We start from the raw sequence: 56137 nt of genomic DNA on the forward strand, positions 1-56137 counted from the left end.
AGGCTAAGCTCGTGGATATCCGGAACAGACTGACATAGAATAGGAAATCAGGCTTTGCGCTTCGGCGTGAGTTCACACGTTGGTTTGCCAACCCACCGCCATGCTCTCGGCGCGCTCTCCGATCTTCCAAATCGGGTGCGCTGAGGCGTTGTCCTCGCCGAAACTGCCGTTTCGCATGACGTCGGCCAACTCGACGCCGGCGGAGGCATTGGCGCGGGAGCGATCTGGCCGCGCGTCCAAGTATCGAGCGAAAGCCACTGTGTCTTCGCGAAAATCTGCCCTTGGGACAGGTCCGCGAGCGCGGTTTCCCCGATCCGCCATACGTCTGGCGTGGCCGCGCTTTGCAGGACATGGTCCAGCCTGCATCTTCGCTTGGTCCTTTCCTCTCTTCCTTGCCGCACCGTTGCCTTGCGCATTTTCGCCGATGGCGTAACCACCGGGCGGCGCTGCATCAATCCTCTTGCCCCGGCCCGGAGGCTCGGTCACAAGGACAGCATGAGCAGCACTCCGGATATCCTCTGCATCGGCTCCGTCCTCTGGGATGTGATCGGCCGCTCTGCCAGTCATATGCGCCAGGGCTCCGACGTGCCCGGGCGCATCATTCGCCTGCCGGGAGGTGTGGCGATGAACATCGCGATGACTCTCACCCGCTTCGGGCTGACCCCGGGCCTGTTGAGCGCCGTTGGGCAGGATCCCAATGGTCACGAGCTGGTGGACGCCTGCGAGCGGCTCGGCTGCGTCACGGAATATCTTTATCGTTCCGAGGACTTGCCGACCGACATGTATATGGCGGTTGAAGGCGCGAACGGGTTGATCGCGGCGATCGCCGACGCCCATTCGCTCGAGCAATCCGGCGCCCGTATCCTGTCGCCGCTGATCGACGGCCCGCTCGGCAGCGCCGAGGCGCCCTGGGCCGGGCCGGTGGCGCTCGACGGCAACCTGACGCTGGGCCTGCTGGAAGAGATCCTCCGCCTGCCCGCCTTTGCCGCCGCGGACCTGCGCATCGCGCCGGCGAGCCCCGGCAAGGCCGAACGGCTGACCCCCTTCCTGCGCGCGGGTCGCGGGGTTCTCTATGTGAACCTCGAGGAAGCCGGGCTGCTTTGCATGCAGAGTTTCGGCGACTCCGCCGAGGCCGCGTCGGCGCTCGTTGCCCGCGGTGCCGCACGAGCGCTGGTGACCAATGGCGGCCAGCCCGCGTCCGATGCCTCCGCCGAGGGGGTGATTTCGGAATGCCCGCCCGAGGTGCTGGTCACCCGGGTGACCGGTGCGGGCGACACTTTCATGGCGGCGCATATCGCCGCCGAACTGCGCGGCGCCGACCGTGCCACCGCGCTGGACGAAGCGCTGGCGGCCGCCGCAACCTACGTATCCGGAGACGTGACTTCATGACCCTCGTGCATCTTTCCGCCCCTGTCGCCGACGCGCTTGCCAAGGGCGCGCCCGTGGTGGCGCTGGAATCGACCATTATCACCCATGGCATGCCTTGGCCGCAGAACCTCGAGATGGCGCGCAAGGTCGAGCGGACGATCCGCGACGGCGGCGCCACCCCGGCGACCATCGCGGTGCTAGGCGGCAAGCTCTGCGTCGGTCTCGACGACGCGCAGCTCGAGGCGCTGGCGCAGACCAAGCACGCGGCAAAGCTCTCGCGCGCCGACATGGCTGTGTGCATGGCGCGGGGCGGCACGGGCGCGACCACCGTGGCGGCGACGATGATCGCGGCGCGGCTGGCGGGCATCGAAGTCTTTGCCACCGGCGGCATCGGCGGCGTGCACCGCGGCGCCGAGCAGAGCTTCGACATCTCTGCCGACCTGCAGGAGCTGGCGCAGACCCAGGTGACCGTGATCGCCGCCGGCGCGAAGGCCATCCTTGACCTGTCGAAGACCATGGAGGTGCTCGAAACCCTTGGCGTTCCGGTGATCGCCTTCGGGCAGGACCAACTGCCGGCCTTCTGGTCGCGCGAGGCCGGGATCGCCGCGCCGCTGCGGCTCGACACCGCAAAGCAGATCGCCGAGGCGCACCGGATGCGCGGCGCCCTCGGCCTGCCCGGCGGCCAGCTCGTGGCCAACCCGATCCCCGAAAGCGCCGAGATCCCGCGCGAGACGATGATGCCGATCATCGCCCGGGCCATGGAAGACGCGACCGCGCATGGCATCCACGGCAAGGCGGTCACGCCGTATCTTCTCCAGCGCATCTTCGAGCTGACCGAGGGCCGCTCGCTCGAAAGCAACATCGAGCTGGTGCTGAACAACGCCCGTCTCGGCGCGGCCATCGCGGCGGAAATGAGCGCCCTGCCCGCCGCGTAAACCACAGCGCGGATCACAGTCTCGCGCGCCCATTGTGAAGCGGCGCGCGAGCCCCTAGTTTGTTTCGGAACACCTCTGTCTCCGGAACAAGAATGAACACGCCCTTCGACGACAAGCCCCGCCGCCCCGGCATCTTCGCGAGCCTCAGGGCGAGCTTCCTGACCGGGCTGGTGGTGATCGCCCCGGTTGGCCTGACCATCTGGCTGATCTGGACCCTGTTCGGCTGGGTCGACGGCTTCGTGCTGCCGCTGGTGCCGCAGCGCTTCAATCCCGAGGAGTACATCGGGATCAACCTGCGCGGCGTGGGCGTGATCTTCTTTCTTGTCTTCACCATCCTCGTCGGCTGGGTCGCCAAGGGGCTGATCGGCCGTTCGATGATCCGCTTTGCCGAAACGCTGGTGGACCGCACCCCTGTGGTGCGCTCGATCTATTCTGGAATCAAACAGATCGCCGAAACGGTTTTCGCCCAGACCGAGAGCAACTTCGAAAAGGCCTGCCTCGTGCAGTACCCGCGCAAGGGTATCTGGGCGATCGGCTTCATCTCGACCCGGGCCAAGGGTGAGATCCTCGCCCGCGCCGACGCTATGGGAGACCTGGTTTCGGTCTTCGTGCCGACCACGCCCAACCCGACCTCGGGCTTCTTGCTCTACTTCCCCGCCGAGGATGTGGTGGAACTGGAGATGAGCATCGAGGATGCCGCCAAGCTGGTGATCTCGGCCGGGCTCGTCTATCCGCCGGAAAAGCCGGGCGAAAAGCCGAAGGTCGAACCGGTGCGCCGCGCCAGCTGACTCAGCGGTCCGGCTGCTCCGCCAAGGCAGCCAGTTCCCGCACCGCAAGTCTCAGGTCAGCCTCGAAGAGCGCCTCCGCCGCCGCGCGCTCTGCGGCGGGCACGCGCAAAAGATAGGACGGATGCAGCGTGACCAGCACCGGGGTGCCATCCTCGGTGCGTTCGAGACCGCCGCGCCGGGCCATCAGGGCTCGGCGGTCTCCGGTCAGGCTCTCCACTGCCGTCGCGCCCAGAGCGAGGATCAGCTTCGGCTTCACCCGGCTCCGCTCGAGATCAAGCCACCAGCGGCATTGCTGGATCTCGCCGCTGTTCGGCGCCTGGTGAAGCCGCCGCTTGCCGCGCGGGGTGAACTTGAAGTGCTTGACCGCATTGGTGACATAGGCCCTGCGCCGGTCAAGTCCGGCACGCTGTGCGATGCTGTCGAAGAGCTGACCGGCCGGGCCGACAAAGGGGCGCCCTTCCAGATCCTCGCGATCTCCGGGCTGTTCGCCGACGATCATCAGTGGCGCATCCGGGGGCCCTTCGCCCGGCACCGGCTGTGTCGCGTCCTGCCACAGCGGACAGCGCCGGCAGGCCGAGAGGGCCGCGTGCAGATCGCCGACTTCCTCTGTTACCTCGGTGGTGGGCAGGCGCAGGCGCGCGCTGATCTTTCCGGCACGGGCGGGAGCAAGCGTCGGTGCCGCCTCGGCCATCTGCCGCGCGCGGGCCTCGGCGGTGGCGATCAACTCAGGGATGAGCTGCGTCTCGGGCATGTTGTGCCAGTATTTCTTCGGCATCTCGGCCTGCATCGCCTTGGGTTTCAGCCTTGCCGGGTTGAAGATATTGCGGAAATAGGTGCGCCAGAGATCCTCGGTCGCGTCCTGCGGCAGCTCGGGTCTGGGCGCTCCCGGCGCGAACCGAAGCGCGCCCCCCTCGAAATGCGCCGACAGGTCCGGGGTAAAGATCGCCCAGTCCATATCTCCGAAACGCTTGACGAAGAATGGCGCGGTCAGCTCGACGATGTGGTGGGTCGGCTCGAACCAGGCGGCGAACCTGCGACGGTTCGCCCCTGGCACCTCCAGCTCGCGGAAGCGGACGAAGGCGGTCATCTTGTGCCGGTCGCGGCTGACGTCCTTGGCCATGCGGGTGAGCTTGGCGACGCGCGGATCGCCCCGGTCTTCGAGCAAACGCCTGTCGTCCCGGAGCGACCAGAGCAGTGCATAGAGCCGGGCAAAGCGTTCGGGGTCGCTGTGGCAGACGGCAAGCCGTGCCAGCTCGACAAAGCCGCGCGGCACGGTGACCGGCCCGCCGGCAATCTTTGGCAGGTCGGTGGCAAAGAGGTCCTCCGCGCCCTGCCCGCGCTGCCAGAGCAGATCCTCGGGCCGCACCCCTGCCCCCAGAAGCGCCCGCGCCTCATCCCGCCAGGCCTCGAAGGTGCCGATCTCGGGCAACGCGACGCGGCGCATCAGAAGAGCGAGAGCTGTTCAGGCGGCGGCGCGAAGCGGGCGCGCAGATCGGCGGCATCGCTCAGCGCGCGCGGGCGCCAGTCAAGCAGGGTGATGAAGGGCTTGGCCTGCTTGAGGCTGGCGCCCATCCGCCGCAGATCGTCATAGCGCAGCGTGCGATGACGCCGGGTGGTCAGGATCCGCGCCACGGTCTTGGTCCCGAGCCCCGGCACCCGCAGAAGCATCTCGCGCTCGGCCAAGTTCACGTCGAGCGGAAAGAGATGCCGGTTTGCCAGCGCCCAGGCGAGCTTGGGGTCGACCTCGAGGTCAAGGTGACCACCCCTCGTGGCAGAGGCGATTTCCTCGACGTCGAAACCATAGAAACGCAGCAGCCAGTCGGCCTGATAAAGCCGGTGCTCGCGCATCAGCGGGGGCTTGATCAGCGGCAGCGCGGCCGAGGCATCGGGGATCGGTGAAAAGGCCGAATAGTAGACGCGGCGCAGCTTGTAGCCCGAATAAAGCCGGGTCGAGGTTCGCAGGATCGTCGTGTCGTCCGCCCCATCGGCGCCGACGATCATCTGCGTCGACTGCCCGGCGGGGGCAAAGCGCGGCGGGCGCTTGCCACTGAAGCTGCGCTCCTTGCCCGCCTCGCGTTTCAGCCGCACATCGGCCATGGCGCGGCGGATCTGTGCCGGATCCTTCTCGGGGGCATAATCCTTGACCGCGCGGTCGGTGGGCAGCTCGACGTTGATCGACAGCCGGTCGGCGTAGAGCCCCGCCTCTTCGATCAGTTCGGGCGCGGCGTCGGGGATGGTCTTGAGGTGGATATAGCCGCGAAAATGGTGCTCGGTCCGCAGCATCCGTGCGATGCGCACCATGTCCGACATGGTCTCGTCCGGGCTGCGGATGATGCCCGACGACAGGAACAGCCCCTCGATGTAGTTGCGGCGGTAGAATTCCAGCGTCAGCGTCACGACCTCTTCGGGGGTGAACCGCGCGCGGGTCACATTGCTGCTGACCCGGTTCACGCAATAGGCGCAGTCGTAGATGCAGAAGTTGGTCATCAGTATCTTGAGAAGGCTGATGCAGCGGCCGTCCGGCGCATAGGCGTGGCAGATGCCCGAACCGGTGGTCGAACCGATCCCCTTGCCATCTCGGGAGTCGCGCTTCTGCCCCCCGCTCGAGGCGCAGGACGCATCGTATTTCGCCGCGTCGGAAAGAATCGCGAGCTTCTGATCGAGGGTCATTCTTGCCATGTGTTCATGATATGTTCACATGGGTGCCTGATCAATGGCGCGCTTGGGCGGGAACGCCCGGCTCACGCCGAAGTGTCCCCGCCCGCAATCTCAGCGCCCGATCAGAGCGCGGTCCAGCCACCGTCGACCGAGATCGTCGTGCCGGTGATCTGCGCCGCAAAATCAGAGCAGAGGAACACCGCCGTGCCGCCGATCTGCTCGGTGGTGGCGAATTCCTTCGACGGCTGGCGCTCGAGGATGACCTTCTCGATCACCTCTTCTTCGCTCATGTCGTACTTGGCGGCTGTGTCGGGGATCTGCGCCTCGACCAGCGGGGTCTTCACGTAGCCCGGGCAGATCGCGTTGCAGGTGATGTCTTCGCGCGCCGTTTCCAGCGCGACGGTCTTGGTCATGCCGACGATGCCATGCTTGGCCGCCACATAGGCCGCCTTGAACGGCGAAGCGGTCAGCCCGTGCGCCGAGGCAACATTGATCACCCGGCCCCAGCCCGCCTTGCGCATCATCGGCAGCGCTGCGGCGGTGGTGTGGAAGGCCGAGTTCAGATTGATCGCGATGATCGCATCCCACTTCTCGATCGGGAATTCGTCGATCGGCGAGACGTGCTGGATCCCGGCGTTGTTCACCAGGATGTCGCAGGCCCCGGCTTGGTCGATCAGCGCCCGGCATTCGTCGCCCTTGGACATGTCGGCCTTGATGTAGCGCACCTCGACGCCGAACTCCTTGGCCATGTCCGCGGCCAATTGGTGATCCTCGTCCCGGTCGGTGAACGAGTTCAGCACCACCGATGCCCCGGCCCGCGCCAGTTCGCGCGCGACGCCGAGCCCGATGCCCGAGTTCGATCCGGTGACGACTGCCGTCTTGCCCTTGAGTGACATGCGAAAACTCCTCGTGTCTTGCGGCACCGACATGGCTCGCCGCCTGCATGGGGAACGGGATGGACATGCCTCCCGGTTCCGCTCCTCCGCATTGCTCGGTCATCCGGCGCGAAGCTGCAAGCCCGTGTTCGCAACGTCATCACGGATTCGTAGGCGGGAACCCGGCCTGCCCCCCTAGGCAAGCCGGGCCCTGCCCTGTAAGGCTCGGCGCACCGTCGCACACCGGCGCATACGTCCAAATCTTCAACAGCGATGCCGACGCACAGCGGCCACGCGTACGCCAAACTCGGCAGGTCGGATTCGTGGAATTTGGCGTCGCCGGATGGCAGGGTCTTTCCGGAAGAGCGCGAAAAAACCAAAAAAAACGCCGGCACGAGGCCGGCGTTCAGTCATTGAGGCAGGTTTCATACAGGCAAGAAACCTATCGAGCAGTGACCTCTTTATACGCGCTTTGCTGCCGGAGTCCAACCTAAAAGTTTGAAAAGACGTAAAAGCCCCGATAGGGTCGAAAACCAAGAAAACAAGGGCAGAGCAGGACGATTTCGACAATGGCCGCCATTCATTTCAGATTTTCTCCCATCCGGCCCGCGCTCACCGCGCTGGCCCTATTTTCGGGATTCGCCGCAAGCGCGGAGCCGATGCATGGCATCGCCATGTACGGCGAGCCCGCCCTGCCCGCGGATTTCGATCATCTGCCCTACGTGAACCCGGAAGCGCCCAAGGGCGGCCGCATCGTCACCGGCGAAGTCGGCAGTTTTGACAGCCTCAACCCGCATATCCTCAAGGGCTCGGTGCCCTGGCAGCTGCGCTTTCTGGCCTATGAATCTCTCATGGGTCGCAGCTGGGACGAGCCCTTCACGCTTTACTGCCTGATCTGCGAAACGGTCGAGACCTCGCCCGAGCGCGACTGGGTCGAATTTACCCTGCGCCCCGAGGCGAAATTCTCCGATGGCTCGCCGGTCACCGTCGAGGACGTGATCTGGAGCTTCAACACCCTCGGCACCGAAGGCCACCCGCGCTACCAGGGCACCTATAGCCGCATCGAGAGCATCGAGAAGACCGGCGAGCACAGCCTGCGCTTCACCTTCAACGTGCAGGACCGCGAACTTGCGCTGATCGTCGGCATGCGTCCGATCCTCAAGAAGGCGCAGTGGGAAGGCAAGGATTTTGCCGCCTCCGGCCTCGACGTGGTGCCCATAACCACCGCGCCCTATGTCATCGACAGCTTCGAGGCAGGCCGCTACGTCTCGCTCAAGCGCAACCCCGATTACTGGGGCAAAGACGTGCCCTTCATGAAGGGCCAGGCCAACCTCGACGAGGTGCGCATGGAGTTCTTCGGCGATGGCACCGCCATGTTCGAGGCCTTCAAGGCGGGGCTGCTGAACTCCAACCGCGAGCTCAATTCGGAAAAGTGGGAGACACAGTACGATTTCCCCGCCGTGCAGTCCGGCGAGGTGGTCAAATCCGTTGTCCCGCATGGCCGCCCCTCGGGGATGACTGGCTTCGTGATGAACACCCGCCGGCCCGGTTTTGACGACTGGCGCGTGCGCGAGGCGATGATCCAGCTGTTCAACTTCGAGTACATCAACGAAACGCTGACCGGCGGGCGACAGCCGCGCATCACCTCTTATTTCTCCAACTCCGAGCTGGCGATGGACCACGGCCCGGCGTCCGGCCGGGTCAAGGACCTGCTGGAGCCATTCGCCGAAAGCCTGGTTCCCGGCACGCTCGAAGGCTACCAGCTGCCGCAGGGCGACGGCTCGGCCCGCAACCGCGCCGGGCTGCGCAAGGCGATGGATCTGATGCAGGAGGCCGGCTACACGGTGCAGGACGGGGTGATGATGGACCCGCAGGGCCAGCCCTTCCAGTTCGACATCGTGCTGCCGCAGGGCGAGACCGAGGCCGGCTCTATGATCGACATCTACGTGCAGGCGCTGCAGCGCCTCGGCATCAAGGTGCGCGTCGACACGGTCGACTCCGCCCAGTTCAACGCGCGCAGCGCCTCTTTCGATTTCGACATGACCTGGTTCCGCCGTGGCATCTCGCTCTCGCCGGGCAACGAACAGCGGCTCTACTGGGGCAGCGCGGCCGCCGACCAGGAAGGCTCGCGCAACCTGATGGGCATCAAGAGCCCGGCGGTGGACGCGCTGATCGAGGACTTGTTGACCGCCACCAGCCGCGAAGAGTTTCTCGCCGCCACCCATGCGCTTGACCGGGTGCTCACCGCTGGCCGATATGTCATCCCCACCTACGAGTGGAATCAGAGCTGGATCGCCCACGCCAAGGAGCTGACCTACGCCGAGCCGACTCCGGTCTACGGAGACTGGATCGACTGGCAGCCCAACGCCTGGTGGTGGGAAGAGCAGAACTGAGGTCTGCCCCGCCAGACCAAGACGACCGACAAGACCAACAAACGACGAGCAGACAGTATGAAACGCCTCTTCCTTCTCGCCCTCCTGGCCGCCCCGCTTGCCGCCTGCGGCACCGTCGATGGCTTCGGCCAGGACGTTTCGCGCGCTTCGCGCACCGTCGACAGCTGGTTCTGACCAGCCGCCCGGCCCCGCTGCCGCGCGCGGCGGGCGCATTTTACTCGGAGCAAATATCCCGGGGGCCCGGGGGCATCGCCCTGGAACGGCCCCCGGATCGGCGCCCTGTGCCGGCAGTTTAGCTCAGCGCTCGTCGCCCAGCATCGGGCGGATCCGCGTCAGCACCGCCAGCAGGAAGGCGGTGCTCACCCCAAAGGTCAGAAGTCCCGTGATCGCGGCAAAGCTGCCGTAGATCCGCAATCCTTCGCCCAGCGTGATGTCTCCGTATCCCAAGGTCGTGTAGCTCACCACGGCGAAGTAGAAGGCCTCGGGCAGCGTCTCGAAGGCCCCGAAGTAGCGAAAGCTCGCAGCCCAGAGCCAGATCTGCAGCGTATGGGCGAGCACCATGGCACCGAAGGCGATGCAGATCAGCCCGAAGAGCCGCAAGGGCCCGGTCTTGTCCTCGATCCGCGCGATCGCCGAGAGCAGTGCCGGCGCGACGCGCGCGATGATCCAGAGTTGGACCCCGGCGCAGAGGAAGAGCAGCCCGCTCCCCATCAGGATTTGCGTGCCGATGCCCATGCGCGGCGGCCTCAGCGCGCCTTGAAGAGGCTGCCGAGAATGCCTCTCACCAGACGCTTGCCGGTGGTCCCCGAGAGTTCCTTCAGCACCGCTTGCCCCAGCGCCTCGCCGAGGCTGTCCGGCGCGCTGTAGCGCGTGCTGCGCGAGGTGGGAGCGCTGCTCTTGCGGGGCTGCGCGCGGGGCGTGGGGTCGTACCGGCGGGCGCGGTTGTAGTCTCGGATCTCGGTCTCGACCGTGTCCACGGCCCTGTCGGCCTCTTCTGCAGCAGTTGCTGCTGCGGCGGCGCGGGCCTGCAGGATCTCGTGGGCGGATTCGCGGTCCACCGGGGTGTCGTATTTGCCCTTCAGCGGCGAGGCATCCATGACCTCGGTCCGCTCTGCGTCGGTGATCGGACCGAGCCGCGAGCCCGGCGGGCGCACCAATGTGCGCTGCACCATGCCCGGCACGCCCTTCTTTTGAAGGAAGGAGGTCACCGCCTCGCCTGTCCCGACCTCGCGGATCGCGGTCTCCGTGTCGAAGGCCGGGTTCTCGCGGTAGGTCTCGGCAGCCTGTCTCAGCGCCTTGCGGTCGCGCGCGGTGAAGGCGCGCAGCGCATGCTGCACGCGGTTTCCGAGCTGGCCGAGGATGTCCTCGGGAATGTCGTCGGGGTTCTGCGTCACGAAGTACACGCCGACGCCTTTGGACCTCACCAGCCGCGCCACCTGTTCGACCTTGTCGACCAGCGCCTTGGGCGCGTCGTCGAACAAAAGATGCGCCTCGTCGAAGAAGAACACCAGCTTGGGCTTCTCGGGATCGCCGACCTCGGGCAATTCCTCGAAAAGCTCCGACAGCAACCACAGCAGGAAGGTCGCATAGAGCCGCGGCGCCCCCATCAGCGCGTCGGCGGCGAGGATGTTCACATGGCCGCGCCCGTCCGGCGCGCAGCTCATCAGGTCCGACAGCTCCAGCGCCGGCTCACCGAAGAAGCGCGCCCCGCCCTGGTTCTCGAGCACCAGAAGCCGCCGTTGGATCGCCCCCACGGAGGCGGTGGAAATATTGCCGTAGCGCAGGCTGAGCTCCTTGGCGTTCTGCCCGACCCAGACCAGCAGCGCCTGCAGGTCCTTGAGATCGAGCAGCGGCAGCCCCTGCTCGTCCGACAGCCGGAAGGCGATGTTGAGAATGCCCTCCTGCGCCTCGGTCAACTCCAAGAGCCGGGCCAGCAACAGCGGGCCCATCTCGGCCACGGTGGTGCGCACCGGGTGGCCCTTGGCGCCGAAGAGATCCCAGAAGACCACCGGGAATCCGGTATAGGTGAACGTATCGAAGCCGATCTTGGCGTTGCGCTCCATGAAGGGTGCATGCAGGCTGGCGGTCTCCGAGCCAGCCCGCGCGAGCCCCGACAGATCACCCTTCACGTCCGACAGGAAAACCGGCACCCCCGCCGCCGAAAACCCCTCGGCGAGGATCTGCAATGTGACCGTCTTGCCGGTGCCCGTGGCGCCGGCGATCAGCCCGTGGCGGTTGCCATACTTCAGCCCAAGATACTGTTTTTCCGAATAGGCTTCGCCGCCACCGCCTACAAAAACATCATCCGTCATGGCCTGCCTCCGCTGCCGTCCGGACCCGAGCATACAATCTTAACTCTTTGGCGCCAGTATGAAATTCGTCCGGGGCAACATGTCCTCTCCTGCCTCGGGCGAACTTCCTCCCTGTCTGACTTGCCGCGCCCTTGCAACGGGCGCGGCCTTTTGTGCAAAAGTGAAGCCCTGCCGTTGCAAAGCCTGTTGACCGTTGGGAAAGAGTTTCGTAGCGTCTCGGCAATGACAAAGTCGGCCGGTCCGACAGGGAGCAAGGGAAAGGGGACCGCAGGGTCCCTTTTCTCTTTTTGATGAATGGTTTCCGCGCTTTATTGCCGTTCCCGTGATGCTTCCCATTTCCGGACTGACACCGCTTGGTGTGCATGCTAAGCGGGCAATGAGGCAAGAATGACCGTTTCAGGGGGACCCATGATCAGACCTCTCCACATCCTGCGCCTGCTGCCGCTCGCTGCGGCCCTGGCAACCATGCCGGCCTATGCGCAGGACGCCGCCCAAACAAACGACGCTCCCGCAGCAGACCAGGCCGAAGGCACCGTCGCCGCCGGCGGTCTCTCGCTGGGCGAGGACGCAAACGCCGAGACGCCCGGCGCGCCCGGGCAGCAGCCCGAGACCTACGTCAAGGCCACGCATGGCTCCTGGGAACTGCAGTGCCTGCGCGCGCCCGAGGGCAGCGATGCCGAGGATCCCTGCCAGATGTACCAGTTGCTGCAGGACAGCGACGGCAACAATGTCGCCGAGGTGAGCCTGTTCCGGGTTGCCAACGGCGGCCAGGTCGCGGCCGGGGGCACCTTCGTCGTGCCGCTGGAGACGCTGCTGACCCAGAAGCTGACCATCTCGGTCGACGGCGGCCAGGCCAAGCGCTACGACTTCTCCTTCTGCACCCCCGTGGGCTGCTACGCCCGCGTCGGCTTCACCGAGGAAGACGTGAACCGCTTCAAGGCGGGCAAGGGCGCGCAGATCACCATCGTCCCGGCGCTGGCGCCGGATCAGAAGGTGACGCTCGACATGTCGCTCTCGGGGTTCACCGCGGGCTACGAAGAGACCAGCGCGCTGCGCCAGTAAGCGCTGCGGTGCGGAAAACGAAAAGCCCCGGGCCGCAAGGCGCCGGGGCTTTTTCATGTCTGCAGCGCGGGTCGCGCGGCGCCGGGATCAGCCCTCGCGCAGCCCGGCGAGCACCGCCTCGGCGGCGCGCAGTCCAGGCGCGTCGCCGCCCTTTCCGAGAAGCTCCATGGTCTGGTGCATCGCCCGCGTCTGCTCCTGCGGCGCGTCGAGCACGCGGAGGATCGCGTCGGCAATGGGCCCGGGCCGGCAGTCGTCGCCGATAAATTCGGGCACGGTGCGGCTGTCGGTCACAAGGTTCACCAGGTTCACCGAATCCACCAGCATCAGCCGGCCGATGATCTGCCGCGAAAGCCAGCCCATGTCATAGGCGATGACCATGGGCGTGCCGGCGGCGGCCAACTCGAGCGCCACCGTGCCCGACGCGGCCAGCGCCACGTCGGCGGCGGCAAAGGCGGCGCGTTTCTCGGCCTTGCCTGCCTCGCCCTCGTCGCGCGGATCGAGCAGGATCGGATCGACCGGCCAGCCCTTCACCGTCTCCTTCACGAGCTCTGCCACCGGTGCGGCCATGGGCAGCACGTATCGCAGTTCGGGCCGCTGCCGCTTGAGGTGCGCCAGAGCCTCGCCGAACACCGCGCCGAGGCGCGAGACCTCGGAGCGGCGCGAGCCGGGCAGGATCAGGCAGAGCGGCGCATCGCCGATGCCGTGGCGGAGGCGGAACTCGGCCGCCTCGGGCTGGCTCGCCTGCGGGTCGGTGACCACGGGGTGACCCACGAAATCGCAGCGCATGCCCGCGGCCTGCATGTAGGGTGGCTCGAAAGGCAGCAGCGCCAGAACCTGGTCGATGTGCCGCGCCATCTTCGCCGCGCGGCCGGGGCGCCAGGCCCAGACCGTGGGGGCCACGTAGTGCACGGTGCGGATGTCGGATTTCTCTTTGACCAGCTTGGCCACGCGAAGCGAGAATTCCGGCAGGTCGACGGTGATCAGCACGTCGGGCTTGGCGGCCACCACCGCCTCGGCGGTCTGGCGGATGCGGGCCTTGAGCGCGCCGTAGTTGCGCAGGATCTCGGTGATGCCCATGATCGAGATCTCGTCCATGGGAAAGAGGCTCTGCAGCCCTTCCTCGAGCATGCGCTCGCCGCCGATCCCCTCGAAGGAGACCTCGGGAACCTGCGCCTTCAGCCCCTGCATGAGCGCGCCGCCCAGCTTGTCGCCCGAGGGCTCGCCCGCGATGATGAAGACCTTCATGCGTCCCGCTCCCGTACCCACAGGAAGAGCCCTGCGGCATCCAGCATTTCGATGACCGCCGCGCGGTCGAGCACCATGACGCCCTGCGCCTCGATGACGATGCCCGAGAGCCCGGCGCGGATCGCGCCGACGGCGGTGTTGGGGCCGATCACCGGCAGGTCGGCGCGGCGCTCCTGCCCCGGCTTCGGCGCCTTGTAGAAAACGCCGCCCGGTACCGGCGGCAGCGCGCCCAGCATGGCATCGGTGCCACGCGCGTCTTCCTGCGCAACCACCTGATCGCCCGAGATGACGCAGCATTGGCCCAGATCCTCGAGCCCCTGACGGTGGCTCACCGCATCGGCGAGCGTCGCCATCGCTGCTGCCTCGGTGCCGGGCTGCGCCTGCGTCAGCACACCGGTCGCCGGAAGCAGCGCCGGGGCGGCCTCATGCGCGCCCACGACCTCAAGCCCGGCGTCCTCGAGCAGCCCGATGACGATGCGTAGCGCGCCATCGTCGCCGCGCTTCAGAGCGCGCAGGATCTTCGGCAGCAAGAGCAGCGTCGGCACGTCGAGGCGCGATGCCTTGATCTCGGGCCGGCCGACCGCGCCGCACAGGCATACACGGGTCACCCCCTGTACCTTGAGCCAGCGCAGGAAGGAGCCAAGCTTCTCGATCCGGAACAGGTGATCCGCCGCCACCCGGTCGGGCGGCGAGCTTTCCATGCCGCAGACCAGCGCCGGTTCGGGCAGGGCTTCGATCACTGCCCGAGGCAGATCACCCTGCCCTGCGATCAGAGCCAGCACGTGGATCAGCCCGGCGTCAGGAAGTGACGGTCGCTGTCGCCGAGGATGAAGTCGACGATCTCGCGGACATATTCGCTCTGGGTCTCGTCACCGAGGCGCTTGGCGCGTTCGGCAAAGGCGCCCTCGCCCTGCGCCAGCATCTGGAAGGCGGCGCGCAGCGCGGTGATGTCCGAGCGGCTCACGCCCCGGCGCTTGAGGCCGACAAGGTTGAGTCCGTCGAGCTTGCCGCGCGGCGCCTGTACCAGCCCGTAGGGGATCACGTCGTTGGTCACCATGGTCACGGCGCCGATGATCGCACCGCGCCCGATGCGCACCCATTGGTGCACCCCCGACAGCCCGCCGACGATCACGTCGTCCTCGATCACGCAATGGCCGGCCAGCGCCGAGTTGTTCACCAAGATCACCCGGTCCCCCACCTGCGCGTCATGCGCCACGTGGCAGCCGGCCATGAACAGCCCGTCGTCGCCAACGCGGGTGACGCCGCCCCCCCCCTCGGTGCCCGAGTTCATCGTCACATGCTCGCGGATGCGGTTGCGCTTGCCGATGACCAGCTTGGTCTTCTCGCCGCGGAACTTCAGGTCCTGCGGGATCTCGCCGATCACCGCAAAGGGAAAGATCACGGTGTCTTCGCCGATCTCGGTACGGCCGGTGACCACCACGTGGCTTTTCAGCTCGACGTTCGCCGCCAGCACTACCTCGGGCCCGACATGGCAGAACGGGCCGATCGTGCAGCCCTCGCCGATCTGCGCGCCCGGCTCTACATAGGCGCTGGGATGGATCACGGCATCGGTCACGCCGGCAGGTCCATCATCGCGGTGAACTCGGCCTCGCAGGCCAGTTCGCCATCGACCTCGGCCACGCCCTCGAACTTCCAGACCTTGCCGCCCGGCTTGCCGCGCAGGGTGCGGACCTTCATCTTGAGCACGTCGCCCGGCACCACCTTGCGGCGGAACTTGCACTTGTCGATGCCCATGAAATAGACCTTGAGGTCCTTGTCGGCGAGATCAAGTGCCGCCCCAACCATGACCGCGGTCGTCTGGGCCATGGCTTCGACGATGGTCACGCCGGGCATGATCGGCAGGCCCGGGAAGTGGCCCTGGAAGTGCGGTTCGTTCATCGTGACGTTCTTGATGCCCACGGCCGAGTTGGTGCCGTCGATCTCCACGACCTTGTCAACGAGCAGGAACGGGTAGCGATGCGGCAGGATGCGCTGGATCAGCTGGATGTCAGCGCTGAGAAGCGTCTCGGTCATCGTCGGCCTTTCAAAAGGAAAAAGTCGCCTCTCCCCTAGCAATCCCGGCGGCTCGGGGCAAGCGGCGCGCGCGCGGCGACGTCACGCGATGCAACAGGCTGAAACAGCGAGCCGCATGATCAGGGCTTGGGCGGGGTGTCCGGTGAAACGGGAACCTGCGCGTTCGGGGTGCTGGTCAGATCGGGCAGCGGATCGGGTTTTGGCAGCACCTCGTTCATCCGCGAGATGGCTGTTTCGGTGATGTCGATGGCATTGGTCGACAGGAACACCGTGCGCTGGTCGAGGATCACGCTCGCGCCGGCATCGCGCATGAGGTCGGCAAGAACCGGCTCGGCTTGCGAGATGAACGCGCGCCGACGTTCCTCCGAGAGATTGCCGAGGGTGCGCGCCTTGCTGTCCTGCGCGTCGCGCAGCTCCTGCACCTTGGTGTCGAAGGCGTCGGCCAGCTTGCGGAAGGCAGTGGCGTCCATCGTCCGGCGCTTCTCGGTGAGGGACTTTTCCTCGGCGGTGAGCTCCGCCTCGATGCGACGGTTCTCGGCGGCGATGGCCGTGCCGGTCTCCTCGAGCAGCTTCGAGACCTCTTTGCCGAAATCGCTTTCCGCGTAGAGCCGGTCGATTTCGACTGTAAGGATCTCGCTCTGCACGATCCCCGGACGCATGGCGTCCTGCGCCAGGGCAGGCGTTGCGGCAAGGCCGAGCCCGAGGGCGGCGGCGCGCAGCAAGCTGCGCGCCCCAAGCTCAGAAGGTGCTCGACACCGAGAGGCTGAAGTTCTGCTCGTTGTCATATTTTTCCTTCGCCACCGGGGTCGAGAAGTTCAGGCGGAGCGGCCCGAGTACCGAGTCCCAAAACACCGAGAAGCCGATCGACTGGCGGGCGGTGAAATCGCTGTAGAGGATCTCGTTGTCCCCGGCTTTCGCGATCGTGTCGTCGGACAGGCCCCAGATCGAGCCGATGTCGTAGAAGACGCCGCCGCTGATGCCGTATTCCTCGGGCAGGCCGAGCGGGAACTCGGCGTCGAAGCGCAGCGCGGCGTAGTAGTTGCCGCCCAGGGGGGAATCGATGTCCTCGTCGTCGTTGACTTCGCGCGGGCCGATACCGGCGTATTCATAACCGCGCATGATGTTCTCGGTCATCATGTAGCGGTCGGTCACGCGGCTGTCGCCATCGATGTAGTTGATCGCCCCGGCCTGGAAGGTGGCGCGCAGGGTAATTTCCTCGTTCCAGACCAGCGTTTGCGCCACGGCGCGCAGGTCGGTCTGCACGAAGTTGGTGTCACTGCCGAGCCCGCCGAAGTCCTGGCCGAATTCCAACAGGTAGCCGCGATCGGGGTCGAGACCCTCGCGCCGGGTGTCATAGCTGAAGGTGTAGCCCAGCATGTGATCGTTGCGGGCGTCTTCCTCGGCTTCCGAGATCACGACGTTGCCGACCTGATCCTCATCGTAGTCGATGATGTCGGTGTAGCGGTAGGTGTAGCGCAGGCCCAGACGGCCGTTGTCCGAGATCGGGAAGGTCAGGCTGGGGCGGAAGAGGCCTGTTGCCGTGTCGTAATCGGCGCTGTCATACGACGTCTCGCGATAGCTGAGCGCGAGGCCGAAGGACACATCGCGGCCCAGGAAGTAGGGCTCGACGAAGTTGAACGTGTAGCTCTGGTTCGTCGACGCGGTGTTGATCCCGAAGGACAGGCGCTGGCCCCGGCCGAGGAAGTTCTGCTCGGCAAAGGAGATCGAGGCGCCGAGGCCGTCGGTCGTCGAATAGGAGCCGCCGAAGCCGATCGACCCGGTGGGCTTCTCGGTGACGTTCACGTCGACAATGACCTGCTGCGGCGTCGAGCCTTCGCGGGCGTCGACCTGCGCATCCGAGAAATAGCCGAGCGCACGAATGCGTTCAGCCGCCTCGCGGATGGCGCGGGGGTTGAAGGGATCGCCCTCGGCGGTGTCGAACTCGCGGCGGACCACCTGGTCGAGCGTGGTGGTGTTGCCCTCGATGTCGATGCGCTCGACGAAAATGCGCGGGCCGCGGGTCAGGTTGAAGGTGACGTCCAGCGTCTGCGCGCGGTCGTTGCGGGTGACCTGGGGATCGATGCGGACGAAGTTCAGCCCCTGCTTGGTGGCGAGACGCTCGAGCCGGATGATTTCCTTGTCCACCTCGGCGGGCGAATAGGCCTTGCCCGACCGCAGGCTGATCGCATTGCGGAAGCTCGCCACGTCGACCTCGGGCAGCTCGCTCGCCACGCCGATGCGGCCGAAGTTGAACTTCTGCCCTTCCTCGACGTTGAAGGTCAGGAAGTAGCTGTCACGTTCCTCGGAGAGTTCCGAGTTGATCCCGGTGACGCGGAAATCCACGTAACCGCGCGAGGCGTAGAAGTCCTGCAGCAGCTGGCGATCGAAGGCCACGCGGTCCTCGATGTAGGTGTCGCTGCGGATCACCGCGCGCAGCAGGCCGGCCTGCTTGGTCTGGATCACCCGGCGCAGGCGCCCGTCCGAGAAAGCCTGGTTGCCGACGAAGCCGATGCGCTCGATTTCGGTCACGCCGCCTTCGAAGATCTCGAAGACGAGGTCGACGCGGTTGTTCGAACGGCGGATCAGCTTCGGCGTCACCTGCGCCGCGATGCGGCCCTGCTGCAAGTAGGCGTTGGCGATCTGCTGGGCGTCCTGCTCGGCCTGGCGCGGGCTGTAGACGCGGCGCGACTGGGTCTTGACGATGGAAGCCAGATCCTCGTCCTTGAGCCGGCGGTTGCCCTCGAAGGCGATCTGGTTGACCGTCGGGAATTCGGTGACCTCGATCACCAGCGTGTTCCCCTGCGGCGTGATCTCGACGGTCTCGAAAAGACCGGAGTCCACGATGCGCTGATAGGCCGAGTTCAACTCGCCCGCGCTCACCGTCTCGCCCCGGGCGATGCCCGCGTAGCTGAGGATGGTGCCGGATTCGATGCGTTCGTTGCCTTCGATCCGGACATTGCTGAATGCGTAGGATTGCGCCTGCACTGCCTCGGGCAGCGCGGTGAAGGCCATCGCCGCCGCAAGCGATAGGGCAAGCGCCGAAACGCCTGCGCGATGCGCGTAACTTTTGCCGCGGGGCCTGCCCGACTTCTGCTCGATGCTCATGCTCGCTGTCCACTCCGCCAAAGTATTTTTTTATTGTGAGTAGCGGGTGGAGGTCTTCTTGTCAAAAGACGAAACTGCGACGGGTCAAAGAGTTCCCAGGAAGGCGCCAAAATACAACGCGACGAGGATCACCGCGACGAAGAACAACCGATCCCAGTTGATCGCCAGCAGCACGCCGAGCCCGCGATAGCCGTTTTGGAAGGTCTGCATTCCGTCCCCCGGTTAACTATACCCAGATCATTCGATAGAGGGTCATCATGGCGGATTTAGGGCAAAAAGGCCGGGTCGAGGATTACCCCCGCCCGGCCTTCAACTGTCTTTGGGTCCGTCTTCTCCGCCCCGGGACCAGGGCCGGAAAGATCAGGGGCAGAAGATGTCGTTGGTCAGAGCAAAGACCATCATGCCGAGGATCAACACCAGCCCGGCGGACATCAGCGCGCGCAGCGCCCGTTCCGAGGGCGGCTTGCCGGTGACCGCCTCGTAGGCGAAGAACACCAGGTGCCCGCCGTCGAGCACCGGCACCGGGAAGAGGTTCAGCAGCCCCACGGCGGTCGAGAGCACCGCGATGAAGGTCAGGAAGCTCTGCCCCCCCTGCGAGGCCATGGCGCCCGAGGTCTCGGCGATGCCGATCGGTCCCGACAGATTGCACGAGGAGATATTGCCGGCGATCATGTGCCACAGGCCCGAGAGCGAGCCGGCGGCGATGCTGTAGGTGCGGCTCACGGCGCCCTTCACCGCGTCGACCGGACCAACGGTCTCTGTCGCTGGCTCGAAGAAGATGCCGCCGACGATGCCGATGCGGTAGACGGTGTGATAGCCGCCGTCGGGCAGCGGCTCGTCCGTGCGCTTCGGGGTAAGCGCAAGATCGAGGATCTCGCCATCGCGCCAGACCTCAAGCCCCAGCGTCGCCCCATCCGAGCTTTCCACGCGCTGCTTAAGCTGGTCGAAGGCAAAGATCGGCACGCCGTCGATCGCCATGATCACGTCGCCCTGCTCCATGCCCGCCTCGATGGCGGCAGAGCGTGGCACGACCTGCGAGACCAGCGCCGGGTAGACATAGGGGCCACTGACCTCTTGCCGGCCGCCATCGCGCTCGACCGTGTAGGTGAGCGAGTTCTGCAGCGGCAGGTTCTTGAGGAAACTGTCGAAGCCCTCGGCGTCGTCGAAGGAGGGCGTCGGCATGCCCTCGATCTCCAGCAGCACGTCACCCTCTTGCAGTTCCTGCACGCTCGGCATCGGGCGCAGCTCGCCCACGGTGAGCGGCTCGGAGACCTGTCCCTGCATCATGAAGATGCCGGTGAACAGGACGATCGTCAGCACGAAGTTGAACACCGGTCCGGCGGCCACGGTGGCGGCGCGGGCCCAGAGCGGCGCGCCGGTCATGGTCTGGCGGCGCTCCTCTTCGGTCATCGCCTCAAGGGCTGCGGTGTCGGCGGTGCCGCTCGCGGCGGTGTCGTCGCCCTTGAACTTCACGTAGCCGCCGAAGGGCAGCGCGGCGATCTGCCAGCGGGTGCCATGCTTGTCGACACGGCTCATCAGCACCGGGCCGAAGCCAAGCGAGAAGACATCGGCATGGATCCCCGACCAGCGGCCGACGATGTAATGCCCGTACTCGTGGATCGCGACGATCACCGACAGCGCGATGACGAATGCCAGAAGCGTCCAGATAACGCCCCCGAATTGCGGAATCAGCTGGGTGATCTCCAAAGGCCCTGCCCTTTCAACTCGTTTTTTCTTGTCCCGTGGCGGGCCGTCTTACCGGCGCGCGGTGGTCAGCTTCAGTGGTGCTGCAGCATCAGCTCGCGCGCGGTCCTGCGTGCGAGATGGTCAGCGGCGAGGACGTTATCAAGGGTGATCTCGGCGCTTGTGACTGCGCTCTCCGCCGAAAGATGCTCCAGCGTCCGCTCGACGATCCCCGCCATGTCTTGAAAGCCGATCCGCTTGCCGATGAAATCGTCGAGCGCCTGCTCCTTGGCGGCGTTGAACACCGCGCCCGAGAGCCCGCCCGCCGCCATGACCTCGCGCGCCAGCCGAAGCGCGGGCCAGCGCGTCTCGCAGGCCGGGCGGAAGGTCAGCTGTGAGAGCTTCACCAGGTCGAGCCGCTCCACCGGAAGCGCGGCGCGCTGCGGGTGGTGCAGCGCAAAGCCGATGGCATGGCGCATGTCCGGCGGCCCGAGATGCGCCATCAACGCCCCGTCGCAGAAGCCGACCAGCGCGTGGATCATGCTCTCGGGATGGACGACGACCTCGATTTTCTCGGGTTCCAGCCCGAAAAACTCCTTGGTTTCTATGACTTCCAGGGCCTTGTTAAACATAGAGGCGGAATCGATCGTGATCCGCTGGCCCATGTCCCAGTTGGGATGGGTCGCCGCTTGCTCGGGGCTCGCCTCGGCCAGCTTCTCCACCGGCCAGTCGCGGAAGGCGCCGCCCGAGGCGGTGATGATTACCCGCTCGACGCGGCTCATCTCTTCGCCGATCAGCGCCTGGAAGACCGCGGAATGCTCGCTGTCCACCGGCAGCACGCGCCCGCCATGGGCCTGCGCGGTGTGCAGCACCAGAGGGCCGGCGCAGACCATGCTTTCCTTGTTGGCCAGCGCCAGTGTCGCGCCCTTCTCGAGCGCCCGCAGCCCCGGCGCCAGACCCGCCGCGCCGACGATCGCCGACATGACCCAATCGGCCTGGCGTGAGGCGGCTTCGACAATGGCCTCGGGGCCTGCTGCTGCCTCGACCGACGATCCGGCCAGCCGCGCGCGCAGCTCGGGCAGCAGCGCGGGATCCGCCGTTACCGCCAGCTCGGCGCCGAATTTACGTGCGTCCTTGGCAAGTTGTGCGACGTTCTTGCCACCGGTGAGCGCGACGACGTGATAGCTTTCGGGATCACGGGCGATAAGGTCGAGCGTGTTCTGACCAATCGATCCGGTCGCGCCGAAAATGGAAATGCGTCTCATTTCTCGTGTCTCATTCGACCCCGGGCGGGAAGTCGACGATCTGCCCCGCGATGAGCAGGAAGAGCGCGGCGCCCAGCATGCCGTCGAAACGGTCGAGCAGGCCGCCGTGGCCCGGCAGCAGGCTCGAGCTGTCCTTCACCCCGGCGCGGCGCTTGATGGCGCTCTCGGCGATATCGCCGATCTGGCTGGCCATGGAGATGGCGATCGAGACGCCGACGAGCCCGAAGCCCGCCTCGCGCGACAGCGCGGCGAAGACCGCGCCGACGATGCCCGCGCCGATCCAGCCCGCGGCAGAGCCGGACCATGTTTTCTTGGGGCTGACGCGCGGCCAGAGCTTGGGGCCCCCGATGGCGCGGCCGGCGAAATAGCCAGCAACGTCGGTCACCACGACCACCGTCACCATCCACAGCATCCAGGTGAGCCCGAAGTCCGAGCGCAGCGACATGATGCCGTAGCCTGCGAGCATGATCATCGCGGTGAAGACCGCATAGGTCACCCCGCCCCGCTCCATCTGACCAAGGCCGACCATCGAGGGCAGCAGCAGCAGCGGCAGCGCGAAGGCCGGCGGCAGGTAGACCGACGCCAGAGCGCAGACGCCGGCGACAAGGGCAAGCACTTTGGCCGACTTCCGGCGGTTGGTGTCGACCATGTTGACCAGTTCCCAGACCATGCCGCCGCAGGCCAGCGAGATGGCGAGCCGCCACCAAATCCCGCCCAGCCAGACGCAGATCAGCGCAACGACAATCAGCACCGCCGCCGAGCCCATGCGCGGCCCGAGGTCGCTCCAGCGTGCCGAGCTCATGCCTTCACCCCGCCGTAGCGCCGCTCGCGCAGCCCGTAGCCGCCGATCAGGGACGAGAACTCCGAGGCACAGAAATCCGGCCAGAGCGTATCGACAAACTCGTATTCCGCATAAGCGGACTGCCAGAGCAGGAAGTTCGAGATGCGCGCCTCTCCTGAAGTGCGGATCACCAGGTCGGGGTCGGGCAGCACGCAGGTATCAAGATATTTTGGCAAGGTCTCTTCGTTGACGTCCTCGGGGCTGAGCTTGCCCGCGGCCACATCCTGTGCCAGCCGCTTGGTCGCCCGGGCGACCTCGTCGCGGCCGCCGTAGTTGATGGCGATGGTCAGGTTGACCCCGGTACATCCCGAGGTCAGCGCCTCGAGCTCGTCCATCAGGGTCACCAGCTTCTTGTCGAGCTTCACCCGGTCGCCGATGAAGCGGACCTGAACGTTCTCGGCGTGAAGCGCGCGCGCCTCTTTCTGGATATAGCGACGGAAGAGGCTCATGAGCCCCGCCACCTCGGTCTGGGTGCGCTTCCAGTTCTCGGTCGAGAAGGCGAAGATCGTCAGGTACTTGACCCCGACATCGGGGCAGGCCTGGACGATCTCGCGGACCCTCTTGGCACCGGCATGGTGGCCGAACAGCCGTGGGCGGCCCCGTTGGGTCGCCCATCGGCCGTTGCCGTCCATGATGATGGCCACGTGACGCGGGCCGCTGCCGTCTCGGATCGGTTTGGGCATAGGCCCTCCTCGCTTGGGCGTTTCCGCCTCAGACCTGCATGATCTCTTCCTGCTTGGTCTCCAGCGCGGCGTCGACCTTCTTGATGTAGGTGTCGGTCATGTCCTGAACCTCGGATTCCCAGAGCTTCTGGTCGTCCTCGGACAGGCCGTCGGCCTTTGCCTTCTTGATCTGGTCCATGCCATCGCGGCGCACGTTACGAATGGAAACGCGGGCATGCTCGGCGTATTGGCCGGCAACCTTGGTCAGATCGCGGCGGCGCTCCTCGTTCAGCTCGGGGATCGGCAGCATGATGATCGTGCCGTTGAGCTGCGGGTTGATGCCGAGGCCGCTCTCGCGGATCGCCTTTTCCACCTTGCCGACGAGACCCTTGTCCCAGACGTTGATGGTGACCATGCGCGGCTCGGGCACGTTGACGGTACCGACCTGGTTGATCGGAGTCATCGAGCCATAGGCATCGACCTGCACCGGCTCGAGCATCGAGGCCGAGGCGCGCCCGGTCCGCAGCGAGGCAAATTCGGTGCGCAGATTGGCCATGGCGCCATCCATGCGGCGCTGGAGATCGGCGGTGTCGAGTTCGAATTCTTCAGACATGTTGGTTCTGCCCGTTCAAGTCATTCCGGTTAAAAGGCGTTCTAAGCCAGAGGCGGACGGATGTATAGCGCTTTGCGGTCCGGGTGGCCGCCCCTAAGGGCTCAGACCGCAGCGGCAGCCTGCTGCTGGATCCGCTCTACCATCGCGCGCAAGCCGTTGGAGCGCTGCGCGGAAAGATGCTCGTTGAGGCCAAGCCTCCCGAGCTCGGCGCGGGCATCGATCGCCGCGACCTCGCCGGGCGTGAGCCCGTCGTAGAGCCGGTGCAGCACCGCGATGAGACCGCGCACGATCATCGCATCGCTCTCGCCCTCGAACTGCAGCCGACCACCTTCCCAGGTGAGGTGCAGCCAGACTTGCGAGGCGCATCCCTCGACCTTGGTGGCGGGGACCTTCAGCGCCTCGGGCAGCGGGGCCATCGCCTTGCCCAGCTCGATCACCGTGCGGTAGCGGTCTTCCCAATCCTCTAGGAATTCGAAATCCTCGACCAGCTCCTCGAACCCTGCCTGTGCCATCTGTGCTCCTGCTTGCCGCGCCGCGCGGCTCGAAAGCACCAGGCGCGGCTGTGATCGGTGCCGAGAAGTAGGCGGGCAGACCGCAAAGGTCCAGACCCGGCAATGCATGCTTTTCAATGTTGGCCCGATACGCTAACCCGAAAAGCACCACAGGCAGAGGCTTCGCGACCCATGTTCAAACCCGTATCGGCTCTTATGATCTCGGCACTCCTGCTCGGCGCCTGCGTCGGTCAGGACGAGGGCGCGCCCGTGAGCACCGAAACCGGCGCGAGCAACCCTCTGATCCCGCAGCGTTCTGCCGCCGCGAGCTTCTTCTCGAGCAAGGAAGACGCCTACAAGGGCACGCCGGTCGGCATGATCACCGACCTGCTTCTGGAGCGCCGGCCGGGCGGCTTCATCGTGCGGGTGACGGGTCTTGCAGATTTCCCCGGCCCGTTCGACGTGCGCCTGGTGCCGGTCGAAGGCTCCGAGGACACCGGCACCCTCGCCTTCCGGCTGCTGGCGCTGCAGGTCCGCGGCGAAGCCGGGGCCAGCGAGGCCGCGCGCACGGTCACGGTGGCGAAATGGATGAGCGACAAGGAGCTTGCCCCCTACCGCGCGCTGCGCGTCCAGGGTCTGCGCAACGCGCAAAGCGTCAGCCGCTGACGCAAATTCCCTCGGAGGGATGGGTATCTCTCTTCGAGGCGACATGTCGCACCGGAAACAAAAAGCGCGCCGCAGGTCTGCGGCGCGCTTTTTCTTTCCCCGAAGGCGTCTCAGATCTCGATGACCTCGACCGCCTTGCCCTTTGCGGCGAGGGCAATCTTGCCGTCGCAGAGCCGCAGCGCATCTTCACCGAACACCTCGCGGCGCCAGCCGCTGAGCGCCTTCACGTCGCGCTGACCCGCAGCGATCGCGTCGAGCTCTGCCGCCGGGGCGATCAGCTTCGAGGCAACGCCCGAGCTTTCGGTCTTGGCCTTGAGCAGCACCCGCAGCAGGTCGGCCAGTGCCGGGTTGACCTGTAGCTGGTCACGGCTGTCGTCGACCTTGGGCAGGTCATCCTTGGGGGCCTCCTGCCCTGCCTTGACCGCGGCAAGGATGCCGTCGGCGATCGGTCCCTTGCGGGCCTCGCGCAGCAGCAGGCGCGAGCGGCCGAGGTCTTCCATGGTGACCGGCTTGGTCGAGGCCAGCTCGGCCAGCGCGTCATCCTTGAACACCCGGTTGCGGGGGATGTTGCGCGACTGCGCATAGTCCTCGCGGAAGGCCGCCAACGCCCGCACGATGGCAAGGAACCGCGGGCTCGACGAGCGGGTGCGCACGCGGAGCCAGGCCTCGTCGGGGCGGGTGATATAGGTTTCGGGATCGGTCAGCGTGGCCAGCTCTTCGCCCACCCAATGCGCGCGACCGGTTTCCTCGAGCTTGGCGGCGAGGAACTCGTAAATCACCCGCAGATGGGTGACATCCGCCACCGCGTATTTTTTCTGTGCCTCGGTCAGCGGGCGGCGCGACCAGTCGGTGAACCGCGAGCTCTTGTCGAGTTGCTGCTTGGCGATGCGCTTGACCAGCGTCTCGTAGCCGACCTGCTCGCCGAAGCCGCAGACCATGGCCGCGACCTGCGTGTCGAAGAGCGGCTCGGGAATGACGCCATGATCGACGAAGAAGATCTCGAGATCCTGACGCGCGGCGTGGAAGACCTTGACCACGGCGGTATTGCGGAAGAGCTCCATCAGCGGCTCGAGCGACAGCCCGTCAACCAGAGGATCGACCAGAACCGCGTTCTCCTCGCCCTTGCCGGGGATCGCCAACTGGATCAGGCAGAGCTTGGAATAATAGGTGCGCTCGCGCAGGAACTCGGTGTCCACGGTCACATAGGGCGCGCTGGCGGCTTCGGCGCAGAATTCCGCGAGCTCTTCGGTCTTGGTCAATGTCTTCATTCGTGCACCGGGCCGTTCTTGTTTCTCTTGGTTATCGCGCCTCCTACACCTTCGGCGCGTGAAGTTCAAAGCGGCAGCGCCGGAAAGCGCGCGCGAGCCGCATTTTCGCATTGGCCGGGTTGCAAGCCGGTCACCGAGCCGCCCTCTTGAGGGTAAATCCATCACGCCTCGTGATGATCTACCCGACAATCATTCGTTTTCGCGAAGGACGCGCAGCACCTATCTTGAGGGCAGCCCAGAAGACTTCAACTCGCCCCCTTCGGCATACCCCCAAGGAGCCCTCCCATGACGTCGCTCGACCTTGCCTACAGCTACACCCGTCGCCCCGCGATCAGCGGCGGATTCGGTGCCATAATCGCAGCGCTCGCGTTAGTCGTTCTGCTCGGCCTGCCCGCGCTCACTGCGCCCGAGCGCAGCGCCGCGACGCTCGACTGGCACGGCAATTCGGCCGGCCACCAGCGTTCGCACTAGGCCAGCAGCACCGGGGTCTTGTCGTCCGCAGCGAAGCGCCGCAGCACCGCCGGGTAAAGCTTGTGCTCCATCTCGAGGACACGCGCAGCCAGCGTGTCGGGCGTGTCGCCCGCCAGCACCGGCACCCGCGCCTGGCCCAGCAGCGGACCGTCGTCCAGCTCGGGCGTGACCTCATGCACGGTGCAGCCGTGCTCGGTATCGCCCGCCTCCAGCGCCCGCGCATGGGTGTGCAGGCCGCGATACTTCGGCAGCAGCGAGGGGTGGATGTTCAGCATCCGCCCCTTCCACGGCTCGACAAATCCCGCGGTCAGCACACGCATGAACCCCGCAAGGCAGAGGATGTCGGGCTGCGCCTTCTCGAGCTCGGCCTGCAGCGCCGCCTCGAAACCCGGGCGGTCGCCCTTGAACGGGCGGTGATCGACGACGGCGGTGGGGATGCCCATCGCTTCGGCCTTCTTCAGTCCGCCGGCATTTGCGTTGTTCGACAGTACCAGAACCGGGCGGGCCGGGTGATCTCCGGTCATGCTCTCGGCCAGCGTCACCATGTTGGAGCCGCCGCCCGAGATGAAGATCGCGACGCGTTTCACTTCAGCGCGCCCTCGTAGGTCACGCCCTGCCCTTCGGTCACGGTGCCGAGGGTGTAGACGGTCTCGCCCTCAGCCTCGAGCAGCGCCTTCAGCGCCTCGGCGCGATCCGCCGAGACCGACAGGATCATGCCGATGCCGCAGTTGAAGGTCTTGAGCATCTCACGCTCCTCGATGCCGCCCACCTCGGCCATCCACTTGAAGACCGGCGGAAGCGCCCAGGAGGTCAGGTCGATGGTCGCGCCGCAGCCCTCGGGCAGCACGCGCGGCAGGTTCTCGGTCAGGCCGCCGCCGGTGATATGGGCCAGCGCGTGCACGCCGCCGGCGCGGACCGCCGCCAGTGCCTGCTTCACGTAAAGACGCGTCGGCGTCAGCAGCACTTCGCCCAGCGAGCCTTCGGACCAGGGGCAGTCGGCGTCCCAGCCAAGGCCCGAGACCTCGACCAGCTTGCGGACCAGCGAATAGCCGTTCGAGTGCACCCCGTCCGAGGCGAGGCCGAGAAGCACGTCGCCTGCGGCCACGTCCTTGGGCAGATCGCTGCCGCGCTCCATGGCACCGACGGCAAAGCCCGCGAGGTCGAAGTCGCCCGCCGGATACATGCCCGGCATCTCGGCGGTCTCGCCGCCGATGAGCGCGCAGCCCGAGCGCACGCAGCCCTCGGCGATGCCCTCGATCACCCGCGCGGCGCTGTCGGTGTCGAGCTTGCCGGTTGCGAAATAATCGAGGAAGAACAGCGGCTCGGCGCCCTGACAGACCAGATCGTTGACGCACATGGCGACAAGGTCGATGCCCACGCCGTCGACGTGGCCGGTGTCGATCGCGATGCGCAGCTTGGTGCCCACGCCGTCGGTCGCCGCGACGAGGATGGGATCCTCGTAGCCCGCGCCCTTGAGGTCGAAGAGCGCGCCGAAGCCGCCCAGCCCCGACATCGTCCCGCTGCGGCTGGTCCGCTTGGCAGCCGGTTTGATCCGCTCCACCAGCGCGTTGCCCGCATCGATATCCACGCCTGCATCCGCATAGGTGATGCCGTTCTTACCTTCGGTCATGCCAACCTCCGAGACCCCGTTTCGCGCGGGAATAGCGCAGGCGGACAGCGATGAAAAGCGCCCATACCGGGGGTTTGGCTGGGGAAGCGGCGAGAACCGCAAATTCGTCCCTGCGCCAGCGGCTTGGCGGGCGCGGCAAGAAGGTGGTCTGCTCTGCAGCAATCTTCCCTAAGTGCCGTAGCGTCAGCAATATTCTTGCGCGACCTCTACGCAGAACTGGGTATTCACAGCGCCGTGAGGCTTCGATAGCGTTTCGGACAGGCCTAAAGTGCCGGCGGTGCCCTTGGGAGGGGGTGCCGACACAGGGAGGAGTACCATGATCAACAAGACCTTCACGGCCGTTTCGGCCGCTGCTTTCGCATTCGCGGGTGCCGCCTCGGCGCAGGAACTGCTCGAGATGACCTCGGGCTATTCTAAGAACCTGCCGATCCTCGGCACCGCTGCCGTCAACTTCGTCGAGAAGATCAACGCGATCTCTGAAGACGTGGAATTCGAACACTTCGATCCGGGCGAGCTGGTGCCGTCGCTGGAAATGCTCGACGCCGTCTCGAACGGCTCGGTGGACGCCGCCTATTCGACCTCGGGCTACTGGCAGGGCAAGATGCCGGCCGCCGGCCTCTTCGCGGCCGTGCCCTTCGGCCCCGAGCCGGGCGAGATGCTGGCCTGGATGCTCTATGACGATGGCATGGATCTTTTCCAGGAGATGTATGACACCAATGGATACAACGTCCACGTGGTGCTCTGCGGCTCCTACGCGCCCGAGACCTCGGGTTGGTTCAAGAAAGAGATCAACTCGCTCGACGACCTCAAGGGTCTGAACATGCGCTTCTTCGGCCTCGGCGCCGAGGTGATGCAGAAGCTTGGTGTCTCGACCTCGCTGCTCGGTGCGGGCGACATCTTCCCGGCGCTGGAGCGCGGCGCGATCGACGCGACCGAATTCTCGATGCCGATCGTCGATGCCAACCTCGGCTTCTACAACATCGCCAAGTACAACTACTTCCCCGGCTGGCACCAGCCCGCCACCATGTTCGAGCTGCTGATCAACAAGGACCGCTGGGAAGATCTCGACGAGAAGAGCCAGAAGCAGATCGAGATCGCCTGCATGGCCAACCTCACCGACAACTTCGCCGAAGGCGAGGCCAAGAACTTCCCGGCCATGGTCGAGAACGTCGAGCAGCATGGCGTGACGATCAAGAACTGGACCCCCGAGCAGCTGAAGGAATTCGAAGCCGCCTGGCTCGAGGTGGTGGAAGAGCTGAAGGCCGAGGACGAGATGTTCGCCAAGGCCTGGGCCGACCTCAGCGAGTTCCGCGAGGGCTACAAGACCTGGTTCAACAACATCTACCTGCCGCGTCCCTGGAACTGAGACAGGGCTCGTGATCGCCGGGCCTTCGGGCCCGGCCCCCTGCGGCGCGCCAGAACCTTCGGGGGCGCGCCGTTTTCGCGTCGCTATGGGCTTCCGAACGCGACGCACGTCCCACATGGCAGGCAATACAAAGGACAAGGCCCGTGGAGGAATTCAAGGTCGCCATCTCCGACCCCGGAGAGATCGGACGCAAGGACCAGAACCGGGGCGACAGGATCATCGTGCACCTGTCCAATCTCGTCGCCTGGCTCTTTCCCATTCTCATGGTCGCCATCTGCGCCCAGGTGGTGTTGCGCCAGATGGGCCACAACCAGGCCTGGCTCGACGACCTGCAATGGTGGCTCTACGGCGTCGCCGTGCTGATCGGCATCGCGTATGCGGTGACCACCGGCAGCCACGTGCGGGTCGACATTTTCTACGACAACTTCGCCAAGAAGAAGCGGCTGGTCATCGACATCATCGCGCTGGTCTGGCTGTTCTTTCCCTTCGTGCTGCTGTGCTGGGACGTGACGCTCGATTACGCGCTGACCTCGATCGCCGCCGACGAGGGCTCGTCGAGCCCCAACGGGCTGCACAACCTGTGGATCCTCAAGACGCTGATGAACCTCAGCTTCATTGTCATCATGGTGGCGATCTGGTCGGCCTACGTGCGGCATCTGTCGCAGCTGACGCGTCCGGCGCTGTGGAAACAGCTTCTCTTCGCGCTGCCCTCCACCGTCTTCGGCATCCAGCTCATCATCTGGTACGCCTGCGTCGGCTGGCTGATGGCAACCGATCCCGAGGTGGACAGCATGCGCACCGCGACCCGCGCGGCGATCTTCGACGATCTCGAGTTCGGTCCGTGGGAAATGAAGAAGACCATCGCCCTGGCGCTTGTTGCCACGCTGATCGTGATTGTTGTGGCGCGTCTGCTCGCGCGGAAGGAGCGCTGAGATGCTGCACGTCCTCGGCCAATACCTGACGCTGAACGAGATCGCCGTCGCGGCGATGTTCCTGACCTTCATCTGGATGCTGTTCCGCGGCATTCCCGTCGCCATGGCGCTGGTCGGCGTGAGCCTGATCTTTGTCATCCTGTCGCAGATCCTGCTCGACCCGTTCCGTGCCGAGTTCAAGGACGTCATCGAGTTCGACCGTATCGGGCTCGAGTACAACCGCCTGCTGGCGCTCTCGGGCCGTCTGTTTGGCAACATCGTCAACAACCCGGTGCTCGTGGCGCTGCCGATGTTCATCTACATGGGGCTTATGCTCGACCAGTCGGGCGTGGCGCAGCGGATGATGCACGCCATGCAGAAGCTCTTCGGCTCGCTGCGCGGGGGGCTCTCGCTCACCGTGCTGCTGATCGGCATCATCCTCGCGGCCTCGACCGGCGTGATCGGCGCCTCGGTGACGCTGCTCGGTGTGATGGCCCTGCCGGCGATGATGGCGCAGAACTATTCGAAACCCATCGCGACGGGGACAATCGCGAGCGCCGGTACTCTGGGGATCCTGATTCCGCCGTCGATCATGCTGGTCATCATGTCGGACCAGCTGGCGATCTCGCTCGGCGATCTCTTCATGGGGGCGCTCTTCCCGGGGCTCATCCTCGGCGCGCTCTATATCGTCTTCATCGTCATCTACGGCTTTATCTCGCCCGCCTCGATGCCGGCGCCGGAGAAGTCCGGCAAGGTGGGCATGGAAGAGGTGAAGGAGGTGCTGCTCGCCGTGGTGCCCCCGATGCTGCTGATCCTGCTGGTGCTTGGCTCGATCTTTGTCGGCATCGCCACCCCGACCGAAGCCTCCGGTCTCGGCGCGCTCGGCGCGACGGTGCTGGCGCTGATCAACCGCAGGCTCGACTGGAAAGTGTTCCGCGAGGTGGCCCGCTCGACGCTCAACACCGCGGGCTACATCACCGGCATCTTCCTGGCGGCGAACTTCTTCGCCTTTGTGCTGCGCCGCTACGGCGGGGACGAGATCGTGCAGCACCTGGTGCTCTCGGCCTTCGACAACCCCTACCTGACGATCGCCTTTATCCTGTTCATCGTCTTCTGCCTCGGCTTCCTGCTCGACTGGATCGAGATCACCATCATCATCATGCCGCTGATGCTGCCGATCATCCAGGGACTGGAGCTGGCGGTGCCGGGCTTCGACCAGGTGCGCGACCCGCAGGTGGTCTGGTTCGCCATCCTCGTAGCGGTGACCCTGCAGACGTCGTTCCTGACGCCACCGGTGGGCTTTGCGCTCTTCTACCTCAAGGGCGTCTGCCCGCCGGGCGTGAACCTCGGGCACATCTACAAGGGCATCATCCCCTTCGTGCTGCTGCAGCTGCTGGGTCTCTTCATCGTCTTCGAGTTCCCGGCGCTGACCACCTGGCTTCCGGCAATGGCCTACGGCGAGTGACCCTCATCTGACACCGGCCCCGCCGCTCTTGCGCGGCGGGGCCATCAAAGGCATGTAGGCGCGGCGAGAAGACCCCGGGAGATCCCGCATGAGCCGCCAGTTCAAGACCTGCATCGTCACCTCCGACTACCACGTGCCGGGCGAGACCTTTATCAACCGCCACATCGAGCACATTTTCGGCGGCGACACGGTGGTGCTCTGCGGCCGGTTCAACGGCAAGAACCCCTACGACAAGCCGCTGTTCGAGCGCCGAGCCAAGCTGTCGCTCTCGGATAAGGTGATCGCCCCCGTTGCGATGGGCTGGAACTCGCTGACCGAGGGCACCGGCCGCCTGCCCTTCGGCGCCAACCGCACCCGGCTGATGGCATGGCTGCACGAGCAGCGCGTCGAAGTCATCCTCGCCGAATTCGGCACCCAGGCGCTGGTGGTGGCCAAGCTGGCCAACGAGATGAACCTGCCGGTCTTCACCTATTTCCGTGGCACCGATGCCTCGCGCGCGCTGACCTCGCCGCAAAGGGTCAAGAGTTACCGCAAGATGATGCCGCGGCTCGATGGCGTGTTCTCGGTCTCGCAGTTCCTGCTCGACAACCTCGCCAGGCACGGTGTCACCCACCCCAATTCCCACGTCGTGCCCTCGGGGGTCGACGTGCGTCGCTTCGTCCCGGGCGAGAAGCTGCCGGGCAGCTGCCTTGCCGTGGGCCGCATGGTCGAAAAGAAGGCGCCGCAGATCACTTTGCACGCCTTTGCCACCGCCGCGAAGGGCCGCGAGGCGCATCTGACGTTCATCGGGGACGGGCCGCTGCTTGGGCCCTGTAAGGCGCTGGCCGCCGAACTCGGCATAGCGGGTCAGGTCACTTTCACCGGCGCCTTGCCGCATGACGCCGTGCGTGCGCACCTGCTGACCACGGAAACCTTCCTGCAGCATTCGATCACCGACAAGAACGGCAACACCGAGGGTCTGCCCACGGCCATCCAAGAGGCGCTTGCGGCGGGCTGCATCACCGTCTCGACCCTGCACGCGGGGATCCCCGAGGCGGTGACCGAGGGCGAGACCGGCTTTCTCGTGCCCGAATGGGATGAGGACGGGTTTGCCGGCGCCATCGCTAAGGTGCTCGACCTGCCCGACCGTGCCGCCATGTCCCGTGCCGCCCGGGCGACCGCCGAGGCGAAGTTCGACAACGCGGTTCTGCTGCGCAAGGTCGAGGACGAGATCCGCCGGGTGGTGGCGCTGCGCGAGGCCGGCTGACGGCGGCGTGTGCCGAAGCGCTGCGCGCCCCTCTCCCGGGACATTCGGAGCCAGGACAAGATGCGCCAAAGTGGCGTGGGCGGGCGGCTTGCATCGCGCCGCGATTCCCGCCATGTTCTGAACAAGCGTTCATTTCCGGGGTTGGGAGGCCCCGGTACCATCGGGAAAGGGAGGCCCCATGGAGTTTGCACCGAGCGAGGAGCAGCAGGCGATCTTCGATATGGCCAGGGCTTTCGGGCAGGAGCATATCGCGCCCTTTGCCCGCGACTGGGAGGCGGCGGGCACGATCCCGCGCGATCTGTGGCCAAAGCTGGCGGAACTGGGCTTTGGCGGGCTCTACGTATCCGAGGAAAGCGGCGGCGCGGGGCTGACCCGGCTCGACGCCACGCTGGTCTTCGAGGCGCTCAGCATGGCCTGCCCCTCGGTGGCGGCCTTCCTGTCGATCCACAACATGTGCGCCAAGATGATCGACGCCTATGGCTCCGACGCGCTGAAGGCGCGGGTGCTGCCGGGGGCGCTGACCATGGAGACGGTGCTGTCCTACTGCCTGACGGAGCCGGGATCGGGTTCGGATGCCGCGGCGCTGCGCACAAGGGCCGAGAAGAGCAACGACAGCTACCGGCTGACCGGCACCAAGGCCTTCATCTCGGGCGGCGGCTATTCGGACGCCTATCTGGTCATGTGCCGCACCGGCGAGGATGGGCCCAAGGGCATCTCGGCGATCCTCGTCGAGGACGGCACCCCCGGGCTCAGCTTCGGCGGGCTCGAGGACAAGATGGGCTGGAAGAGCCAACCGACGCGGCAGGTGCAGTTCGACGACTGCGAGGTGCCGCTCGGCAACCTTCTCGGCGAGGAGGGCAAGGGATTTCGCTATGCCATGGCCGGGCTTGACGGCGGGCGGCTCAATATCTCGGCCTGCTCGCTCGGCGCGGCGCAGGCGGCGCTGGACGCGACGCTGGGCTACATGGCAGAGCGCAAGGCCTTCGGCACCAGCATCGACCAGTTCCAAGCGCTGCAGTTCCGCCTTGCCGATATGGAAATCGAGCTGCAGGCCGCGCGGGTCTTCCTGCGGCAGGCGGCCTGGAAGCTCGACACCGGCGCGCCCGACGCCACCAAGTTCTGCGCCATGGCCAAGAAGTTCGTCACCGAGGCAGGCTCCAAGGTGGTCGACCAGTGCCTGCAGTTGCACGGCGGCTACGGCTACCTTGCGGATTACGGGATCGAGAAGCTGGTGCGCGACCTGCGGGTGCATCAGATCCTCGAGGGAACCAATGAAATCATGCGCATGATCACCGCGCGCAGCCTGATCGGAAGCCGATGACCGAGATCCTGACCCGCAAGACCGGCCGCGCCGGCCATATCACCCTCACCCGTCCAAAGGCGCTGAACGCGCTCAGCTGGGAGATGTGCCTCGAGGCCGAGAAGGCGCTCGACGCCTGGGCCGAGGACCCGGAGGTGGCGCTGGTGATCCTCGACGCGACAGGAGAGCGCGCCTTCTGCGCCGGCGGCGACATCGCCGAGATGTATCGGCGCGGGCTCGACGGCGATCTGGATTTTGGCCGCCGCTTCTGGTCCGACGAATACCGGATGAACGCCAAGCTCGCCGCCTATCCCAAGCCCATCGTCGCCTTCCTCCATGGATTCGTCATGGGCGGCGGTGTCGGGCTCGGCGGGCATTGTTCGCACCGGGTGGTCGGCGAGAGTGCGCAGGTCGCCATGCCTGAATGCGGCATCGGCTTCGTGCCGGACGTGGGCGGCTCGTTCCTGCTGGCGCGGGCACCGGGCAGGCTCGGCGCGCATCTGGCGCTGACGGCCGCGCGCATGGGGCCCGGGGATGCGATCCACGCGGACTTTGCCGACGTCTTCGTGCCCGAGGAGCGCTGGCCGCTGGTCAAGGAGCGGCTGATCGAGACCGGCGAGATCTCGGCGCTCGAGGAGGTCGCGCGCCCTGCCCCGGCCAGCCCGATGGCGCAGGCGCAGGACGAGATCGACGCGCTTTACGCCTCGGGCGAGCTGACCGCGATCGAGGCGGCGCTGGCCTCGTCCGAGAGCGATCTGGCGCAGGCGGCGCTCAAGCAGGTTCGGCGCAATTCGCCGCTCTCGATGGCGACGACACTGGCGATGCTGGACCGGCTCGGCCCGGCGCCCGAGGACATCACGGCCGCGCTGGCGCAGGAGTACCGCGTCGCGCATCGGATCATGCAGCAGGGCGATTTCCTCGAAGGGGTGCGCGCGCAGCTGATCGACAAGGATCGCACGCCGCACTGGAGCCTGTCGCTGGACGGTGTGCCACAGGAGCGGGTCGCGGCGCTGCTGGCACCACTGGGAGAGGACGAGCTGGCGCTTTGAGCCTTGGGCATCGGGCACCGGAGTTTTTGGAGGAGAGAGACATGAAAATCGGCTTCATCGGGCTCGGCAACATGGGCGCGCCCATGGCCGCGAACCTGATCGCGGCGGGCCACGAATTGACCGGCTTCGACGTGGCGGGGGTGTCTGTCCCCGGCGCCGTGCAGGCAAATTCGGCGGCAGAGGCGGCCTCGGGTGCCGAGGTGGTGATCACCATGCTGCCCAATGGCGCGATCCTTCGCAGCGTCGCGGAGGAGATCCTGCCCGCGATGGCGCCGGGCGCGGTGCTGCTCGATTGCTCGACAGTGGACGTGGAGAGCGCCCGCGCGGTGGCAGAGCAGGCGCGGGCTGCCGGGCTGGGCGCCCTCGACGCGCCCGTCTCGGGCGGCATCGGCGGCGCGGCGGCGGGCACGCTCACCTTCATGGTCGGCGGCTCGGAGGAGGCCTTTGCCACCGCCAAGCCGCTCTTTGACATCATGGGGCAGAAGGCCGTGCACTGCGGCCCCTCGGGCAACGGACAGGCGGCAAAGATCTGCAACAACATGATCCTCGGGGTGACGATGATCGCCACTTGCGAAGCCTTTGCACTGGCCGACAAGCTGGGACTGTCGCGCGAGGCGATGTTCGACGTGGTCTCGACCTCCTCGGGCTACAGCTGGTCGATGAACGCCTACTGCCCGGCCCCCGGGGTTGGCCCGCAATCGCCCGCGGACAATGGCTACAAGCCCGGTTTCGCCGCCGAACTGATGCTCAAGGACCTTGGCTTGTCGCAGCAGGCGGCCGAGGCGGCGGATGCCGACACGCCCATGGGCGCGCGGGCGCTGGAGCTCTACCGGGCCTTCGTCGAAAACGAGGACGGGCGCGGCCGCGACTTCTCGGCCATGCTGCCGCGGTTCGAGGCCCGGGGGCGCGGCTGAGACGCCGCGCCAGAGGGGGCGCTGCTCCCTCCAGCTGCGGCCACTCCCCCGGGGAAAATTTGCGCCCAGAGGACGCTGCCAAAGCGCGCGTTTTGAGGGGTGGCCGGGCGAGATCACGGTGTTTCGGGGATATGCGAAATGCGACATTTCTCGGCTGGTGCCTGTCGCCAAGCCGCGTCCTGCCTGCTATGAGGCGGCAAAGGACGGACTTTTGATGACCACGCTCGATATCTTCTCTGACCCGATCTGCCCCTGGTGCTACATTGGAAAGGGCCTTCTGGATCGCGCGCTGCTGGCGCAGCCGGACCACCCGTTCACCATCCGCTGGCGGCCCTTCATGCTGAATCCCGAGATGCCCGCCGGTGGCATGGATCGCCGCGCCTATCTCGAGGCGAAATTCGGCGGCAAGGAGGGGGCGGTGCAGGCCTATATGCCGATCGCTGAACGGGCCGCGGAGGCCGGGCTCGAGATCCACCTCGACAAGATCGCGACCACGCCCTCGACGCTGGACGCGCACCGGCTGATCCATTGGGCGGGAGTCGAAGGCGTGCAAACCGCGGTGGTTTCCTCGCTTTTCCGGGCCTATTTCGTCGAAGGGCGTGACATTGGCGAGGCCGAGGTTCTGGCGGATGTCGCCGACAGCTCCGGCATGGACGGCTCGGTCGTTCAGCGGCTGCTGGCCTCCGACGCTGACCGGCGTGAGATCCAGGAGATGGACAGTTCGGCGCGCGGCATGGGCGTGCAGGCGGTGCCGACCTTCGTTGTGGCCGGTCAGCACGCGGTACCTGGCGCTCAGCCCACCGAGCTCTGGCTGAAGGTGATCGAGGAAATCCGCGCCCAGGCATGAGCCGGCCCACGGCCGAGCGCGGACTGCTCAGGTTTACGCCCCCGGTTTGGGCCTGTGCGCGAGGCGCGCTTACGCTGTGCGGCGCTCGGGGTACGCGGCGGGTTCCGCAGACCTGCATTTGCCGCTAGGTCACACTGAAACGCCCCTCACCTCCCCCATCCCTCGCGTCCTCCGGGGCCGCGGGGGTTTTCTGTCGAGACCTTGCTGACCATGACCTCTTCTGACCCCGCAGCCGCGCCCAGCGTACCCAAGGGCCCTGGCCGCTTCGAATTCATCGCCTTGCTTGCGGCCATGTTCGCGACCATCGCCTTTTCCGTCGACGCGATGCTGCCCGCCCTGCCGCAGATCGGTGAAGAACTGACGCCCGACGATCTCAACCGGGCGCAATTGGTGGTGACAAGTTTCGTGTTCGGCATGGGGATCGGCACGCTGTTCACCGGGCCGCTGTCCGACACGTTTGGCCGCAAACCGGTCATCCTTGGCGGCATCGCCGTCTATATCGTCGCGGCCCTGCTTGCCGCCGGGGAGGACACGCTGGAGCTGGTTCTGGCCGCGCGCATGCTTCAGGGTCTCGGCGCTGCCGGGCCGCGGGTCGTGGCGCTGGCCATTGTGCGCGACGTCTACGCCGGGCGGGGCATGGCGCAGATCATGTCCTTCGTGATGATGGTCTTCACCCTGTTTCCCGCCGTCGCCCCGAGCATCGGGACGCTGATCATCGCCGTGGCCGGCTGGCGCGGGGTCTTTCTCGCCTTCGTTGTCTTTGCCTCGATCATCGCCCTGTGGATGTCGGTTCGCCTGCCGGAGACGCTCCCGCGCGAGCGCCGCCGGCCGTTTCGGGCCGGTACGCTCTGGTCTGCGATCAGGGAATTGATGGCGCACCCGGTGGTGCAGGTGTCGATTGGCGTGCAGGCGCTGGTGGCGGCCTGCATGTTCTCGATGATCTCCTCGGTGCAGCAGATCTATGACATAAGCTACGGTCAGGGCGCCTATTTCCCGCTCTGGTTTGGCGGGGCGGCGGTGCTTTCGGCCTCGGCCAGCTTCATCAACGCCAAGCTCGTGGGGCGCTTGGGGATGCGGCGCATCGTGACCGCGGTGCTGCTGATGCAGATCATCCTGTCGGCAATCGCGACGCTGATCTTCGCAAGCGGGCTCACCGACCCCCTCGGCTTTGCGGTCTTCCTTGTCTGGCAGGTCTCGGTGTTTTTCATGATGGGGATGACCATGGGCAATGTGAATGCGATCGCGATGGAGCCGGTAGGACATATTGCGGGTATCGCCTCTTCGCTGCTCGGGGCGCTCTCGACGGTGGTTGCCGTGGGGCTCGCTGTGCCGGTGGGGTTGATGTTCGACGGCACCCCGCTGCCGCTGGCCTGTGGTGTCTTCGTCGAGGTCAGCCTGGCCTTCCTGCTGATGCTGCGGCTCAAGCGGCTCGAGGCACGCGCGGACAGCTGAGCCAGCGCCCCCTCGGGTGCGGCGCCGAAGTGGTTACAGAGCACGAAGGCCAGCAGAAGCGCGGTCGTGAATTCTCAGCTTTCTGTTTCATGACGCCTGCATATGCGGCGATGGCTTTCGATCTCGCTCAACGCACGACGGAAATACGATGAATTGAGCGACGTCGCGGTATACGGTTGCATACAAACCTTTCCCCGCCACGGGAAACGCGCTACATGCGGCGCAGCCGACTCAGCCAGCGAAAGGGACACCCATGTCGAAGATCAAGGTCGAGAACCCCATCGTCGAAATGGACGGGGACGAGATGACCCGGATCATCTGGGACTTCATCAAGAAGAAACTTATCCTGCCCTACCTCGACGTCGATCTGCTCTACTACGATCTCGGCATCGAGGAGCGTGACCGCACCGAGGACCAGATCACCATCGACGCGGCAGAGAAAACGCGCGAGATCGGCGTCGCGGTGAAATGCGCCACGATCACCCCGGACGAGGCGCGGGTCGAGGAATTCGGCCTCAAGAAGATGTGGCGCTCGCCCAATGGCACGATCCGCAACATCCTCGGCGGCGTGGTGTTCCGCCAGCCGATCATCTGCCGCAACGTGCCGCGCCTGGTGCCGGGCTGGACGCGGCCCATCGTCATCGGCCGCCACGCCTTCGGCGACCAGTACAAGGCCACCGATTTCACCTTCCCCGGCGCCGGGACGCTGACGATGAAATTCGTCGGCGAGGATGGCACGGTGATCGAGAAGGAGGTCTACCAGGCTCCCTCCGCCGGCGTTTACCAAGCGATGTACAACCTCGACAGCTCGATCATCGACTTCGCCCGCGCCTCGTTCAACTACGGGCTGATGATGGGCTGGCCGGTGTACCTGTCGACCAAGAACACCATCCTCAAGGCCTATGACGGCCGCTTCAAGGACCTCTTCCAGAAGGTCTACGAAGAGGAGTTCGAGGCCGAGTTCAAGAAGAAGAAGATCTGGTACGAGCACCGGCTGATCGACGACATGGTGGCCTGCGCCATGAAGTGGAACGGCGGCTTCGTCTGGGCCTGCAAGAACTACGATGGCGACGTGCAGTCGGACACCGTGGCGCAGGGCTTCGGCTCGCTCGGGCTGATGACCTCGCAGTTGATGACCCCCGATGGCAAGATCGTCGAAGCCGAGGCGGCGCATGGCACCGTCACCCGCCACTACCGTCAGCACCAGGCGGGCCAGGCGACCTCGACCAACTCCATCGCGTCGATCTTCGCCTGGACCGGCGGTCTCAAGCACCGCGCCAAGCTCGATGCCAACGCGCAGCTGATGACCTTCGCAGAGACGCTCGAGAAGGTGGTCGTGCAGACCGTGGAATCGGGCGGGATGACCAAGGACCTCGCGCTGCTCGTGGGACCGGATCAAAAGTGGCTCACCACCATGGGCTTCCTCGAGAAGGTCGACGAGAACCTCAACAAGGCGCTTGGCGCGGCCTGAACCAGGTTTGCAAGTTCATGAACTTCGGGCCGGTCCTAAGGGATCGGCCCGTTTTGCGTCCGCCTCTTTTTCGGGCACAGCGCGCCGATGACGCTGCGCTGCAGCGAATGCCCTCTTGACCTGACGCATAAAGGTCAGCATCTCTGCCCCATGCTCCTACTCGACAGCCCCCCTCCTGATCGCCATACGCTGTGGGAAGACGTCCACGGCATCCTCGTAGGCACCACGCTGGTCGCCCTTGGGATCCAGTTCCTGCGCGCTTCGGGACTGTTCACCGGGCAGATCGCCGGCCTGGCACTGGTTTTGGGCGAGCCCACGGGCATCCGCTTCGGCCTGCTGTTCTTCCTCCTGAACGCGCCCTTCTACGTCCTGGCGGTCAAGCAGCTCGGCTGGCGGTTCACCGTCAAGAGCTTCATCTCGGTGGCGCTGATGTCGAGCATGGTGGACCTGCTCCCGCTTGGCCTGCACGTCGAGGTCGCGCCGCCGCTGGCCGCCGCGCTCTTCGGGGTTTGCGCCGGGATCGGCCTGCTCTCGCTGTTCCGTCACGGCGCGACGCTGGGCGGCGTCGGCATCGTGGCGCTCTGGTTGCAGGACACGCGGGGGATCAAGGCGGGCTGGACCCAGCTCGGCTTCGACCTGCTGGTCTTTGCGTCGTCTTTCCTCTTCTTCGCGCCGATGCAGGTCCTCTGGTCGTTGCTGGGGGCCGTCATCCTCAACGCGCTGATCGCGATAAACCATCGACGCGACCGCTACATCGCCCGCTCCTGAGCCCGCATTGCCGCTGGTCCCCGGGCCGGCGCGATGGCATGACAGGTGCCGATACAGGACGGCAGGCACCATGATTTTCACTGACCTTCCCCGCTGCGACGGAGGCAACCCATGCCCGCTTTGATGTTGCAGGGCACCGGCTCGAACGTCGGCAAGTCGATGCTGGTCGCGGGGCTCTGCCGCGCCGCGCTGCGCCGCGGGATCAAGGTCGCGCCCTTCAAGCCGCAGAACATGTCGAACAACGCCGCAGTCACCGCGGATGGCGGCGAGATCGGCCGGGCGCAGGCGCTGCAGGCGCGGGCCTGCGGGATCGAGCCGGTGACCGACATGAACCCTGTACTGCTGAAGCCCGAAACCGACATGGGTGCGCAGGTGATCCTGCAGGGCAAGCGCATCGCCACCACGCAGGCGCGTGACTACGGCGGGCTGCGCGAGCGTCTCATGGCGGGCGTGCTCGAGAGTTTCGAGCGGTTGAAGGCCGCGCATGATCTGGTGCTGGTCGAAGGCGCGGGCAGCCCCGCCGAGGTCAACCTGCGCGCCCGCGACATCGCCAACATGGGCTTTGCCCGGGCCGCGGACGTGCCCGTGGTGCTGGCCGGCGACATCGACCGCGGCGGTGTGATCGCGCAGGTGGTGGGCACGCAGGCGGTCGTCGACCCCGAGGATGCGGCGCTGGTGAAAGGCTTCCTGATCAATAAGTTCCGCGGCGATCCTCGTCTTTTCGATGATGGCTACGCCCTGATCGAACAAACCACGCGATGGCGCGGATTCGGCGTGCTGCCATGGTTCCGCGAGGCCCACCTCCTGCCTGCCGAGGACGCGCTCGACCTGCCGCGCCGGTCGCGTGACCATGGACTCAAGGTGGTCTGTCTCGCGCTTTCGCGCATCGCCAACTTTGACGACCTCGACCCGCTGGCGCAGGAGCCGGGCGTTTCCCTGTCGATGATCGGCCCGGGCGAGGTGATCCCCGGCGACACGGACCTGGTGATCCTGCCGGGCAGCAAGTCGACCCGCGGCGATCTCGCCTTCTTGCGGGCGCAGGGCTGGGACGTCGATCTTGCCGCGCATGTGCGGCGCGGAGGGCATGTGCTGGGGATCTGCGGCGGCTACCAGATGCTTGGCCGCAGCATCTCGGACCCCGAGGGCATCGAGGGGCCGGCAGGCAGCGATCCGGGCCTTGGCTTGCTGGAGGTGGACACGGTGATGACCGCCGACAAACGCCTCAGCCGTGTGCGCGCGCGTCATGCCGCCAGCGGCCTGTCGCTGGAGGGATACGAGATCCACATTGGCCGCACCGAGGGCCCTGATTGCACCCGCCCCTTTGCCATCATCGACGGATCCCCCGATGGCGCGATCTCGCAGGACGGGCGGATCAGCGGCAGCTACCTGCATGGGCTCTTCGCCGATGACGCCTTCCGCAGCGCCTGGCTCGAAGGTCTTGGTGTGGCGCGCAGCGATGTCCGGTACGAGGCAAAGGTCGACGGCGTGCTCGACGCGCTGGCGGAGCACATGGACGCGCATCTTGACGTCGAGGGGCTGCTGGCGCTGGCGCGGTAGCCAGTGCGCCGCCGTTATACCGAGAAACCGCCCCCCGGGCTTGCCGGAGGACGCCTGACGTGATCCTCGCGCGTGGTTACGCCTGCGCGACGGCCCGCTTGGTGAGCACGCCGATCAGGTGGGCACGATAGGACGCCGAGCCGTGCAGGTCGTTCATCAGCCCGTCGGCCGGCACCGCAAGCCCCTCGAGCGCCGCGGCAGAGAAGTCGCCCGAAAGCGCCGCCTCGGCCTCGGTCCAGCGGAACACGCCGTCTTCCGAGGCGCCGGTTACCGCCACGCGCACACTATCCGCGAACTTGGCGACGAACACACCCACCAGCGCAAAGCGCGATGCAGGCTGCTCGAACTTGATATAGGCAGCCTTCTCGGGGATCGGGAACCTGACCGCGGTGATGATCTCTCCCTCCTCGAGGGCAGTGGTGAACAGCCCCTCGAAGAAGTCGTCCGCCGCAATCTCGCGATTGCTGGTCACGACCGTCGCGCCCGAGGCCAGCGCCGCCGCCGGGTAGCAGGCCGCCGGGTCGTTGTTGGCAAGGCTGCCGCCGACCGTGCCACGATTGCGCACCGCAGGGTCACCGATATTGCCCGCCATGGCCGCCAGCGCCGGGTAGCTCGAGGCCACCTCGCGTGCCACGGTGCCATGGGTGGTGCCGCCGCCGATCGTCACGGTGCCGCCCTCTTGCGACACGCCCTTGATCTCGTCTATGGCGGCAAGGCTCACCAGAACGGAGGGGGCCGCGAGCCGCTGCTTCAGCGAGGGGATCAGCGTCTGCCCGCCCCCGAGCGCCTGAGCCTCTTCCTTTCCGAGCGCGGCCACGGCATCCGCCACGCTCTTGGGTCTTACAACGTCAAAGCTGTACATCGTCGTCCTCCTGCGGAAGGGTCCGGGGCGGTTCGGCGCCCCTCATCCCCTTCATATTTCGTCGAATACTCGCCCTCCCCAGCGCAAGATGCAAGCACCTGCGCCGGGGCAAAGGGTCATCCCTGCATCGCCTTCCAGACTCGGTGCGGTGAAACGGGCATGTCGATATGCGTTACGTCATGCCCCGCATGGTTCAGCGCGTCGAGCACCGCGTTTACCACCGCGGGCGGCGAGCCGATGGCCCCGGCCTCGCCGCAGCCTTTCACCCCCAGCGGGTTGTGGGTGCAGGGAGTCGCGCAGCTGTGGTCCACCATGTAGAACGGCACGTCGCCGGCCCGCGGCATGGCGTAATCCATGTAGCTGGCCGACAGCAGTTGGCCGTCGGCGTCGTAGACGCAGTTCTCGAGGAGCGCCTGTCCGATCCCCTGCGCGAGACCGCCATGCACCTGGCCCTCGACGATCATCGGATTGACCACATTGCCGAAATCATCGGCGGCGGCAAAACGCTCGATGGTGACCTTGCCGGTCTCGGGGTCGACCTCCACCTCGCAGGCATAGGCGCCGGCAGGATAGGTGAAGTTCGCCGGATCGTAGAAGGCGGTCTCTTCCAGCCCGGGCTCGATTTCGGTGAGCGGGTAGTTGTGCGGCACGTAGGCGGCCAGCGTGACATCGCCCCAGGCCACCGACTTGTCGGTGCCCGCGACGGTGAACATGCCGTCCTTGAGCTCAATGTCGCCCTCCGAGGCCTCCATCAGATGAGCCGCGATCTTCTTGGCCTTGTTGATGATCTTCTCTGTGGCGCGGACCATGGCCGACCCGCAGACCGCAAGGCTGCGCGAGCCGTAAGTGCCCATGCCAAAGGGAATTTTCGACGTATCGCCATGGACGATGTCGATCATGCTCTCGTCGATGCCGAGCATGTCGGCGACCACCTGCGGGAAGGCGGTCTCATGTCCTTGCCCGTGGCTGTGCGCGCCGACCATGACCGAGATCGAGCCGGTGGCGTTCACCCGCACCGTCGCCGCGTCATAGAGCCCTGCCCGCGCGCCGAGTTGGCCTACGAGGTTTGACGGCGCGATGCCGCAGGCCTCGATGTAACAGTTCACGCCAAGGCCCCGCAGCTTGCCCTTCGCCTCGCTCTCGGCACGGCGCGCGGCGAAGCCGGGGATGTCGATCATCTCTTCCATCTTGTCCATGGTCGCGACGTAGTTGCCGGTGTCGTATTCCACCGCCACCGGGGTCGCATAGGGGAAGCTGTCGATGAAGTTCTGCCGCCGCAGCTTGATCGGATCGACACCCAGTTCGCGCGCCGCCTTGTCCACCAGCCGCTCGAGCTGGAAGGTCGCCTCGGGGCGGCCCGCGCCGCGATAGGCGTCGACCGGCACGGTGTTGGTGAAGACCGCCTTCACGTTCACCTGGATCGCCGGGGTCTTGTAGTTGCCGGCCATCAGCGTGCCGTGCAGCCAAGTCGGCACCGAGCTGGCGAAGGTCGACAGGTACGCCCCCATGTTGGCCAGCGTGTCGGTGCGGATGCCTGTGAAATTGTTCTCGGCATCCAGCGCCAGCTCGATCTTGGTGACGTGATCGCGGCCATGCGCGTCGGACATGAACGCCTCGGAGCGGGTCGCAGTCCATTTGACCGGCCGGTTGATCTGCCGCGCGGCGAAGGTGACGAAGGCCTCCTCGGCATAATGGAAGATCTTGGTGCCGAAGCCGCCCCCCACGTCGGGGGCGACCACCCGCAGCTTGTGCTCGGGGATGCCCAGCACGAAGGCGCCCATCAGCAGGCGGATCACATGCGGGTTCTGCGACGTGGTGTAGAGCGTGCTCTCGTCGTTGGCGCGGGCGTATTCGGCCACCGCGACGCGCGGCTCCATCGGGTTGGCCACGAGGCGGTTGTTCACCAGCTCCAGCGTCGTCACATGGGCGGCTTCGGCGAAGGCCGCATCCACCGCCGCCTGGTCCGAGCCAAACTGCCAGTCGTAGCAGAGGTTGTCCGCCAGATCGTCGTGCACCTTTGCCGAGCCGCTCTCGAGCGCCGCGCGCATGTCGACCACGGCGGGCAGTTCCTCGATTTCCAGCTCGATCGCCTCGGCGGCGTCGCGGGCCTGGTCGAGGGTCTCGGCGATCACCGCGCAGATCGGATCGCCGACGTGGCGGACCTTGCCCTGCGCGAGCACCGGATGTGGCGGCTCCTTCATCGGATCGCCGTTCTTGTCGGTCACCTGCCAGCCGCAGGGCAGCCCGCCGATGCCCTCGAAATCCTTCCCGGTGAAGATCCGCACCACGCCAGGCATCGCCTCGGCGGCGCTGGTGTCGAGGCTGGTGATCTTGCCATGCGCCACGTCCGAGCGCAGGAAGTGGCAGTAGGTCTGCCCGTAGACGTTGATGTCGTCGGTATATTTCCCGGCTCCGGTCAGGAAGCGCACGTCTTCACGCCGCTTCTGGGCCGCTCCGATGCCATGATCCTTCGGCATGGGGTCTCCTCCCTGATATGCCGGCGGGCATGGGCCGCGCCCGGCCCGCCTCGAACTCTCCACCCGGCGGGATTCGCTCTCCGCCGGTCCTCCCTGTTCCGCGGGCGGCCTCCCAACCGCCATCGGATCATTCGCAGATCTTCGTGGATGTGCCGGGCCACCTCAGGGCCCGCACCGCCGCGCTCACTCGGCGGCGATGGTGCTCACGTCCTGCCCGCTGGCCGCCATGATCGCCTTGACGATGTTGTGGTAGCCGGTGCAGCGGCAGATGTTGCCCTCGAGGTAGTGACGGATCTCGGCCTCGGTGGGCTTGGGATTATCCCTCAGCAGCGTTGCCGCCGACATCACCATGCCCGGCGTGCAGAAGCCGCACTGCAGACCGTGGTGGTCCTGGAAGGCCTGCTGGATCACATTCAGCGAGCCGTCGGCATTGGCCTGCCCCTCGATGGTGCCCACCTCGGCGCCGTCGCATTCGGCGGCGAATATGGTGCAGCCCTTCACGGTCTCGCCGTTGACGTGGATATTGCAGGCGCCGCATTGCGAGGTGTCACACCCGACATGGGTGCCGGTCAGATGCAGCTCGTCGCGCAGGAACTCGGTCATGAGCATGTTGCCCCTGACCTCCTTGCTGACAGCTTTGCCGTTCACCGTCATCGTTACCTTGGTCATACGTTCCCTCCCTGGGATGACTGATCGGTTTTCGGTTGGTTGCACTGTGGCACGGGCGTCAGCCCGAGACCATCCGCTTGAACCAGCCTTTCTTCTTGCCCTCTTCACCGGCCGCGCCTTCGGCCTCTGGCGCAGCCTCGGCGTCGCTCGGGCCCTCGACCGCGTCCTGCAGGTTGGTGAAGAACTGGTCGGCCATCTTCTTGGCGAAGCCGTCGATGATCCGGCTGCCGAGCTGCGCCAGCTTGCCGCCGACCTTGGCGTCGACATCGTAGCTGAGCTCGGTGCCCTCATCGACCTCGGCAAAGCACACGTCCGCCCCGCCCTTGGCGAAGCCCGCGGCGCCGCCCTTGCCCTCGCCCGTGAGGGTCACCGCCTCGGGTTCGGTCATATTCGACAGGGTCACCGTGCCCTTGAAGGTGGCCTTCACCGGGCCGACTTTCTGGACCACTGTCGCCTCGAAGCCCTCTTCGGGGGTGCCGGTCAGCTCTGTGCAGCCGGGCACGCAGGCCTTAAGCACCTCGGGATTCAGGATCGCGGCCCAAACCACCTCGCGCGGGGCCTTGATCACCCGGGTATCGCTCATCTGCATGGTCTATGTCCTCTCTTGCGGCTCCCAGACCAACAGGAAGGTAGGCCGCGCCCATCAGACCAAAGGCGCAGCCGGTCCCCCTCCATGCCCGGTCGCGGCATTGCGTGTTCCGAGCGGAGGATCGCGCCGATTGCACAACTTCGCAACCCCCGTGTGAGGTGGCGCCGGTCGGGCATGCCTCCGCAGTCGCGAGAAAAATCGTGCCGGTCGCAATTGGGAGATTGACGCTGCGTCAGACCCGCACGACAAGACACCTATGACCCAGACCTATGACCGCACCGCCCTCTTCGCCCTCGCCCGAGACCTGCTGGCTGGCGCCGGCCTGCCGCCCGACAAGGCCGAGACCGTCGCCGAACTGCTGATCCAGACTGACGAGATCGGCGTCACCACCCATGGCATCTCGATGGTCTCCTACTACCTGCCCGAGCTGGCCAAGGACCTGATGACCAAGGAGGGCACGCATGAGGTGCTCTCCGACAAAGGGGTTTGCCTGCTCTGGGACGGCAACTACCTGCCCGGCCACTGGGTGATGACCCAAGCGCTGCAGACCTGCATGACGCGCGCCGCCGAGTACGGCATGGCCGCCATGGCGATCCGCCGCAGCCATCACATCGGCTGCCTCTCGGCGCTGACCCGGATCGCCGCCGAAAAGGGCTACGTGTGCTATATCGCCACCTCCGATCCCTCGGGCCAATGGGTCGCCCCCTACGGCGGCTGCGAGCCGCTGCTCACCCCAAACCCCTGGGCGGTGGGCTATCCCGGCAAGGACCACCCGGTGCTCATCGACACCTGCGCCTCGATCACCACGCTGTCGAAGGTGCGTGAGCACATCAATTCCGGCACCGAGTTCGCCCACCCCTGGATGCTGGACGGAGACGGCCACGCCACCACCGACCCCACGGTCATCAACCAGACCCCAAAGGGCTCGATCCTGCCGGTGGGCGGGGCGGATCATGGCCACAAGGGCTTTGCCATGGGCCTGATGGTCGAGATGCTGACCCAGGCGCTCGCCGGCCATGGCCGGGTCGAGTCCCCGACCCGCTGGGGAGCAAATGTCTTCCTGCAGGTGATGGACCCCGCGGCCTTTGGCGGTCGCGAGGCGTTCGTGGCACAGGTCGAACATCTGAGCGAGGCCTGCCGCGCCAGCCGCCCGATCGACGAGGCGCGCCCGGTGCGCATCCCCGGCGACCGCGCGGCGGTCGCGGCCGACAGGGCGCGCCGCGACGGCATCGCCTTGCCCGACGAGGTGCTCACCCGCATCCGCGCCTGCGCCGCGGAGGCCGGTCTGGCCTTTCCCGAGCCGCGCTGAGAGGCCTCAGCGCCTCGGCGGAATGGCGTAGGTCAGCGAGGCGTGGGCGACCGGATCGTCCGAGTGCTCTGAGTAGAGCAGCACGTCGGTCACGCTGAGGCTGCGACCCAGCTTCAGCACCCGCGCCTCGGCCAGCAGATCCCGCCCTGCCTCGGGCTTGCGCATGAAATCGATCGAGCAATGGGTGGTCACCGTGAGCGCCTCGCGCCCGATCCGCGCCATGGTCGCCACGTAGGCCGCCACATCCGCCAGAGCGAACATCGACGGCCCCGAGACCGTGCCGCCGGGCCGCAGGTGCTGCTCGTCCACGATCAGCCGCATCACGAGCATCTCCTCGTCCATGCGGTCGATGGCGAACATGCCCTCGATCTGCGGAAAGACCTCCCTCAGGAACCCGGTCATCTCCGGAATGGTGAACTGCAGCGCCATGCGACCTCCCGCCTCTTTCGTCCCTCTTCTCCGCTGGCTAGGCTGCCCGCGAGGATGGAGGAGAACAAGATGGCAATTCTGGAACGTCACGACACCGGGCCGGTGGCCCACCTGCGGCTGAACGCGCCGGAGCGGCTGAACCCGCTGTCGGACGCGATGCTGGCGGCTTTGCAGGCGCAGATCGATGCGCTTGGTCAGGACGAGACAATCCGCGCGGTGGTCATCTCGGGCGCGGGCAAGGTCTTCTGCGCCGGGCACGACCTGCGCGAAATGCAGGCCGGACGGCAGGCCGAGGACGAGGGAGCCGCCTATTTCGCCGATCTCTTCGAGCGCTGCGCACGGGTGATGACAGGCCTCTCCCGCCTGCCCCAGCCCGTCATCGCGCAGGTGCACGGCATCGCCGCCGCCGCCGGCTGCCAGTTGGTCGCGAGCTGCGACATGGCCGTGGCTGCCGAAGATGCGCGCTTCGCCGTCAACGGGGTCAACATCGGGCTCTTTTGCTCGACGCCCATGGTGGCGCTGAGCCGCAACCTGCCGCGCAAGCAGGCCTTCGAGATGCTCACCACGGGCCGGTTCATTCCCGCCGCCGAGGCGCAGACCCTGGGGCTCGTCAACCGCGTTGTCCCCGAGGCCGAGCTGCCCGCCGCGACGCAGGCGCTGGCGGAAAGCGTCGCCTCGAAGCTGCCGCACGCGGTGAGGATCGGCAAGGAGGCGTTCTACGCGCAGGCCGAGCTGCCGCTGAACGCGGCCTATGCGCTGGCCGGCCAGGTGATGGTCGAGAACATGCTCGACCGCGACACCGACGAGGGCATCACGGCGTTCCTGGAAAAGCGCAAGCCCGGCTGGAGCACCTGAGGACATGGCGGAAACCCGCTGGCGGGGCGGGATTTTTCGGAACCGATGCGGCGGCTGCGCGCGTTCTCTGCGTATAACTGCGCACCACGTACAGGAGAGCAGCATGTTGCGTACCCTCACCCTCGCGGCCCTTTCGGCTGCCGCCCTCGCCGCCCCCATGGCCGCCAGCGCCGCCCCCAAAGGATGCCCACCGGGTCTTGCCAAGAAGAACGCGGCCTGCATGCCGCCGGGCCAGTACAAGAAGATCGGCAAGCACCATGGTGATCGCGACCGCGACCACGACGCGATCCACATCCACCGCTATGACCGCGGCGAGCGGATCCGCGACAATTACATCGTGATCCGCGATCCGGGCCGCTACCAGCTCGATCCGCACCGAACCTATTACAACGTCGACGACTACGTCTACCGCGTCGACCCGGACACCGGGGCCGTGCTCGACATCATCGGCGGGATCGCCCAACTGGCGAAGTAAGCCGGCGCCGAGGGGGCGCGCACCCGGCTTTAGATCCTTCCACACCGACGTAAAAAGGACCGGCGCTTCTAACGGCGACCGGTCCTTATTTCATTTCAAGGACGCATCGCCGCGCCCTGCGCTCCGCGCGCCTATTCCGCCGCGACCCTGCCCGTCCGCAGCATCGGCTTGAGGTAATGCCCGGTGTGCGAGCGCCCAACCTCGGCCACCTCCTCGGGGGTGCCCGTGGCCACGATTTCGCCGCCTCCGTCACCGCCCTCGGGGCCGATGTCGATGATGTGGTCGGCGGTCTTGATGACGTCGAGATTGTGCTCGATCACCACCACCGTGTTACCTTGCTCGACCAGCTCGTGCAGCACCTCGAGCAGTTTGCGCACATCCTCGAAGTGCAGGCCCGTGGTCGGCTCGTCAAGGATGTAGAGCGTGCGGCCCGTCGAGCGTTTCGCCAGTTCCTTCGACAGCTTCACCCGCTGCGCCTCGCCGCCCGACAGGGTGGTCGCCTGCTGCCCCACCTTCACGTAGCTCAGCCCGACCCGCATGAGCGCGTCCATCTTCTCGCGGATCGAGGGCACCGACTGGAAGAACTCCTGCGCCTCTTCCACTGTCATATCAAGCACATCGGCAATGCTCTTGCCCTTGAACTTGATCTCCAGCGTTTCGCGGTTGTAGCGCTGGCCCTTGCAGGTTTCGCATTCGACGTAGACGTCGGGCAGGAAGTGCATCTCGATCTTGATGACGCCGTCGCCCTGGCAGGCCTCGCAGCGCCCGCCCTTGACGTTGAAGCTGAAGCGCCCGGGCTTGTAGCCGCGCGCCTTGGCCTCGGGCAGGCCCGCGAACCAGTCGCGGATCGGGGTAAACGCACCCGTGTAGGTCGCTGGGTTCGAACGCGGCGTGCGGCCGATCGGGCGCTGGTCGATGTCGATGACCTTGTCGAGATACTCGAAGCCCTTGATCGTCTCGCAGGGGGCCGGCGTCTCTCGTGCGCCGTTGAGCCGCATGGCGGCGTTCTTGTAGAGCGTCTCGATGGTCAGCGTCGACTTGCCGCCCCCCGAAACGCCGGTGACGCAGACGAACTTGCCCAATGGGAACTCGGCGGTCACCTCCTTGAGGTTGTTGCCGGTCGCCTTGACCACCTTGAGCATCTTGCCGTTGCCCTTACGCCGCTCCGTCGGGACCGCGATCTCGCGGGTGCCGGCGAGGTACTGGCCGGTGAGGCTGGCGGGATCGTCCGAGATCATCTGCGGCGTGCCCTTGCTGACCACCTGCCCGCCGTGCACCCCGGCGCCGGGGCCGATGTCGAAGACGTAATCTGCCTGGCGGATCATGTCCTCGTCATGCTCGACCACAATGACCGTGTTGCCCTGGTCGCGCAGAGACTTCAGCGTGCCGATCAGCCGGTCGTTGTCGCGCTGATGCAGGCCGATCGAGGGCTCGTCGAGCACATAGAGTACGCCGGTGAGACCGGAGCCGATCTGGCTCGCGAGCCGGATCCGCTGGCTCTCGCCGCCCGAGAGCGTCCCCGCCGCGCGGGACATGGTCAGGTATTCGAGGCCGACGTTGTTGAGGAAGCCGAGCCGCTCGCGGATCTCCTTGAGGATGGCGCGGGCGATCTCGTTCTTTTGTCCCGAGAGCGCCTCGGGCACGGTCTCGATCCAGTCGTGCGCCTCGCGGATCGACATCTGAACCACTTGGCCGACGTGCAGCAGCGTGTCCTTCTTGGCCGAACCGATCTTTACCGCCAGCGCTTCGGGCCGCAGGCGGTAGCCGCCACAGGCGCCGCAGGGGCGGTTGTTCTGGTAACGCTCGAATTCCTCGCGCACCCAGGCGCTGTCGGTTTCGCGGTAGCGGCGCTGCATGTTGGGGATCACGCCCTCGAAGGCACGGGTCACCTGGTAGACGCGGCCGCCCTCGTCATAGCGGAAGGGGATTTCTTCCTTGCCAGAGCCATGCAGGAAGACGTCCTGCACCTTCTGCGGCAGGTCCTTCCAGCGGGCGTTCTTGTTGAAGCCATAGTGCTTGGCGATCGACTCGATGGTCTGCAGGAAATAGGGCGACTTGCCCTTGCGCCAGGGCGCGATGGCGCCGTCGGCGACCTTCAGCGTCACATCGGGCACCACCAGCTGCTCGTCGAAGAAGAGCTCGACGCCGAGGCCGTCGCACTCCGGGCAGGCGCCCACGGGGGCGTTGAAGGAGAACAGGCGCGGTTCGATCTCGGAGATAGTGAAGCCGCTGACCGGACAGGAGAAGTTCTCCGAGAAGGTGATCCGCTCGGGATCCCCCTCGCCTTCGCGCGGCGCGGTTTCCAGAACGGCGATGCCCGAGGCCAGATCGAGCGCGGTTCGGAAGCTGTCGGCAAGGCGCGTCTCGAGCCCCTCGCGCACGACGATACGGTCGACGACAACGTCGATGTCATGGCGGAACTTCTTGTCGAGCGTCGGCGGCTCGTCGAGTTCGTAGAACTGCCCATCGACCTTCACCCGCTGGAAGCCCTGCTTGCGCAGCTCGAGGAATTCCTTGCGGTACTCGCCCTTGCGGTCGCGGATGATCGGCGCGAGCAGGTAGCCGCGCGTCCCCTCCTCCAGCGCCATCACGCGGTCGACCATGTCCTGCACCTGCTGCGCCTCGATGGGCAGGCCGGTGGCGGGGCTGTAGGGCGTGCCGACGCGGGCGAAGAGAAGGCGCAGGTAGTCGTAGATTTCGGTGACCGTGCCGACAGTCGAGCGCGGGTTCTTCGAGGTGGTCTTCTGCTCGATGGAGATCGCCGGCGAGAGCCCCGCGATGTGATCGACATCGGGCTTTTCCATCATGTCGAGGAACTGCCGCGCGTAGGCCGAGAGCGACTCGACATACCGCCGCTGGCCCTCGGCGTAGATGGTGTCGAAGGCGAGCGAGGACTTGCCCGACCCCGACAGGCCGGTGATCACCACCAGCTCGTCGCGCGGGATGTCGACGTCGATATTCTTGAGATTGTGCTCGCGCGCGCCGCGCACTTCGATCTGCTTCAGCTCTGGCATGAGACCCTCGGGAAAGGAACGCTCCTACACATAGGCCAAACGCCCCGGATCGCAATGGGTAAATGAGAACTTAATAAGAACATGCAGGGCGGGAATGCGCCTTTGCACGATACCTCATCCGCGCGCCGGGCGGGAGCGTCTCTCTTCGAAGCGGGTTGCAAGAGCCGTAGAGGGCTCTTGCACCGCTCAGCGGTAGCGCAACGAGATGCCTTCGGAGAAGAGATGCACCTTCGCGGGATCGGCGCTCAGCCCGACCTCGGTGCCGCGCAAGCCTTGATGGATGCCAGGAAGCTTGGCGATCACCGCCTCCTTGCAGCCGGGCTGCGGCTCGAAGTGCAGCAGGGTCACCTCGCCGAGCGCCTCGGTCAGCGCGACCTTGCCAGTGAACACCGGCGTGGCCGTTGCCTCGGTGAAATCCTCGGGGCGGATGCCGACGTTCACCTGAAGACCCATGTCCGACTCGCGGGTGGCCACGTCCGAGACTGCGGTGCCGCCGGTCTGCAGCCTGACGGTGGTCTGCGCGCCGGTGCCGGTGACCTCGCCAGACAGCATGTTCATCGCCGGCGAGCCGATGAACTGCGCCACGAACTCGCTGTTGGGGGTCTCGTAAAGTTCCAGCGGCGAGCCAACCTGCGCGATGCCCTTGTTGGCAAGGACGACGATGCGGTCGGCCAGAGTCATCGCCTCGACCTGGTCGTGGGTCACGTAGATCATCGTGCGGTCGGGCAGCTTCTCCTTGAGCTGGGCGATCTCGATCCGCGTCGCCACGCGCAGCGCCGCGTCGAGGTTCGAGAGCGGCTCGTCGAAGAGGAACACCTTGGGATCTCGCACGATGGCCCGGCCGATGGCGACGCGCTGGCGCTGACCACCCGAGAGCGCCTTTGGCAGGCGGTCGAGGTAGGGTTCGAGCTGCAGCATCTTCGCAGCGCGCTCGACGGCCTCGGCGATCTCGGCCTTGCTCTTCTTGGCGATCTGCAGGGCGAAGGACATGTTGTCGCGCACGGTCATATGCGGATAGAGCGCGTAGCTCTGGAACACCATGGCGATGCCGCGCTGCGCTGGGGGCACGTCGTTGACCACCTGGCCGTCGATCTCGAGCGTGCCGCCGGTGATCCGCTCAAGCCCGGCAATCATCCGCAACAGCGTGGACTTGCCGCAGCCCGAGGGGCCGACGAAGACGACAAGCTCGCCTGCGGTGACATCCAGGTCGATGTTCTTCAGCACCTCCACGGTGCCTCCGTACACCTTGCCAACATCGGTGAGTTTCAGGTCTGCCATCGTCTCCGCCTCCCCTTATCCTTCGTTTCTGCCGATCACATCCGCAACGCCAGCGCGGGCTGCCAGGGCCCGAGGTGGAACTTGCCATCGGGCGCGGTGCCGGTCGAGCCGAGCTCGACGCCGACCTGCTGCCATTTGCCTGCCGGCGCGTCGATCACCGCCGGATCGGGACCGATGTTGAAGGCGCAGAACAGCTCTTCAGTGTCGGCCACCCGGCGGAAGCTGAGCACGTTGCCGGTCGCCGTGAGATCGGTGATCTCGCCCTTGCTCAGCGCCGCATGGGCGTGGCGGAAGGCGATCGCGCGGCGGTAGTGATGCAGGATCGCCGCCGGGTCCTTCTCCTGGTCCTCGACGGTCATCCGCAGGTGTTCGTGGCTCACCGGCAGCCAGGGCTTGCCCTCGGAAAAGCCGCCGTGGTGGGCATCAGGCTCCCAGACCATCGGCGTGCGGCAGCCGTCGCGGCCCTTGAAGGCCGGCCAGAACCTGATGCCATAGGGATCCTGCAGATCCTCGAAGGCCAGCACCGCCTCGGGCAGAGCAAGTTCCTCGCCCTGATAGATGCAGGCCGAGCCGCGCAAGCACATCATCAGCGTGGTGTAGAGCCGTGCCCCTGCGGCGCCGATACCCCAGCGCGTGACATGGCGCTCGACGTCGTGGTTGGAAAAGGCCCAGCAGGCCCAGCCGCCGCCCGCCACCTCGGCGACCTTGTCCATCACCTCCTTGACGTATGCGGCGGTCGGTGCGCGCTGCGACAGCAGCTCGAAGGCGTAGGACATCTGCAGGTGATCATTGCCCGAGGTGTATTCGCCCAGCACCTCGAGGCCCCGCAGGTCCTCGCCGATCTCGCCCACGGCGGCGGCGTTGTAGCGGTCCATGAGCTTGCGCAGCTTGGCGAGGAATTCGAGGTTCTCGGGCTGGGTCTTGTCGTAGAGATGTTCCTGCCAGGTGTAGGGGTTCACCGCCGGGGCAGTGATCGGGTTGCGCCGCTCGGGCGGCAGCGCCGGGTTGTCGCGCAGCTTGGCGTCATGCACGTAGAAGTTCACCGTGTCGAGCCGGAAGCCGTTGACCCCGCGGTCGAGCCAGAACTCCGCCACGTCGAGCAGCGTCTTCTGCACCTCGGGCTCGTGGAAGTTGAGGTCGGGCTGCGAGGTGAGGAAGTTGTGCAGGTAGTACTGGCAGCGCGTGGTGTCCCATTGCCAGGCGGAGCCGCCGAAGATCGACAGCCAGTTGTTCGGCGGCGTGCCGTCGGGCTTGGCGTCGGCCCAAACGTACCAGTTGGCGCGCAGGTTGTCTTTGGAGCTGCGGCTCTCCTGGAACCAGGGATGCTGGTCCGAGCTGTGCGACATCACGAGGTCGATCAGCACCTTCAGGCCGAGCTTGTGGGCGGTCTCGATCAGCACGTCGAAATCCGCGAGGCTGCCGAACATCGGATCGACGTCGCAATAGTCGCTGACGTCATAGCCAAAGTC

Annotated in this window: 52 protein-coding genes (1 of these 52 cut by a window edge); 23 read left to right on the plus strand and 29 right to left on the minus strand. The window is 66.1% G+C overall.

Going from position 1 to position 56137, the window contains the following annotated elements; translation table 11 throughout:
- Window positions 1-495: 495 nt before the first annotated feature.
- The 3 genes from G0D83_RS19470 (at window position 496) to G0D83_RS19480 (ending at window position 3091) form a co-directional block, all read left to right on the plus strand.
- The gene (locus G0D83_RS19470) at window positions 496-1389 is read left to right on the plus strand and encodes a PfkB family carbohydrate kinase (protein WP_164196421.1); all 894 of its coding nucleotides are present in this window, start codon (window positions 496-498) and stop codon (window positions 1387-1389) included.
- The gene (locus tag G0D83_RS19475) at window positions 1386-2303 is read left to right on the plus strand and encodes a pseudouridine-5'-phosphate glycosidase (RefSeq protein ID WP_164196422.1); all 918 of its coding nucleotides are present in this window, start codon (window positions 1386-1388) and stop codon (window positions 2301-2303) included. Before G0D83_RS19470 ends, G0D83_RS19475 begins: the two co-directional genes overlap by 4 nt.
- A 92-nt stretch (window positions 2304-2395) precedes the next feature.
- Window positions 2396-3091 carry a DUF502 domain-containing protein gene (locus tag G0D83_RS19480; RefSeq protein WP_108965531.1) on the plus strand — a complete coding sequence of 232 codons (696 nt, stop codon included), beginning with the start codon at window positions 2396-2398 and terminating at the stop codon, window positions 3089-3091.
- Between the two features lies 1 nt (window position 3092).
- Here the strand turns inward: G0D83_RS19480 and G0D83_RS19485 are convergent, their stop codons facing one another.
- The 3 genes from G0D83_RS19485 to G0D83_RS19495 all read right to left on the minus strand — a co-directional run bounded on the left by G0D83_RS19485 (window position 3093) and on the right by G0D83_RS19495 (window position 6645).
- Window positions 3093-4535: a UdgX family uracil-DNA binding protein gene (locus G0D83_RS19485; protein ID WP_164196423.1), complete on the minus strand. Its 1443-nt coding sequence runs from the start codon at window positions 4533-4535 to the stop codon at window positions 3093-3095.
- A complete protein-coding gene (locus G0D83_RS19490; protein ID WP_164196424.1) occupies window positions 4535-5770 on the minus strand; it encodes a putative DNA modification/repair radical SAM protein in 1236 nt (411 codons plus the stop codon). The genes G0D83_RS19485 and G0D83_RS19490 overlap by 1 nt, the downstream gene beginning before the upstream one ends.
- Window positions 5771-5871: 101 nt before the next feature.
- Window positions 5872-6645: a 3-hydroxybutyrate dehydrogenase gene (locus tag G0D83_RS19495; RefSeq protein WP_164196425.1), complete on the minus strand. Its 774-nt coding sequence runs from the start codon at window positions 6643-6645 to the stop codon at window positions 5872-5874.
- Window positions 6646-7193: 548 nt separating this feature from the next.
- Here G0D83_RS19495 and G0D83_RS19500 point away from each other — a divergent pair.
- Window positions 7194-9017: an extracellular solute-binding protein gene (locus G0D83_RS19500; RefSeq protein WP_164196426.1), complete on the plus strand. Its 1824-nt coding sequence runs from the start codon at window positions 7194-7196 to the stop codon at window positions 9015-9017.
- A gap of 57 nt (window positions 9018-9074) precedes the next feature.
- Entirely contained in the window at window positions 9075-9191 is a 117-nt protein-coding gene (locus tag G0D83_RS19505; RefSeq protein ID WP_095882411.1) for an entericidin EcnA/B family protein, read from the plus strand.
- 123 nt (window positions 9192-9314) lie between these two features.
- On the opposite strand, the gene G0D83_RS19510 is transcribed toward G0D83_RS19505, so the two are convergent.
- Both G0D83_RS19510 and G0D83_RS19515 read right to left on the minus strand, forming a co-directional pair.
- Window positions 9315-9752 carry a potassium channel family protein gene (locus G0D83_RS19510; protein WP_164196427.1) on the minus strand — a complete coding sequence of 146 codons (438 nt, stop codon included), beginning with the start codon at window positions 9750-9752 and terminating at the stop codon, window positions 9315-9317.
- An 11-nt stretch (window positions 9753-9763) separates the two neighbouring features.
- Entirely contained in the window at window positions 9764-11329 is a 1566-nt protein-coding gene (locus G0D83_RS19515; protein ID WP_164196428.1) for a helicase HerA-like domain-containing protein, read from the minus strand.
- Window positions 11330-11737: 408 nt separating this feature from the next.
- Here G0D83_RS19515 and G0D83_RS19520 point away from each other — a divergent pair, with 408 nt between their 5' ends.
- Window positions 11738-12391 carry an invasion associated locus B family protein gene (locus G0D83_RS19520; protein WP_164196429.1) on the plus strand — a complete coding sequence of 218 codons (654 nt, stop codon included), beginning with the start codon at window positions 11738-11740 and terminating at the stop codon, window positions 12389-12391.
- Window positions 12392-12478: 87 nt separating this feature from the next.
- Here G0D83_RS19520 and lpxB read toward each other — a convergent pair whose 3' ends face one another.
- The 13 genes from lpxB to G0D83_RS19580 all read right to left on the minus strand — a co-directional run bounded on the left by lpxB (window position 12479) and on the right by G0D83_RS19580 (window position 24351).
- Window positions 12479-13636: a lipid-A-disaccharide synthase gene (gene lpxB, locus G0D83_RS19525; RefSeq protein WP_164196430.1), complete on the minus strand. Its 1158-nt coding sequence runs from the start codon at window positions 13634-13636 to the stop codon at window positions 12479-12481.
- Window positions 13633-14418 carry a UDP-2,3-diacylglucosamine diphosphatase LpxI domain-containing protein gene (locus tag G0D83_RS19530; protein WP_164196431.1) on the minus strand — a complete coding sequence of 262 codons (786 nt, stop codon included), beginning with the start codon at window positions 14416-14418 and terminating at the stop codon, window positions 13633-13635. Before G0D83_RS19530 ends, lpxB begins: the two co-directional genes overlap by 4 nt.
- Before the next feature lie 5 nt (window positions 14419-14423).
- On the minus strand, window positions 14424-15212 hold the full coding sequence (lpxA, locus tag G0D83_RS19535) for an acyl-ACP--UDP-N-acetylglucosamine O-acyltransferase (RefSeq protein ID WP_164196432.1): 789 nt from the start codon (window positions 15210-15212) through the stop codon (window positions 14424-14426).
- The gene (fabZ, locus tag G0D83_RS19540; RefSeq protein ID WP_164196433.1) at window positions 15209-15670 is read right to left on the minus strand and encodes a 3-hydroxyacyl-ACP dehydratase FabZ; all 462 of its coding nucleotides are present in this window, start codon (window positions 15668-15670) and stop codon (window positions 15209-15211) included. Before fabZ ends, lpxA begins: the two co-directional genes overlap by 4 nt.
- Window positions 15671-15789: 119 nt before the next feature.
- Window positions 15790-16392, minus strand: coding sequence for an OmpH family outer membrane protein (locus tag G0D83_RS19545; RefSeq protein ID WP_235939751.1), 603 nt, complete (start codon window positions 16390-16392; stop codon window positions 15790-15792).
- 16 nt (window positions 16393-16408) lie between these two features.
- Window positions 16409-18775 carry an outer membrane protein assembly factor BamA gene (gene bamA / locus G0D83_RS19550; protein WP_203594925.1) on the minus strand — a complete coding sequence of 789 codons (2367 nt, stop codon included), beginning with the start codon at window positions 18773-18775 and terminating at the stop codon, window positions 16409-16411.
- Between the two features lie 84 nt (window positions 18776-18859).
- Window positions 18860-18985, minus strand: a complete 126-nt coding sequence (locus G0D83_RS32555) for a hypothetical protein (protein WP_255455560.1) — start codon at window positions 18983-18985, stop codon at window positions 18860-18862.
- A gap of 150 nt (window positions 18986-19135) precedes the next feature.
- Window positions 19136-20482, minus strand: a complete 1347-nt coding sequence (rseP, locus tag G0D83_RS19555) for an RIP metalloprotease RseP (protein WP_164196434.1) — start codon at window positions 20480-20482, stop codon at window positions 19136-19138.
- A gap of 71 nt (window positions 20483-20553) precedes the next feature.
- Entirely contained in the window at window positions 20554-21723 is a 1170-nt protein-coding gene (gene dxr / locus G0D83_RS19560; protein ID WP_164196435.1) for a 1-deoxy-D-xylulose-5-phosphate reductoisomerase, read from the minus strand.
- Between the two features lie 10 nt (window positions 21724-21733).
- On the minus strand, window positions 21734-22525 hold the full coding sequence (locus tag G0D83_RS19565) for a phosphatidate cytidylyltransferase (RefSeq protein ID WP_164196436.1): 792 nt from the start codon (window positions 22523-22525) through the stop codon (window positions 21734-21736).
- Complete coding sequence (locus G0D83_RS19570) at window positions 22522-23247, minus strand: isoprenyl transferase (RefSeq protein ID WP_108965500.1); 726 nt, start codon at window positions 23245-23247, stop codon at window positions 22522-22524. The genes G0D83_RS19565 and G0D83_RS19570 overlap by 4 nt, the downstream gene beginning before the upstream one ends.
- A 28-nt stretch (window positions 23248-23275) precedes the next feature.
- Window positions 23276-23839, minus strand: a complete 564-nt coding sequence (gene frr / locus G0D83_RS19575) for a ribosome recycling factor (RefSeq protein ID WP_108965498.1) — start codon at window positions 23837-23839, stop codon at window positions 23276-23278.
- Window positions 23840-23940: 101 nt separating this feature from the next.
- Window positions 23941-24351 carry a SufE family protein gene (locus G0D83_RS19580; protein WP_108965496.1) on the minus strand — a complete coding sequence of 137 codons (411 nt, stop codon included), beginning with the start codon at window positions 24349-24351 and terminating at the stop codon, window positions 23941-23943.
- Between the two features lie 171 nt (window positions 24352-24522).
- On the opposite strand from G0D83_RS19580, the gene G0D83_RS19585 reads away from it, so the two are divergent.
- Window positions 24523-24996, plus strand: a complete 474-nt coding sequence (locus G0D83_RS19585) for a hypothetical protein (RefSeq protein WP_164196437.1) — start codon at window positions 24523-24525, stop codon at window positions 24994-24996.
- A gap of 110 nt (window positions 24997-25106) precedes the next feature.
- Here the strand turns inward: G0D83_RS19585 and rnd are convergent, their stop codons facing one another.
- Window positions 25107-26264, minus strand: coding sequence for a ribonuclease D (rnd, locus tag G0D83_RS19590; protein WP_164196438.1), 1158 nt, complete (start codon window positions 26262-26264; stop codon window positions 25107-25109).
- A 285-nt stretch (window positions 26265-26549) separates the two neighbouring features.
- On the opposite strand from rnd, the gene G0D83_RS19595 reads away from it, so the two are divergent.
- Window positions 26550-26735: a hypothetical protein gene (locus G0D83_RS19595; RefSeq protein WP_164196439.1), complete on the plus strand. Its 186-nt coding sequence runs from the start codon at window positions 26550-26552 to the stop codon at window positions 26733-26735.
- Here the strand turns inward: G0D83_RS19595 and purN are convergent.
- Together purN and purM are read right to left on the minus strand one after the other, a co-directional pair.
- Window positions 26732-27322, minus strand: coding sequence for a phosphoribosylglycinamide formyltransferase (purN, locus tag G0D83_RS19600; RefSeq protein ID WP_164196440.1), 591 nt, complete (start codon window positions 27320-27322; stop codon window positions 26732-26734). The genes G0D83_RS19595 and purN overlap by 4 nt on opposite strands.
- Complete coding sequence (purM, locus tag G0D83_RS19605) at window positions 27319-28365, minus strand: phosphoribosylformylglycinamidine cyclo-ligase (protein ID WP_164196441.1); 1047 nt, start codon at window positions 28363-28365, stop codon at window positions 27319-27321. Before purM ends, purN begins: the two co-directional genes overlap by 4 nt.
- 316 nt (window positions 28366-28681) lie before the next feature.
- On the opposite strand from purM, the gene G0D83_RS19610 reads away from it, so the two are divergent.
- From G0D83_RS19610 to G0D83_RS19665, 12 genes are all read left to right on the plus strand, one after another.
- On the plus strand, window positions 28682-29731 hold the full coding sequence (locus tag G0D83_RS19610) for a TRAP transporter substrate-binding protein (protein ID WP_193989018.1): 1050 nt from the start codon (window positions 28682-28684) through the stop codon (window positions 29729-29731).
- 143 nt (window positions 29732-29874) lie between these two features.
- The gene (locus tag G0D83_RS19615) at window positions 29875-30663 is read left to right on the plus strand and encodes a TRAP transporter small permease subunit (RefSeq protein ID WP_164196442.1); all 789 of its coding nucleotides are present in this window, start codon (window positions 29875-29877) and stop codon (window positions 30661-30663) included.
- A 1-nt stretch (window position 30664) separates the two neighbouring features.
- Window positions 30665-32107 (plus strand): TRAP transporter large permease subunit, encoded by a 1443-nt coding sequence (locus G0D83_RS19620; protein ID WP_164196443.1) that lies wholly within the window; start codon window positions 30665-30667, stop codon window positions 32105-32107.
- 88 nt (window positions 32108-32195) lie between these two features.
- Window positions 32196-33353: a glycosyltransferase gene (locus G0D83_RS19625; protein ID WP_164196444.1), complete on the plus strand. Its 1158-nt coding sequence runs from the start codon at window positions 32196-32198 to the stop codon at window positions 33351-33353.
- Window positions 33354-33531: 178 nt separating this feature from the next.
- On the plus strand, window positions 33532-34674 hold the full coding sequence (locus tag G0D83_RS19630; RefSeq protein WP_164196445.1) for an acyl-CoA dehydrogenase family protein: 1143 nt from the start codon (window positions 33532-33534) through the stop codon (window positions 34672-34674).
- Window positions 34671-35702 (plus strand): enoyl-CoA hydratase/isomerase family protein, encoded by a 1032-nt coding sequence (locus tag G0D83_RS19635; protein ID WP_164196446.1) that lies wholly within the window; start codon window positions 34671-34673, stop codon window positions 35700-35702. Before G0D83_RS19630 ends, G0D83_RS19635 begins: the two co-directional genes overlap by 4 nt.
- A 41-nt stretch (window positions 35703-35743) precedes the next feature.
- Window positions 35744-36616, plus strand: coding sequence for a 3-hydroxyisobutyrate dehydrogenase (mmsB, locus tag G0D83_RS19640; protein ID WP_164196447.1), 873 nt, complete (start codon window positions 35744-35746; stop codon window positions 36614-36616).
- Window positions 36617-36830: 214 nt separating this feature from the next.
- A complete protein-coding gene (locus G0D83_RS19645; protein ID WP_164196448.1) occupies window positions 36831-37463 on the plus strand; it encodes a DsbA family protein in 633 nt (210 codons plus the stop codon).
- 210 nt (window positions 37464-37673) lie between these two features.
- Complete coding sequence (locus G0D83_RS19650) at window positions 37674-38915, plus strand: multidrug effflux MFS transporter (RefSeq protein ID WP_164196449.1); 1242 nt, start codon at window positions 37674-37676, stop codon at window positions 38913-38915.
- A gap of 253 nt (window positions 38916-39168) precedes the next feature.
- Window positions 39169-40386, plus strand: coding sequence for an NADP-dependent isocitrate dehydrogenase (locus G0D83_RS19655; RefSeq protein ID WP_164196450.1), 1218 nt, complete (start codon window positions 39169-39171; stop codon window positions 40384-40386).
- A gap of 150 nt (window positions 40387-40536) precedes the next feature.
- On the plus strand, window positions 40537-41154 hold the full coding sequence (locus G0D83_RS19660) for a YitT family protein (RefSeq protein ID WP_164196451.1): 618 nt from the start codon (window positions 40537-40539) through the stop codon (window positions 41152-41154).
- A 111-nt stretch (window positions 41155-41265) separates the two neighbouring features.
- On the plus strand, window positions 41266-42711 hold the full coding sequence (locus G0D83_RS19665; RefSeq protein WP_164196452.1) for a cobyric acid synthase: 1446 nt from the start codon (window positions 41266-41268) through the stop codon (window positions 42709-42711).
- A 76-nt stretch (window positions 42712-42787) separates the two neighbouring features.
- Here G0D83_RS19665 and G0D83_RS19670 read toward each other — a convergent pair whose 3' ends face one another.
- The 4 genes from G0D83_RS19670 to G0D83_RS19685 all read right to left on the minus strand — a co-directional run bounded on the left by G0D83_RS19670 (window position 42788) and on the right by G0D83_RS19685 (window position 47308).
- Window positions 42788-43573 (minus strand): xanthine dehydrogenase family protein subunit M, encoded by a 786-nt coding sequence (locus G0D83_RS19670; RefSeq protein WP_164196453.1) that lies wholly within the window; start codon window positions 43571-43573, stop codon window positions 42788-42790.
- A 116-nt stretch (window positions 43574-43689) separates the two neighbouring features.
- Window positions 43690-46050: a xanthine dehydrogenase family protein molybdopterin-binding subunit gene (locus tag G0D83_RS19675; RefSeq protein ID WP_164196454.1), complete on the minus strand. Its 2361-nt coding sequence runs from the start codon at window positions 46048-46050 to the stop codon at window positions 43690-43692.
- A gap of 183 nt (window positions 46051-46233) precedes the next feature.
- Complete coding sequence (locus G0D83_RS19680) at window positions 46234-46719, minus strand: (2Fe-2S)-binding protein (protein ID WP_108965457.1); 486 nt, start codon at window positions 46717-46719, stop codon at window positions 46234-46236.
- A gap of 58 nt (window positions 46720-46777) precedes the next feature.
- On the minus strand, window positions 46778-47308 hold the full coding sequence (locus G0D83_RS19685) for a CoxG family protein (RefSeq protein ID WP_164196455.1): 531 nt from the start codon (window positions 47306-47308) through the stop codon (window positions 46778-46780).
- A gap of 256 nt (window positions 47309-47564) precedes the next feature.
- On the opposite strand from G0D83_RS19685, the gene G0D83_RS19690 reads away from it, so the two are divergent.
- A complete protein-coding gene (locus G0D83_RS19690; protein WP_164196456.1) occupies window positions 47565-48617 on the plus strand; it encodes an Ldh family oxidoreductase in 1053 nt (350 codons plus the stop codon).
- A gap of 6 nt (window positions 48618-48623) precedes the next feature.
- Here the strand turns inward: G0D83_RS19690 and G0D83_RS19695 are convergent, their stop codons facing one another.
- On the minus strand, window positions 48624-49046 hold the full coding sequence (locus G0D83_RS19695; protein WP_108965452.1) for a PaaI family thioesterase: 423 nt from the start codon (window positions 49044-49046) through the stop codon (window positions 48624-48626).
- A 54-nt stretch (window positions 49047-49100) separates the two neighbouring features.
- On the opposite strand from G0D83_RS19695, the gene G0D83_RS19700 reads away from it, so the two are divergent.
- Both G0D83_RS19700 and G0D83_RS19705 read left to right on the plus strand, forming a co-directional pair.
- Complete coding sequence (locus G0D83_RS19700; protein ID WP_255455558.1) at window positions 49101-49901, plus strand: enoyl-CoA hydratase; 801 nt, start codon at window positions 49101-49103, stop codon at window positions 49899-49901.
- Window positions 49902-50004: 103 nt separating this feature from the next.
- On the plus strand, window positions 50005-50376 hold the full coding sequence (locus G0D83_RS19705) for an excinuclease ABC subunit A (protein ID WP_164196458.1): 372 nt from the start codon (window positions 50005-50007) through the stop codon (window positions 50374-50376).
- 131 nt (window positions 50377-50507) lie between these two features.
- Here the strand turns inward: G0D83_RS19705 and uvrA are convergent, their stop codons facing one another.
- The 3 genes from uvrA to G0D83_RS19720 form a co-directional block, all read right to left on the minus strand.
- A complete protein-coding gene (gene uvrA, locus G0D83_RS19710; RefSeq protein ID WP_108965446.1) occupies window positions 50508-53390 on the minus strand; it encodes an excinuclease ABC subunit UvrA in 2883 nt (960 codons plus the stop codon).
- 186 nt (window positions 53391-53576) lie between these two features.
- Window positions 53577-54668, minus strand: coding sequence for an ABC transporter ATP-binding protein (locus tag G0D83_RS19715; protein WP_108965444.1), 1092 nt, complete (start codon window positions 54666-54668; stop codon window positions 53577-53579).
- Window positions 54669-54703: 35 nt separating this feature from the next.
- Window positions 54704-56137 carry the 3' portion of an alpha-glucosidase gene (locus tag G0D83_RS19720; protein ID WP_164196459.1) on the minus strand. Its footprint extends 210 nt past the window's final position, so 1434 of the gene's 1644 nt are visible here — the last part of the coding sequence; its start codon lies beyond the right edge, outside the window — the gene reads right to left on this strand; its stop codon occupies window positions 54704-54706.

Source organism: Salipiger sp. PrR003, from assembly GCF_010500785.1.
GTDB lineage: Bacteria > Pseudomonadota > Alphaproteobacteria > Rhodobacterales > Rhodobacteraceae > Salipiger > Salipiger pacificus_A.

What these genes read in the sequence shown, in the direction of transcription:
- G0D83_RS19470 (WP_164196421.1), top strand. Translation starts at nt 496, where the DNA reads ATGAGCAGCACTCCGGATATCCTCTGCATCGGCTCCGTCCTCTGGGAT.
- G0D83_RS19490 (WP_164196424.1), bottom strand. Translation starts at nt 5,770, where the DNA reads ATGGCAAGAATGACCCTCGATCAGAAGCTCGCGATTCTTTCCGACGCG.
- G0D83_RS19690 (WP_164196456.1), top strand. Translation starts at nt 47,565, where the DNA reads ATGACCCAGACCTATGACCGCACCGCCCTCTTCGCCCTCGCCCGAGAC.
- G0D83_RS19685 (WP_164196455.1), bottom strand. Translation starts at nt 47,308, where the DNA reads ATGCAGATGAGCGATACCCGGGTGATCAAGGCCCCGCGCGAGGTGGTT.
- G0D83_RS19580 (WP_108965496.1), bottom strand. Translation starts at nt 24,351, where the DNA reads ATGGCACAGGCAGGGTTCGAGGAGCTGGTCGAGGATTTCGAATTCCTA.
- G0D83_RS19585 (WP_164196437.1), top strand. Translation starts at nt 24,523, where the DNA reads ATGTTCAAACCCGTATCGGCTCTTATGATCTCGGCACTCCTGCTCGGC.
- G0D83_RS19565 (WP_164196436.1), bottom strand. Translation starts at nt 22,525, where the DNA reads ATGAGCTCGGCACGCTGGAGCGACCTCGGGCCGCGCATGGGCTCGGCG.
- G0D83_RS19695 (WP_108965452.1), bottom strand. Translation starts at nt 49,046, where the DNA reads ATGGCGCTGCAGTTCACCATTCCGGAGATGACCGGGTTCCTGAGGGAG.
- G0D83_RS19625 (WP_164196444.1), top strand. Translation starts at nt 32,196, where the DNA reads ATGAGCCGCCAGTTCAAGACCTGCATCGTCACCTCCGACTACCACGTG.
- G0D83_RS19610 (WP_193989018.1), top strand. Translation starts at nt 28,682, where the DNA reads ATGATCAACAAGACCTTCACGGCCGTTTCGGCCGCTGCTTTCGCATTC.
- G0D83_RS32555 (WP_255455560.1), bottom strand. Translation starts at nt 18,985, where the DNA reads ATGCAGACCTTCCAAAACGGCTATCGCGGGCTCGGCGTGCTGCTGGCG.
- frr (WP_108965498.1), bottom strand. Translation starts at nt 23,839, where the DNA reads ATGTCTGAAGAATTCGAACTCGACACCGCCGATCTCCAGCGCCGCATG.
- G0D83_RS19680 (WP_108965457.1), bottom strand. Translation starts at nt 46,719, where the DNA reads ATGACCAAGGTAACGATGACGGTGAACGGCAAAGCTGTCAGCAAGGAG.
- lpxB (WP_164196430.1), bottom strand. Translation starts at nt 13,636, where the DNA reads ATGAAGGTCTTCATCATCGCGGGCGAGCCCTCGGGCGACAAGCTGGGC.
- G0D83_RS19650 (WP_164196449.1), top strand. Translation starts at nt 37,674, where the DNA reads ATGACCTCTTCTGACCCCGCAGCCGCGCCCAGCGTACCCAAGGGCCCT.
- G0D83_RS19670 (WP_164196453.1), bottom strand. Translation starts at nt 43,573, where the DNA reads ATGTACAGCTTTGACGTTGTAAGACCCAAGAGCGTGGCGGATGCCGTG.
- G0D83_RS19595 (WP_164196439.1), top strand. Translation starts at nt 26,550, where the DNA reads ATGACGTCGCTCGACCTTGCCTACAGCTACACCCGTCGCCCCGCGATC.
- G0D83_RS19485 (WP_164196423.1), bottom strand. Translation starts at nt 4,535, where the DNA reads ATGCGCCGCGTCGCGTTGCCCGAGATCGGCACCTTCGAGGCCTGGCGG.
- G0D83_RS19700 (WP_255455558.1), top strand. Translation starts at nt 49,101, where the DNA reads ATGGAGGAGAACAAGATGGCAATTCTGGAACGTCACGACACCGGGCCG.
- G0D83_RS19505 (WP_095882411.1), top strand. Translation starts at nt 9,075, where the DNA reads ATGAAACGCCTCTTCCTTCTCGCCCTCCTGGCCGCCCCGCTTGCCGCC.
- dxr (WP_164196435.1), bottom strand. Translation starts at nt 21,723, where the DNA reads ATGAGACGCATTTCCATTTTCGGCGCGACCGGATCGATTGGTCAGAAC.
- G0D83_RS19515 (WP_164196428.1), bottom strand. Translation starts at nt 11,329, where the DNA reads ATGACGGATGATGTTTTTGTAGGCGGTGGCGGCGAAGCCTATTCGGAA.
- bamA (WP_203594925.1), bottom strand. Translation starts at nt 18,775, where the DNA reads ATGAGCATCGAGCAGAAGTCGGGCAGGCCCCGCGGCAAAAGTTACGCG.
- G0D83_RS19665 (WP_164196452.1), top strand. Translation starts at nt 41,266, where the DNA reads ATGCCCGCTTTGATGTTGCAGGGCACCGGCTCGAACGTCGGCAAGTCG.
- G0D83_RS19635 (WP_164196446.1), top strand. Translation starts at nt 34,671, where the DNA reads ATGACCGAGATCCTGACCCGCAAGACCGGCCGCGCCGGCCATATCACC.
- G0D83_RS19520 (WP_164196429.1), top strand. Translation starts at nt 11,738, where the DNA reads ATGATCAGACCTCTCCACATCCTGCGCCTGCTGCCGCTCGCTGCGGCC.
- G0D83_RS19630 (WP_164196445.1), top strand. Translation starts at nt 33,532, where the DNA reads ATGGAGTTTGCACCGAGCGAGGAGCAGCAGGCGATCTTCGATATGGCC.
- G0D83_RS19655 (WP_164196450.1), top strand. Translation starts at nt 39,169, where the DNA reads ATGTCGAAGATCAAGGTCGAGAACCCCATCGTCGAAATGGACGGGGAC.
- G0D83_RS19620 (WP_164196443.1), top strand. Translation starts at nt 30,665, where the DNA reads ATGCTGCACGTCCTCGGCCAATACCTGACGCTGAACGAGATCGCCGTC.
- fabZ (WP_164196433.1), bottom strand. Translation starts at nt 15,670, where the DNA reads ATGACCGAGACGCTTCTCAGCGCTGACATCCAGCTGATCCAGCGCATC.
- G0D83_RS19715 (WP_108965444.1), bottom strand. Translation starts at nt 54,668, where the DNA reads ATGGCAGACCTGAAACTCACCGATGTTGGCAAGGTGTACGGAGGCACC.
- G0D83_RS19705 (WP_164196458.1), top strand. Translation starts at nt 50,005, where the DNA reads ATGTTGCGTACCCTCACCCTCGCGGCCCTTTCGGCTGCCGCCCTCGCC.
- G0D83_RS19570 (WP_108965500.1), bottom strand. Translation starts at nt 23,247, where the DNA reads ATGCCCAAACCGATCCGAGACGGCAGCGGCCCGCGTCACGTGGCCATC.
- purM (WP_164196441.1), bottom strand. Translation starts at nt 28,365, where the DNA reads ATGACCGAAGGTAAGAACGGCATCACCTATGCGGATGCAGGCGTGGAT.
- G0D83_RS19660 (WP_164196451.1), top strand. Translation starts at nt 40,537, where the DNA reads ATGCTCCTACTCGACAGCCCCCCTCCTGATCGCCATACGCTGTGGGAA.
- G0D83_RS19475 (WP_164196422.1), top strand. Translation starts at nt 1,386, where the DNA reads ATGACCCTCGTGCATCTTTCCGCCCCTGTCGCCGACGCGCTTGCCAAG.
- G0D83_RS19480 (WP_108965531.1), top strand. Translation starts at nt 2,396, where the DNA reads ATGAACACGCCCTTCGACGACAAGCCCCGCCGCCCCGGCATCTTCGCG.
- G0D83_RS19645 (WP_164196448.1), top strand. Translation starts at nt 36,831, where the DNA reads ATGACCACGCTCGATATCTTCTCTGACCCGATCTGCCCCTGGTGCTAC.
- uvrA (WP_108965446.1), bottom strand. Translation starts at nt 53,390, where the DNA reads ATGCCAGAGCTGAAGCAGATCGAAGTGCGCGGCGCGCGCGAGCACAAT.
- G0D83_RS19495 (WP_164196425.1), bottom strand. Translation starts at nt 6,645, where the DNA reads ATGTCACTCAAGGGCAAGACGGCAGTCGTCACCGGATCGAACTCGGGC.
- G0D83_RS19500 (WP_164196426.1), top strand. Translation starts at nt 7,194, where the DNA reads ATGGCCGCCATTCATTTCAGATTTTCTCCCATCCGGCCCGCGCTCACC.
- G0D83_RS19675 (WP_164196454.1), bottom strand. Translation starts at nt 46,050, where the DNA reads ATGCCGAAGGATCATGGCATCGGAGCGGCCCAGAAGCGGCGTGAAGAC.
- G0D83_RS19510 (WP_164196427.1), bottom strand. Translation starts at nt 9,752, where the DNA reads ATGGGCATCGGCACGCAAATCCTGATGGGGAGCGGGCTGCTCTTCCTC.
- rnd (WP_164196438.1), bottom strand. Translation starts at nt 26,264, where the DNA reads ATGAAGACATTGACCAAGACCGAAGAGCTCGCGGAATTCTGCGCCGAA.
- mmsB (WP_164196447.1), top strand. Translation starts at nt 35,744, where the DNA reads ATGAAAATCGGCTTCATCGGGCTCGGCAACATGGGCGCGCCCATGGCC.